The 54,365-nt window shown below is 58.6% G+C and carries 48 protein-coding genes, 1 tRNA gene and 2 pseudogenes; 24 read left to right on the top strand and 27 right to left on the bottom strand.

Annotated elements, in window-relative coordinates; all coding sequences use genetic code 11:
• Positions 1-103: 103 nt before the first annotated feature.
• Positions 104-793, bottom strand: a complete 690-nt coding sequence (gene clpP / locus WH7805_RS08380; protein ID WP_006042622.1) for an ATP-dependent Clp endopeptidase proteolytic subunit ClpP — start codon at positions 791-793, stop codon at positions 104-106.
• Between the two features lie 46 nt (positions 794-839).
• The gene (gene tig / locus WH7805_RS08375; RefSeq protein WP_006042621.1) at positions 840-2,276 is read right to left on the bottom strand and encodes a trigger factor; all 1,437 of its coding nucleotides are present in this window, start codon (positions 2,274-2,276) and stop codon (positions 840-842) included.
• Between the two features lie 163 nt (positions 2,277-2,439).
• On the opposite strand from tig, the gene WH7805_RS08370 reads away from it, so the two are divergent.
• From WH7805_RS08370 to WH7805_RS08360, 3 genes are all read left to right on the top strand, one after another.
• On the top strand, positions 2,440-3,468 hold the full coding sequence (locus WH7805_RS08370) for an aspartate-semialdehyde dehydrogenase (protein ID WP_006042620.1): 1,029 nt from the start codon (positions 2,440-2,442) through the stop codon (positions 3,466-3,468).
• Between the two features lie 6 nt (positions 3,469-3,474).
• The gene (gene dapA, locus WH7805_RS08365) at positions 3,475-4,383 is read left to right on the top strand and encodes a 4-hydroxy-tetrahydrodipicolinate synthase (protein WP_006042619.1); all 909 of its coding nucleotides are present in this window, start codon (positions 3,475-3,477) and stop codon (positions 4,381-4,383) included.
• Positions 4,384-4,451: 68 nt separating this feature from the next.
• Positions 4,452-6,491, top strand: coding sequence for a ribonuclease J (locus WH7805_RS08360; RefSeq protein ID WP_006042618.1), 2,040 nt, complete (start codon positions 4,452-4,454; stop codon positions 6,489-6,491).
• Positions 6,492-6,493: 2 nt separating this feature from the next.
• Here the strand turns inward: WH7805_RS08360 and WH7805_RS08355 are convergent, their stop codons facing one another.
• Together WH7805_RS08355 and tilS are read right to left on the bottom strand one after the other, a co-directional pair.
• Complete coding sequence (locus WH7805_RS08355; protein ID WP_006042617.1) at positions 6,494-7,186, bottom strand: hypothetical protein; 693 nt, start codon at positions 7,184-7,186, stop codon at positions 6,494-6,496.
• A 5-nt stretch (positions 7,187-7,191) separates the two neighbouring features.
• Entirely contained in the window at positions 7,192-8,211 is a 1,020-nt protein-coding gene (gene tilS, locus WH7805_RS08350; protein ID WP_006042616.1) for a tRNA lysidine(34) synthetase TilS, read from the bottom strand.
• Positions 8,212-8,286: 75 nt separating this feature from the next.
• Between tilS and WH7805_RS08345 the strand changes: the two genes are divergently transcribed.
• From WH7805_RS08345 to WH7805_RS14975, 4 genes are all read left to right on the top strand, one after another.
• Positions 8,287-9,063: a DUF561 domain-containing protein gene (locus WH7805_RS08345; protein ID WP_006042615.1), complete on the top strand. Its 777-nt coding sequence runs from the start codon at positions 8,287-8,289 to the stop codon at positions 9,061-9,063.
• A gap of 62 nt (positions 9,064-9,125) precedes the next feature.
• Positions 9,126-9,512 carry a phage holin family protein gene (locus tag WH7805_RS08340; RefSeq protein ID WP_006042614.1) on the top strand — a complete coding sequence of 129 codons (387 nt, stop codon included), beginning with the start codon at positions 9,126-9,128 and terminating at the stop codon, positions 9,510-9,512.
• Positions 9,513-9,592: 80 nt separating this feature from the next.
• The gene (gene uvrB, locus WH7805_RS08335; RefSeq protein WP_006042613.1) at positions 9,593-11,629 is read left to right on the top strand and encodes an excinuclease ABC subunit UvrB; all 2,037 of its coding nucleotides are present in this window, start codon (positions 9,593-9,595) and stop codon (positions 11,627-11,629) included.
• Between the two features lie 506 nt (positions 11,630-12,135).
• Positions 12,136-12,513: a hypothetical protein gene (locus tag WH7805_RS14975; RefSeq protein WP_232198987.1), complete on the top strand. Its 378-nt coding sequence runs from the start codon at positions 12,136-12,138 to the stop codon at positions 12,511-12,513.
• An 88-nt stretch (positions 12,514-12,601) separates the two neighbouring features.
• On the opposite strand, the gene WH7805_RS08330 is transcribed toward WH7805_RS14975, so the two are convergent.
• The 3 genes from WH7805_RS08330 to holA form a co-directional block, all read right to left on the bottom strand.
• The gene (locus tag WH7805_RS08330) at positions 12,602-14,404 is read right to left on the bottom strand and encodes an aspartate kinase (RefSeq protein ID WP_006042611.1); all 1,803 of its coding nucleotides are present in this window, start codon (positions 14,402-14,404) and stop codon (positions 12,602-12,604) included.
• Positions 14,405-14,501: 97 nt separating this feature from the next.
• Positions 14,502-15,329: an ATP-grasp fold amidoligase family protein gene (locus WH7805_RS08325; RefSeq protein ID WP_038004567.1), complete on the bottom strand. Its 828-nt coding sequence runs from the start codon at positions 15,327-15,329 to the stop codon at positions 14,502-14,504.
• 77 nt (positions 15,330-15,406) lie between these two features.
• Complete coding sequence (gene holA / locus WH7805_RS08320) at positions 15,407-16,387, bottom strand: DNA polymerase III subunit delta (protein ID WP_006042609.1); 981 nt, start codon at positions 16,385-16,387, stop codon at positions 15,407-15,409.
• Positions 16,388-16,406: 19 nt separating this feature from the next.
• On the opposite strand from holA, the gene WH7805_RS08315 reads away from it, so the two are divergent.
• Positions 16,407-17,093 (top strand): precorrin-8X methylmutase, encoded by a 687-nt coding sequence (locus WH7805_RS08315; RefSeq protein ID WP_369776002.1) that lies wholly within the window; start codon positions 16,407-16,409, stop codon positions 17,091-17,093.
• On the opposite strand, the gene mutS is transcribed toward WH7805_RS08315, so the two are convergent.
• Positions 17,078-19,804: a DNA mismatch repair protein MutS gene (gene mutS, locus WH7805_RS08310; RefSeq protein ID WP_006042607.1), complete on the bottom strand. Its 2,727-nt coding sequence runs from the start codon at positions 19,802-19,804 to the stop codon at positions 17,078-17,080. The two genes, WH7805_RS08315 and mutS, sit on opposite strands and share 16 nt — an antisense overlap.
• A gap of 157 nt (positions 19,805-19,961) precedes the next feature.
• Here mutS and psbZ point away from each other — a divergent pair, with 157 nt between their 5' ends.
• The 3 genes from psbZ (at position 19,962) to WH7805_RS08295 (ending at position 20,834) form a co-directional block, all read left to right on the top strand.
• Positions 19,962-20,150, top strand: coding sequence for a photosystem II reaction center protein PsbZ (gene psbZ / locus WH7805_RS08305; protein WP_038004565.1), 189 nt, complete (start codon positions 19,962-19,964; stop codon positions 20,148-20,150).
• A 53-nt stretch (positions 20,151-20,203) separates the two neighbouring features.
• Positions 20,204-20,698, top strand: a complete 495-nt coding sequence (gene ribH / locus WH7805_RS08300; protein ID WP_006042605.1) for a 6,7-dimethyl-8-ribityllumazine synthase — start codon at positions 20,204-20,206, stop codon at positions 20,696-20,698.
• Between the two features lie 64 nt (positions 20,699-20,762).
• Positions 20,763-20,834, top strand: a tRNA-Gly gene (locus tag WH7805_RS08295).
• An 8-nt stretch (positions 20,835-20,842) separates the two neighbouring features.
• Here the strand turns inward: WH7805_RS08295 and WH7805_RS08290 are convergent.
• Together WH7805_RS08290 and WH7805_RS08285 are read right to left on the bottom strand one after the other, a co-directional pair.
• Entirely contained in the window at positions 20,843-21,298 is a 456-nt protein-coding gene (locus tag WH7805_RS08290; protein WP_006042604.1) for a GNAT family N-acetyltransferase, read from the bottom strand.
• 28 nt (positions 21,299-21,326) lie between these two features.
• The gene (locus WH7805_RS08285) at positions 21,327-22,229 is read right to left on the bottom strand and encodes an N-acetylmuramoyl-L-alanine amidase (protein ID WP_006042603.1); all 903 of its coding nucleotides are present in this window, start codon (positions 22,227-22,229) and stop codon (positions 21,327-21,329) included.
• A gap of 295 nt (positions 22,230-22,524) precedes the next feature.
• Here WH7805_RS08285 and WH7805_RS08275 point away from each other — a divergent pair, with 295 nt between their 5' ends.
• Positions 22,525-23,883, top strand: a complete 1,359-nt coding sequence (locus WH7805_RS08275; RefSeq protein ID WP_006042601.1) for a sugar transferase — start codon at positions 22,525-22,527, stop codon at positions 23,881-23,883.
• A gap of 2 nt (positions 23,884-23,885) precedes the next feature.
• Here WH7805_RS08275 and WH7805_RS08270 read toward each other — a convergent pair whose 3' ends face one another.
• The gene (locus WH7805_RS08270) at positions 23,886-25,037 is read right to left on the bottom strand and encodes a glycosyltransferase (RefSeq protein ID WP_232198986.1); all 1,152 of its coding nucleotides are present in this window, start codon (positions 25,035-25,037) and stop codon (positions 23,886-23,888) included.
• Between the two features lie 306 nt (positions 25,038-25,343).
• Between WH7805_RS08270 and WH7805_RS08265 the strand changes: the two genes are divergently transcribed.
• Genes WH7805_RS08265 through WH7805_RS08255 form a run of 3 tightly spaced genes read left to right on the top strand, consistent with a single transcriptional unit; the run spans position 25,344 to position 28,062 of the window.
• Positions 25,344-26,141, top strand: a complete 798-nt coding sequence (locus WH7805_RS08265) for an ABC transporter ATP-binding protein (RefSeq protein WP_006042599.1) — start codon at positions 25,344-25,346, stop codon at positions 26,139-26,141.
• Positions 26,141-26,965, top strand: coding sequence for an ABC transporter permease (locus WH7805_RS08260; protein ID WP_071933696.1), 825 nt, complete (start codon positions 26,141-26,143; stop codon positions 26,963-26,965). The genes WH7805_RS08265 and WH7805_RS08260 overlap by 1 nt, the downstream gene beginning before the upstream one ends.
• Entirely contained in the window at positions 26,965-28,062 is a 1,098-nt protein-coding gene (locus tag WH7805_RS08255) for a glycosyltransferase (protein ID WP_006042597.1), read from the top strand. Before WH7805_RS08260 ends, WH7805_RS08255 begins: the two co-directional genes overlap by 1 nt.
• Before the next feature lie 14 nt (positions 28,063-28,076).
• Here the strand turns inward: WH7805_RS08255 and WH7805_RS08250 are convergent, their stop codons facing one another.
• From WH7805_RS08250 to WH7805_RS15095, 4 genes are all read right to left on the bottom strand, one after another.
• On the bottom strand, positions 28,077-29,597 hold the full coding sequence (locus WH7805_RS08250) for a glycosyltransferase (RefSeq protein WP_006042596.1): 1,521 nt from the start codon (positions 29,595-29,597) through the stop codon (positions 28,077-28,079).
• Positions 29,594-30,085: a hypothetical protein gene (locus WH7805_RS08245; protein WP_006042595.1), complete on the bottom strand. Its 492-nt coding sequence runs from the start codon at positions 30,083-30,085 to the stop codon at positions 29,594-29,596. The genes WH7805_RS08250 and WH7805_RS08245 overlap by 4 nt, the downstream gene beginning before the upstream one ends.
• The gene (locus tag WH7805_RS14970) at positions 30,061-30,372 is read right to left on the bottom strand and encodes a hypothetical protein (protein WP_006042593.1); all 312 of its coding nucleotides are present in this window, start codon (positions 30,370-30,372) and stop codon (positions 30,061-30,063) included. The genes WH7805_RS08245 and WH7805_RS14970 overlap by 25 nt, the downstream gene beginning before the upstream one ends.
• A gap of 246 nt (positions 30,373-30,618) precedes the next feature.
• The gene (locus tag WH7805_RS15095; RefSeq protein ID WP_006042592.1) at positions 30,619-30,753 is read right to left on the bottom strand and encodes a hypothetical protein; all 135 of its coding nucleotides are present in this window, start codon (positions 30,751-30,753) and stop codon (positions 30,619-30,621) included.
• Between the two features lie 14 nt (positions 30,754-30,767).
• Here WH7805_RS15095 and WH7805_RS15135 point away from each other — a divergent pair.
• Positions 30,768-31,019: pseudogene (locus WH7805_RS15135) on the top strand (hypothetical protein); the annotation flags it as partial.
• A gap of 154 nt (positions 31,020-31,173) precedes the next feature.
• Here WH7805_RS15135 and WH7805_RS08230 read toward each other — a convergent pair.
• The 3 genes from WH7805_RS08230 to WH7805_RS08220 all read right to left on the bottom strand — a co-directional run bounded on the left by WH7805_RS08230 (position 31,174) and on the right by WH7805_RS08220 (position 34,146).
• Positions 31,174-31,938, bottom strand: a complete 765-nt coding sequence (locus tag WH7805_RS08230) for a DUF4114 domain-containing protein (RefSeq protein WP_006042590.1) — start codon at positions 31,936-31,938, stop codon at positions 31,174-31,176.
• 103 nt (positions 31,939-32,041) lie between these two features.
• Positions 32,042-32,320 (bottom strand): hypothetical protein, encoded by a 279-nt coding sequence (locus WH7805_RS14960; RefSeq protein ID WP_006042589.1) that lies wholly within the window; start codon positions 32,318-32,320, stop codon positions 32,042-32,044.
• A 104-nt stretch (positions 32,321-32,424) separates the two neighbouring features.
• Entirely contained in the window at positions 32,425-34,146 is a 1,722-nt protein-coding gene (locus tag WH7805_RS08220; RefSeq protein WP_006042588.1) for a bifunctional metallophosphatase/5'-nucleotidase, read from the bottom strand.
• A gap of 534 nt (positions 34,147-34,680) precedes the next feature.
• Between WH7805_RS08220 and secA the strand changes: the two genes are divergently transcribed.
• Complete coding sequence (secA, locus tag WH7805_RS08215; protein ID WP_006042587.1) at positions 34,681-37,539, top strand: preprotein translocase subunit SecA; 2,859 nt, start codon at positions 34,681-34,683, stop codon at positions 37,537-37,539.
• Here the strand turns inward: secA and WH7805_RS08210 are convergent.
• The 3 genes and pseudogenes from WH7805_RS08210 to WH7805_RS08200 all read right to left on the bottom strand — a co-directional run bounded on the left by WH7805_RS08210 (position 37,536) and on the right by WH7805_RS08200 (position 40,357).
• Positions 37,536-38,543 carry a sulfotransferase gene (locus tag WH7805_RS08210; RefSeq protein WP_006042586.1) on the bottom strand — a complete coding sequence of 336 codons (1,008 nt, stop codon included), beginning with the start codon at positions 38,541-38,543 and terminating at the stop codon, positions 37,536-37,538. The genes secA and WH7805_RS08210 overlap by 4 nt on opposite strands.
• A gap of 6 nt (positions 38,544-38,549) precedes the next feature.
• Positions 38,550-39,311, bottom strand: coding sequence for a serine O-acetyltransferase (cysE, locus tag WH7805_RS08205; protein WP_006042585.1), 762 nt, complete (start codon positions 39,309-39,311; stop codon positions 38,550-38,552).
• Positions 39,312-39,366: 55 nt separating this feature from the next.
• Positions 39,367-40,357, bottom strand: a pseudogene (locus WH7805_RS08200) (GntR family transcriptional regulator).
• Positions 40,358-40,436: 79 nt separating this feature from the next.
• Between WH7805_RS08200 and WH7805_RS08195 the strand changes: the two are divergent.
• Positions 40,437-41,243 carry a dienelactone hydrolase family protein gene (locus WH7805_RS08195; RefSeq protein WP_038004559.1) on the top strand — a complete coding sequence of 269 codons (807 nt, stop codon included), beginning with the start codon at positions 40,437-40,439 and terminating at the stop codon, positions 41,241-41,243.
• On the opposite strand, the gene infC is transcribed toward WH7805_RS08195, so the two are convergent.
• Complete coding sequence (gene infC / locus WH7805_RS08190) at positions 41,240-41,902, bottom strand: translation initiation factor IF-3 (RefSeq protein ID WP_006042582.1); 663 nt, start codon at positions 41,900-41,902, stop codon at positions 41,240-41,242. The two genes, WH7805_RS08195 and infC, sit on opposite strands and share 4 nt — an antisense overlap.
• Positions 41,903-41,959: 57 nt before the next feature.
• Positions 41,960-42,892, bottom strand: a complete 933-nt coding sequence (gene miaA / locus WH7805_RS08185) for a tRNA (adenosine(37)-N6)-dimethylallyltransferase MiaA (protein ID WP_006042581.1) — start codon at positions 42,890-42,892, stop codon at positions 41,960-41,962.
• Positions 42,893-43,009: 117 nt separating this feature from the next.
• On the opposite strand from miaA, the gene gyrB reads away from it, so the two are divergent.
• The 4 genes from gyrB to WH7805_RS08165 are packed head-to-tail and all read left to right on the top strand — an operon-like array spanning position 43,010 to position 46,118.
• Complete coding sequence (gene gyrB, locus WH7805_RS08180; protein WP_006042580.1) at positions 43,010-44,977, top strand: DNA topoisomerase (ATP-hydrolyzing) subunit B; 1,968 nt, start codon at positions 43,010-43,012, stop codon at positions 44,975-44,977.
• On the top strand, positions 44,977-45,315 hold the full coding sequence (locus tag WH7805_RS08175) for a hypothetical protein (RefSeq protein ID WP_006042579.1): 339 nt from the start codon (positions 44,977-44,979) through the stop codon (positions 45,313-45,315). The genes gyrB and WH7805_RS08175 overlap by 1 nt, the downstream gene beginning before the upstream one ends.
• Entirely contained in the window at positions 45,308-45,709 is a 402-nt protein-coding gene (locus tag WH7805_RS08170) for a CrcB family protein (RefSeq protein WP_006042578.1), read from the top strand. Before WH7805_RS08175 ends, WH7805_RS08170 begins: the two co-directional genes overlap by 8 nt.
• On the top strand, positions 45,702-46,118 hold the full coding sequence (locus WH7805_RS08165; protein ID WP_006042577.1) for a CrcB family protein: 417 nt from the start codon (positions 45,702-45,704) through the stop codon (positions 46,116-46,118). The genes WH7805_RS08170 and WH7805_RS08165 overlap by 8 nt, the downstream gene beginning before the upstream one ends.
• Here the strand turns inward: WH7805_RS08165 and WH7805_RS08160 are convergent.
• Complete coding sequence (locus WH7805_RS08160; RefSeq protein WP_038005277.1) at positions 46,084-46,563, bottom strand: glutathione peroxidase; 480 nt, start codon at positions 46,561-46,563, stop codon at positions 46,084-46,086. The two genes, WH7805_RS08165 and WH7805_RS08160, sit on opposite strands and share 35 nt — an antisense overlap.
• 137 nt (positions 46,564-46,700) lie before the next feature.
• On the opposite strand from WH7805_RS08160, the gene mgtE reads away from it, so the two are divergent.
• Both mgtE and WH7805_RS08150 read left to right on the top strand, forming a co-directional pair.
• A complete protein-coding gene (gene mgtE / locus WH7805_RS08155) occupies positions 46,701-48,110 on the top strand; it encodes a magnesium transporter (RefSeq protein ID WP_156783769.1) in 1,410 nt (469 codons plus the stop codon).
• Between the two features lie 52 nt (positions 48,111-48,162).
• Positions 48,163-49,230, top strand: a complete 1,068-nt coding sequence (locus WH7805_RS08150; RefSeq protein ID WP_006042574.1) for an RpoD/SigA family RNA polymerase sigma factor — start codon at positions 48,163-48,165, stop codon at positions 49,228-49,230.
• A gap of 21 nt (positions 49,231-49,251) precedes the next feature.
• On the opposite strand, the gene WH7805_RS08145 is transcribed toward WH7805_RS08150, so the two are convergent.
• From WH7805_RS08145 to WH7805_RS08135, 3 genes are all read right to left on the bottom strand, one after another.
• Complete coding sequence (locus tag WH7805_RS08145; RefSeq protein ID WP_006042573.1) at positions 49,252-50,235, bottom strand: hypothetical protein; 984 nt, start codon at positions 50,233-50,235, stop codon at positions 49,252-49,254.
• Positions 50,232-51,191: an alpha/beta fold hydrolase gene (locus WH7805_RS08140; RefSeq protein ID WP_006042572.1), complete on the bottom strand. Its 960-nt coding sequence runs from the start codon at positions 51,189-51,191 to the stop codon at positions 50,232-50,234. Before WH7805_RS08140 ends, WH7805_RS08145 begins: the two co-directional genes overlap by 4 nt.
• Positions 51,166-54,365, bottom strand: a 3,200-nt coding sequence (locus tag WH7805_RS08135; protein ID WP_006042571.1) for an efflux RND transporter permease subunit, incomplete at its 5' end; no start/stop codon positions are given. The genes WH7805_RS08135 and WH7805_RS08140, both read right to left, overlap by 26 nt.

Genomic DNA, 54,365 nt, shown 5'->3' with positions numbered 1-54,365 from the left:
GTCGAATTTGGCCATCGGGCGCTTCGCAGATCAGTCAGTACAGGGAACCCGTTCGATGGGTCATCGCTCGGAACACTAAGGATCGCGGCGGAACAGAGCAATGTCAGCCCCCCGTAATGATTCCTCCGTCCTTCAAACTGTCCACCACCCTGTCGATCAGGCCGTAATCAACTGCTTCGGAGGGGGACAAAAAGTAGTCACGATCAGTGTCTTCGGCGATTTTGTCGAGCGGTTGGCCCGTGTGCTCTGCCATTAGGCCATTGAGCGTTTCTTTCAGAAACAAAATTTCCTTGGCTTGGATTTCGATGTCCACGGCCTGCCCTTGGGCTCCTCCCATGGGCTGGTGGATCATGATTCTTGCGTTAGGCAAGGCCAGGCGTTTGCCCTTGGTACCCCCTGAGAGGAGAAAGGCGCCCATGGAGGCGGCCAAGCCATAACAAATGGTCACCACATCAGGAGCCACCTGCTGCATCGTGTCGTAGATCGCCAAGCCGGCCGTCACCGATCCGCCTGGGGAGTTGATGTACACCTGGATGTCTTTCTCAGGATCCTCTGCTTCGAGGAAGAGCAACTGAGCCACTAGGGCATCAGCCACGGCATCGTCGACGCCGGTGCCGAGGAAGATGATCCGCTCACGCAACAAGCGTGAGTAGATGTCGAAGGCCCGGTCACCGCGGCCGGACTGTTCAACCACTGTTGGAAGCACACCCGGTGCAGCCTGTGGATGGACCGACATGGGCTGAGTGCCCCGCCAGCGGTTCTGAATGGGATGGGAAGTAAGGGCGTCGATCACGCGGCGACTGGCGGGCTGTTCTTGATTTGCAATCTATGGGCGCCGATCAGGATTCGGCGTTTTCACTGTCGGCTTTTGCCGTTTTTGCCTTGCTGGTCTTGGTTTTGCTGGCGCTTTTTTTGGCGGCTGATGGCTTGCTGTCTTTGGGTTCCGCTGTTTCGGGTTCTGCCGCTTTTTCGGTGATTGTGCTGTTCTCTTCCAGCCATCCCAGGAGCTTCTCCTGAAGCAGATCGTCGAGAACGGCCTGACGCAGACGTTCAGGGTCGATGTTTCGCTCACCGGAGAGCTGGCCTTTCACCTCCTTGAGCTTGGTGTTGAGCTCCGTGTCATCCACGCTGAGCTTCTCGCTTTCAGCCAAAGCAGTGAGGGCGAGGCTGCGGCGCAGGCGTTCTTCGGCTTCAGGCCGGGAGGACTCCATCAGATTGCGCACCAATTCGGGGGTGAACAGGGACTGCACATCCATCCCCTGTTGGGCGAACTGGCCGGCCGTCTGTTCCACAAGGTTGCGCACTTCCTGTTGAATCAGGCTTTCAGGCAGTTCCACTTCGAGCTGCTCCACCAGAGCCGCGAGGAGGGCGTCGTGACGGTTGCTGCGGGAGCGACGCTCGGCGTCATCTTTCAACCGCTGCTCCAGGTCGCTGCGCAGATCAGCCAGGGTCTCCTGTTCGCTGGCCTGCTTGGCGAAGGCGTCATCCAGCTCGGGCAGTTCGCGGGTCTTGAGATCCTTGAGCTCGATGGCGAAGCTGGCCTTGCGGCCGCGGGCATCCTCCTTGGGGTAATCCTCGGGAAAGGTGCAGTCCACGGTTTTGCTGTCGCCCACGGCCATCCCCACGACGCCTTCAACGAAGCCGGGAATCATGCGGCCGTGCTCGAGATCCACATCCATCGAGTCGGCACTGCCGCCTTCGATCTCGCTGCCATCGTCGCTGTAGGTGCCCTTGAAGCCCACCACGGCGATATCACCCTTTTCAGCCTTGCGACCTTCCACAGGCACCACCGTGGCCAGTTGCCGGCGGGACTGTTCCAGCATCTCGTCCACCTTGGCGGCATCGAAGGCAACGCTTTCCGCTTCCGCCTTCAGCCCCTTTGTGCTCTTGAGCTTTGGTGACGGCGCCACATCGGTTTCCATCGTCACGGTGAGGGCTTCACCGGGCTTGAAGGTGTCCAGCAGCTCCTCGAAACCGCCGCTCAGTTCCGGTTGGCCTAGGGCTTCGATCGTTTCCTGGGCAAGGGCATCACGCCAGATGCTTTCCACCAACGTTTCCAGGGCTGTGGCTCGGATGCGCAGGGCGCCGAGCTGCTGAACCAGAACCGTGCGGGGTACTTTCCCCTTGCGGAAGCCGGGCAGGTTCACGCTGCGGCTCAGGCGATTGATCGCTTCCTCGTAGCTTGCCTGACTCCGTTCCGCTGGAACGGCCATCTCCACGGCCAGGCGGCTGCCGGGTCGGGAAGCGGTGGTGACCTTCAGGCTGGCGGCACTCATTGGCGGGTCGCAGTACAAGCAGCCCAATACCTTAAATAAGTGCCTGACCATGCCCTGCCGCGTAAGCTGACAGAACGATCAGCAAAAGCTGCAAGTCCGCTCAGGCGGTGCTGAATCACCCGGCGATGAATCGCTGGATTCAATTGTTTCGATACGCGTCCACTTGTCCACTGCCGCCTCACTGCCGAATCGACCTCTCACGGTGGCCATTCTTGGTGCGAGCGGAGCAGTGGGTCAGGAACTTCTCCAATTGCTGAATGAGCGTCGTTTCCCTGTCGAGGAACTCCGCCTGCTTGCCTCAGCCCGCTCTGCAGGAACCCGCTGCTCGTGGAACGGTCAGGATCTGACGGTTCAGGAGGTCCGCGAGTCCGCTTTCGAGGGTGTGGATCTCGTGCTGGCTTCGGCCGGTGGTTCCGTGTCGCGGCATTGGCGTGATGCGATCGTGGCAGCAGGGGCCGTGATGGTGGACAACTCCAGTGCTTTCCGCATGGATGACGACGTCCCCCTGGTGGTGCCTGAAGTGAACCCGGAGGAGGCGTTCAAGCATCGGGGTGTGATCGCCAATCCCAACTGCACCACGATCCTGCTCACCCTGGCTTTGGCACCTCTGGCGGCCCGACGGGCGCTGCGTCGCGTGGTGGTGAGCACGTACCAGTCCGCCAGTGGTGCGGGGGCCCAGGCCATGGAAGAGCTGAAGACGCACTCCCATCAAGTGCTCGCTGGGACGACACCCATCCCCGCAGTGCTTCCCCATTCCCTTGCTTTCAACCTGTTTCTTCACAATTCACCGCTTCAGGCGAACAGCTACTGCGAGGAAGAAATGAAGATGGTGAACGAGACACGCAAGATCATGGGATTGCCGGATCTGCGCTTTACGGCCACCTGTGTGCGAGTGCCCGTGCTTCGGGCTCATTCGGAAGCTGTGAATGTGGAGTTCGATGCCCCTTTCCCTGTCCAGGAAGCCCGAGATCTGCTCGCTGCAGCTCCGGGGGTGCAGCTGATGGAGGATTCCGCTGCAAATCGCTTCCCGATGCCCACGGATGTAGCCGGCCGAGATCCCGTGATGGTGGGCCGTGTGCGTGAAGACATCAGCGAGCCCAAGGCTCTCGAGTTCTGGCTTTGTGGGGATCAAATCCGCAAGGGGGCTGCTCTCAACGCCATCCAGATCGCCGAACTGCTGCTACCCGCCTGAATCGTTATGAGCCCTGCCGCAGAACTCTCTCCCACCCCCTTTGGCCGTTTGCTGACGGCCATGGTGACCCCGTTCGATGCAGAGGGAGCGGTGGATCTTGCCCTTGCCGGACGTCTGGCACGTCATCTTGTGGATGAGGGGTCGGATGGTCTCGTGGTGTGCGGTACCACCGGTGAATCCCCCACACTCAGCTGGGGTGAACAGGTCCAGTTGCTGGAGGCTGTGCGTCAAGCCGTTGGCCCCGGGGTTTCTGTGCTCGCAGGCACAGGCAGTAACTGCACCCAGGAAGCCGTAAAGGCCACCTGTGAGGCGGCTGCGGCTGGTGCCGATGGGGCTCTGGTTGTGGTGCCTTACTACAACAAGCCTCCCCAGGAAGGCCTGGAGGCTCATTTCCGTGCCATCGCCGAGGCCACTCCCGAGCTTCCGCTGATGCTTTACAACATCCCCGGTCGAACGGGTTGCTCCATCGAGCCTGCCACCGTTGCGCGCCTGATGGATTGCAGCAACGTTGTCAGTTTCAAGGCTGCCAGCGGCTCCACTGAAGAAGTCACGGCGCTACGTCTGGCCTGCGGTGCGCGACTGGCGATCTACAGCGGTGACGACGGTCTGCTGTTGCCCATGTTGTCGGTGGGTGCCGTGGGTGTGGTGAGTGTGGCCAGCCATCTGGTGGGCCGCCGGATGCGCGCCATGGTGGAGGCCTATCTGAGTGGTCAGCCCGCTGTCGCGCTCGGCCATCACGAACAATTGATCCCCCTGTTCAAGGCTTTGTTCGCCACCACCAATCCCATTCCGGTGAAAGCAGCGCTCGAGCTGAGCGGCTGGCCGGTGGGTTCTCCCCGTTGTCCCCTTCTTCCCCTCGATCCCGCGATGCGCGCTGCCCTCTCCGACACCCTCGCTGCCCTGCGTCCGACCTGACGCCACGGCTGCTGACAGCGCTGCGCGCGCCATCTCCATTGATTTCTTCCCTTTTCTGAACTGAATCCATGACCGCCTCCACCGCCACTGCCAAGCAACCCTGCCTTCGCGTGATTCCGCTCGGGGGTCTGCATGAGATCGGCAAGAACACCTGCGTCTTCGAGTACGGCGATGACCTGATGTTGGTGGATGCCGGCCTCGCCTTCCCCAGCGACGGCATGCATGGTGTGAACGTGGTGCTGCCGGACACCAGCTTTCTGCGCGAGAACCAGAGGCGCATCCGCGGCATGATCGTGACCCACGGTCACGAAGACCATATCGGTGGCATCGCGCACCACCTCAAGCACTTCAACATCCCGGTGATCTATGGCCCGCGCCTGGCGCTGTCGATGCTCACCGGAAAAATGGACGAGGCAGGCGTCACCGACCGCACCACCCTGCAGACCGTGGGTCCGCGGGATGTGGTGAAAGTCGGCCAGCACTTCTCCGTGGAGTTCATCCGCAACACCCACTCCATGGCCGACAGCTTCTCGCTGGCCATTAGCACCCCGGTGGGCACGATCATCTTCACGGGTGACTTCAAGTTCGATCACACCCCCGTGGATGGTGAGCACTTCGATTTGGCGCGCCTGGCTCACCACGGTGATCAGGGGGTGCTCTGTCTGTTCAGTGACTCCACCAACGCTGAGGTGCCTGGCTTCTGCCCACCTGAACGCTCCGTGTTTCCGAATCTCGATCGCCACATTGCTGATGCCGAGGGTCGGGTGATCGTGACCACCTTCGCCAGCTCGATTCACCGGGTGTCGATGATTCTTGAGCTTGCGCTCAAGAACGGCCGCAAAGTGGGCCTGCTGGGCCGCTCAATGCTGAATGTGATCGCTAAGGCCCGCGAGCTGGGCTACATGCGGGCCCCCGATGAGCTGTTTGTGCCGATCAAGCAGATCAACGATGTGCCCGACCGGGAAACCCTGCTGCTGATGACCGGCAGCCAGGGTGAGCCCCTGGCTGCACTCAGCCGGATTTCTCGCGGCGATCACCCTCAGGTGAAGGTGAAGAGCTCCGACACAATCATTTTCTCGGCCAGCCCCATTCCTGGAAACACCATCTCGGTGGTGAACACCATCGACCGACTGATGATGCTGGGCGCCAAGGTGGTGTACGGCAAAGGCGAGGGCATCCACGTGTCCGGCCACGGCTTCCAGGAAGACCAGAAGCTGATGCTGGCGCTCACCCGTCCGAAGTTCTTCGTGCCCGTGCACGGGGAGCACCGCATGCTGGTGCGTCATGCCCGCACCGGGCATTCCATGGGTGTGCCTGAAGACAACACCCTGATCATCGATAACGGTGATGTGGTGGAACTCACCCCAGATTCCCTGCGCAAGGGCGATCCGGTGAAGGCCGGCATCGAGCTCCTGGATCAGTCGCGCAATGGCATCGTCGACGCTCGGGTGCTGAAGGAGCGTCAGCAGCTCGCTGAAGACGGTGTCGTTACGATCCTGGCGGCGATCAGCACCGATGGGGCGATGGTGGCCCCCCCTCGGGTGAATCTGCGCGGTGTTGTGACTACAGCCGATGCCCGCAAGATGTCGCTGTGGACCGAGCGTGAAATCAACTGGGTGCTGGAGAACCGCTGGAAGCAGCTCACCCGCAATACCGGCGGCAAAGCGCCCGAGGTGGATTGGATGGGCGTGCAGCGTGAAGTGGAAGTGGGCCTCAGTCGCCGCATGCGGCGTGAGCTGCAGGTGGAACCCTTGATTCTCTGCTTGGTGCAGCCGGCTCCGGCTGGCACTCCGGTGTACAAGGGCCGGGCTGATGCCGAACCTGACAATCGTCCGGCGCCCCGCGGTCGCGGAGGTCGCCATGGTGGCGGTGGCCATGGAGGTGGTGGACGCAACGCCGCCGCAGCTGGCGGTGGTCGTAATCGCGATACGGCACCCGTGCGGGTAGCCAAGTCTCCGGTTGCCACGCCTGCATCCCCGTCAACCTCTGTGCTTTCAGCACCAGCTCCTGCTGCAGCGACGACAGCTGTGTCCGCCCCGGCCGCTGCATCCGTTGATCAGGAGATGCCCGCTGGACGCACCCGCCGCCGCCGCTCGGCTGCGGTTTGATCTCAGAGGTCGACCCGCAAGCGTCCAGCTTTCAGCTTCTGCAGCAGGCCTTCTGGAGTGGGCGTGCTGCAGATCAATTCTGGTTTGTTAGTCGCTGATTCAAGGATCGCTTCTTCGTCGGGGTTTTCTCCCTTTCCAAGAATTTTCTCTTCCAGATGTTTTTCTTCCTCAGGGAGAGAGAGTGGTGGGCCTCCAGGCTCAGAAATCAGGTCGGGAGCTCTTCCCTTGACGTCAGGTGAGCTGGTGTCGAGCCAGGGTGTGGCAGTTGTCTGCGCTTGGAAATCCGGTGCATTTGTCAGATCCGATGGTGCTGACAGAAAGGGGTCTCTGATCAGTGAGGTTTGAGCCGTCTCCGATTCCGCAGTTTGAATTGTCTGCGTTGTGGTCTGTTCCGCTAGGCGCTCGAGCCCCTGCTCCGCTAATTCCTGAAGTGTGTCGGGGGGATGGCTGTTAAGCACCAGGTTGTAAAAAGCGCGGGCCTGATCCGTTTGCTGCAGGCCATAGAGCTGGATATGGCCCGCGAGCAGGGCCACGAAGGCTTGCCAGGCCAGCGCCGCATCTCGTTCCTCAGCTGCCTCAATCAGCGGCTCCAGCTCTGCCATCAATTCGCTGGTGATGGCCTGGGCCGTCTGAAAATCTCCAGCTCCGTAAGCCTGCTCGGCCGCCACATAGCGCGTCTGAAAGTCGGCGTCCACGCTGTTTAATCTCTGTTGTTTAGTTGTACCCAGTTCCGGCACCAGTGCAGGCGATGGCCGCTGGAAAGATGGCGTTCTCCAGGCGGCTGCTGGGGCCCGATGGCGCGGCTGAGTTCCTCCAGCTGCCGTGCTTGAAGAGATCGCACTCCCCTCTGCTGAAGCCAGCGTTGCAGCAGAGTGCGCCTGGGATCAGGAGCCAGAGCCTGCAATGGAGGACGTTGCAGCCCGTTGCCGGGGCTGTTGATGCTCTGCAGGCTCAGATCCACCAGGGCGTTTTGGGTGTCGTGCACCTGGGAGATCCGTTCGCTCAGCAGGGCCATGCGCCGGCTGCAGCCGGCATGAAGGGACTCGAGCACGGGCAGCAGCTCCAGGCGGATGCGGTTGCGTTCGATGCGCAGATCGCTGTTGCTGGGGTCGTGCCAGACCGGCAGTTGCAGGTCTTGGCAGATCGCTGCTGTTTCTTCCCGGGTGAAATCGAGTAGGGGTCTCACCAGCCGAGGGCCGTTGCTGGCGTTGGCCTGCAATGGTCTGCTCTGACGCAGGCTGCCCAGGCCTGCCAAATCTGTGCCGCGGCTGAGCTGCATCAGCAGGGTCTCGGCACGGTCGCTGGCGGTGTGGGCAGTCACTACCGTGCAGGAGTTGCTGGATGCGCACGTCTGGTTCAGCTGCTGGGCGTACTGGCTGAGCTCGCTGTAACGCCAGGCGCGTGCTGCCGCCTCGCCGCTGGTCATTTCGGCTGTGCTGCGGCTCACCCGCAAGGGCAGGGCCTCTTGTGCGCACCACTTGGCGAGATCCTTGGAGACGCACGCTGAGCCGGGATGCCAGCCATGGTCGCCATGCCAGAGCTGCAGGGTCCAGTGGTGGTGTTTTCTGAGATCGCGCAGTAGCCCCAGCAAGGCCATCGAGTCCTGTCCGCCGGACAGCGCCAGCAGCAGGGTGGTGCCCCGGGGCAGAAGTGTGGGTTTCAGAAGCAGCTGGCGATGCAGCCGGTCGTGCCAGTGCAGCCAGGGCTCGCTGGCGGTCATCGGGCTGGAGCAGTGGCTTTCTGATCTTGCCTGCGCATGCGGTGGGAGAATGCTTGAATCTGATCATTCAGCTGGATGACCCGCCTTTCACTGCTGTCTGCCGCTCTTCGCCGCAGCCTGGACCAGCGGTCCACGCTCAAAGTGATCGCTGGCTTGATGAACTTTGATGCGGCCTCGGTGGCCCGCGTGTCCCGCGCCGCGGGGCTGGGCGGGGCTGATCTGATCGATGTGGCCTGTGATCCAGAGCTGGTGGCGCTGGCATTGGAGGTGTCTGGTGGCGTGCCGGTGTGTGTGTCATCGGTGGAACCTGAGCAGTTCCCGGCTGCAGTGGCCGCCGGTGCGGCGATGGTGGAAATCGGCAATTACGACGCCTTCTATCCCAAGGGTCGGGTCTTCGGTGCCGAGGAGGTTCTGGAGCTCACCCGCCGCACCCGCGCCCTGCTTCCAGATGTCGTGATGAGCGTGACGGTGCCCCACATCCTGCCGATGGATCAGCAGGAACAGCTGGCAGTGGAGCTGGTAGCCGCCGGCGCAGATCTGATCCAAACCGAAGGCGGTACCAGCGCCAAGCCCTTCAGTGCCGGCAGCCTTGGCTTGATTGAAAAGGCCGCACCCACCCTGGCTGCTGCCCACAGCATTAGCGCCGCCTTGCAACAGGCCGGTCTGCGTGCACCTGTGCTCTGCGCGTCTGGACTGTCGGCCGTCACCGTGTCGATGGCTATTGCTGCCGGTGCTTCCGGTGTGGGTGTGGGGTCGGCGGTGAATCGCCTCAGCGATGAGTTGGCGATGGTGGCTGTGGTGCGCAGTCTGCGTGAGGCTCTCACTGCGAGCCCGGCCACAAGTCGCGTGTGATTCATGCCCTTGGCAGCTCGGGCGAGGGTTTCTAGGTTGAAACTCTGATCAATCCATTCGGTATGGGAACCCTCGCCTGGCTGCTCCAATGGCCCGTGAGAGCTGTGGTGCTGCTGGTGGTGGCAGCTCTGCCTCTCGGTGTTGAAGTGGCCAATTTCGGCACAGCGTTGTGGGCCGCAGTGCTGATCGGCTTGCTGGGGACGTTGCTGATCCTGCCCTTGAAACTGCTGCTGGGGCCGCTGTGGGTGGTGACGTCCCTGGGCGGTTTGATTTTTCCTGTGTCGTTCCTGTTCAACTGGTTGATCGCCACCATCCTGTTCGCCCTGGCGAGTTGGCTGATCGATGGATTCACCCTCAAGCGCGGATTCTTCAGTGCCCTTCTCGGCGCTGGGGTGTACAGCCTGATCGGCACCGTGGCGGTGCGGGCTTTGTTGGGGCCTGGTGCGTAGGTTTCTGCTGCCCGCTTTCTCGAAGCCAAGGCAGTTCTCCGTAAGGTGGTTGGCCATTCCGGGCGACTGACGCAAGGACCATGCCCGCCTTCGACCTCACAGCTCCCTACAGCCCCAAGGGTGATCAGCCGACGGCGATCAAGCAGCTGGTGGCGAGGGTGAATGACGGGCAGCGTTATCAGACTCTGCTGGGCGCGACGGGCACGGGCAAAACGTTCACGATGGCCAATGTGATTGCCCAAACCGGCCGGCCGGCACTGGTGTTGGCCCACAACAAAACCCTGGCGGCCCAGCTCTGCAACGAGTTGAGGGAGTTTTTCCCTCACAACGCCGTGGAATATTTCATCTCCTACTACGACTACTACCAGCCGGAGGCTTACGTTCCGGTGAGCGACACCTATATCGCCAAAACGGCATCGATCAATGAAGAGATCGATATGCTGCGCCACTCGGCAACGCGGTCGTTGTTTGAACGGCGCGATGTGATTGTGGTGGCCTCGATCAGCTGCATCTACGGGCTGGGAATACCGAGTGAATACCTCAAGGCTGCTGTGAAGTTTGAGGTGGGCGAGACGCTGAACATCCGCGGTCAGTTGCGGGAGCTGGTTAATAACCAGTACAGCCGCAACGACACTGAAATTGCCCGTGGTCGCTTCCGCATGAAGGGCGATGTGCTGGAAATCGGCCCCGCCTATGAAGACCGGCTGGTGCGGGTGGAGCTGTTTGGCGATGAGGTGGAGGCGATCCGCTATGTAGATCCCACCACCGGGGAGATTCTTCAGAGCCTGGAGACGATCAACATCTATCCGGCCAAACACTTTGTGACCCCCAAAGACCGCCTGGACACTGCGGTTCAGGCGATCCGCTCGGAGCTCAACGAACGTCTGGATTTTTTGAATGCCGAGGGCAAGCTGCTGGAGGCTCAACGGCTTGAGCAACGCACGAAGTACGACCTGGAGATGCTGGGGCAAGTGGGGTACTGCAATGGCGTGGAGAACTACGCCCGCCATCTGGCCGGTCGTGAGCCGGGCTCAGCACCGGAATGCCTGATTGATTATTTCCCCGACGATTGGCTGTTGATCGTGGATGAAAGCCATGTGACTTGCTCCCAGTTGCAGGCGATGTACAACGGCGACCAGGCCCGCAAGAAAGTTCTGATTGACCATGGCTTCCGCCTGCCCAGTGCAGCGGATAATCGCCCGTTGAAGGGGGAAGAGTTTTGGACGAAGGCACGCCAGACCGTGTTTGTGAGTGCTACGCCGGGGAACTGGGAGTTGGAGGTAAGCGGCGATGAGGTGGCTCAGCAGGTGATCCGGCCCACCGGCGTGCTCGATCCGATCGTGGAGGTGCGGCCCACTAACGGCCAGGTGGATGATCTGCTCGGGGAGATCCGTGACCGGGCCAGCAAACAGCAACGGGTGCTGGTGACGACCCTCACCAAGCGGATGGCGGAGGATCTCACCGACTATTTGGCGGAGAACGACGTGCGGGTGCGCTATCTGCACTCGGAGATTCACTCCATCGAGCGCATCGAGATCATCCAGGACCTGCGTTTGGGTGAATACGACGTGCTGGTGGGGGTGAACCTGTTGCGGGAGGGCCTGGACCTACCGGAAGTGAGTCTGGTGGCGATTCTCGATGCGGATAAGGAGGGCTTTTTGCGGGCTGAGCGGTCGTTAATTCAGACCATCGGCCGGGCGGCGCGCCACGTGGAGGGTAAGGCGCTGCTTTACGGAGACAATCTCACTGATTCGATGGCCAAGGCGATCAGCGAAACCGAGCGCCGACGCAGCATCCAGCAGGCCTACAACGAGAAGCACGGCATTGTGCCGACGGCTGCGGGCAAGAAGGCCAGTAATTCGATCCTCAGTTTCTTGGAGCTGAGCCGCAAGCTCAAGACTGACGGCCCGGATGCCGATCTAGTGAAGGTGGCCAGCAAGGCGGTGGAAGCTCTTGAGGACGATGCCGATGGCATGACTTTGGATGCCTTACCGGAGCTGATCGATCAGTTGGAGCTGAAGATGAAGGACGCAGCCAAGAAGCTCGACTTCGAAGAGGCGGCGAACTTGCGGGATCGCATCAAGCGGCTGCGTCAGAAGCTGGTGGGTCAAAATTAAACAACATTTTGTTGCGGAGGTGTTTAATCGAATCTTGATTTTGGGGGTTTGCGTCGAGGTGTGTTGGACGTTTAAAGTCTGACTGGTAATTACGTATTTCTATGCTTAGAACAGCTGATTGGACTTACTTAGATTTAGAAAAAACCGGATGCTCTTTTCTGACTCGTAAGCTACGAAGAATATGCGAGGGTGCAAAATTTGTGAAAGAAAAAAAGCACTCACGCCCAAAAGTTGTTGATAGTACCCCAAAAATTCTGACAATTCGACAACCCTTTTTGTGGTATTTTTCGCTTTGGTCTTATGGATTGGATGGATGCGGCAAGTTTTTCCGATCGTTCACGAAACTACATCCCAAGTCTGCTAGTCTCGCTTACGGTTCAAAGTCAAAAGATAGTTTCTCGTATTTTCTTGATTTCACCCTCTCTCATAATTTAATCAGTCCCGCGTCAAACCAAAATACGCGTTTACCATTTTCGTGCGATGTTTATACTTCTAGAATACTAACAATGCTAGTTCCTGCGGAGAAGCTGCCCGAATTTAATGGAACAATTTCAGGCAATTTGTCTTACGATTCTATAGCTAAAGCTTTGAATCCTTTTTTGCCGGAGGTTGTTATTAGGACGTCAACATTGAATAATGATTTTTATGCATATGCAAGCTCTGGTCGGTTAAGCTTCTTAAATTTGAAGTCTGATTGGCAAGAGGATTTTCCATTGGAATCAGAGCAGCGGAATGTATCAAGCCTGTCGTCTTCAAATACTTCGCTTGATAAAGTGCAGGATTACTGTTCTGACTATCATCGCTCATTGCTTGCTGAGAAGTCTCATACGGCGTCTTACCTTTTGGATCAGGCTCAAGTAAAGATTGCAAGCCTCAGTAATTAGTCATTAGTCATCAGCCAAATCGGGTCGTCTTAATGATCGACTGCAGGCTTTAATCGTGAACTTGGTCGATTTTTTGAGCCTCTAAAAGTTATTTCTCCAGAGGTGATTCCGTTCCCTGGGCTTCGTGGTGGGTTGATCCACCCAGCTGGAATCCGGTATGGACAGCCCGAAGGGCGGCAATGCCGTCGGACTCAGCCACAACGCAACTGGTGCGAATTTCGCTGGTGGCGATCATCTCAATGTTCAGCCCCGCGTCCGCCAGATAGCGGAACATGCGTCCAGCGGTGCCGGCCGTTGCCGGCATCCCCGCACCCACGGCGCTGACGCGGGCAATGGCGGGACCATCCTCCAGCAGTGCTCCGGGCCATTGGGCCAGCAGGCCTCTCAGGGCGCGATCGGCGGCTGCGCGGTCGTCACGCTTGAGCGTGAAGCTGATGTCGCGGCTGCCATCGGCGTGCTGTCGCTCCGACTGCACGATGCCATCGAGGCTGATGCCTGCGTCCGCCAAGGCATGGCAGAGAGCACCGGCGGTGCCGGGTTTGTTAGGCACGTGTCGCACGCTCACCTGGGCCTGATCCCTGTCCAAGGCCACACCACGCACTTCCGGTTCGCCCTCGCCGCTGGGCAGGGGATTAAGGCTGATCAGAGCGCTGTCGAGTTCGAACGCTTCCTGGGTGGCTTGCAGGGCCTTAGCACCGGCGGATGCCTCGATCACGCAGCTCACCTTCACTTCGCTGGTGGCGATTAAACGCAGATTGATGCCGACCCGTGACAAGGTCTGGAACAGGCCGGCGGCGATGCCGGGCCGACCCATGATCCCCGCGCCGCTGATGCTGAGTTTGCTCATGCCGGCTTCTGCAACGAGATCACCGCCCAGGGTTTGGAGCTGGGCGTTGCAGATGCAGCGGGCCTTATCCAGTTCGGATTCGGCCACGGTGAAAGTGATGTCGTTGCTGTTGTTCTCGTGGGTGGACTGGATGATCAGGTCCACATTCACCCCGCCTTTGGAGAGGCTTTCGAAGAGTTGGGCGGCCACGCCGGGTTGATCCGGCACATGAGAAAGAGCCAGCACCGCTTGCTCTTCTACCAATTCGGCTCCATCCACCGGCCGCCCCAGTTCCAGTCCCTCGCGTCCAATGGGCTGGGCGCTGCGGCTGGTCAGGGTGGTTCCGGCGTCATCGCTCCAGCTGGAGCGCACCACCATGGTGACGCCATAGTTTCGGGCGATCTCCACGGCGCGGGGATGGAGGACGGCAGCCCCGAGGCTGGCCAGCTCGAGCATTTCATCGCAGCTCACCTCCGGCATGAGCTGAGCATCCACCACCTTGCGCGGGTCGGTGGTGAGGACTCCGGGTACATCGGTGTAGATCTCACAGGCGTCGGCGCCGAGGGCTGCCGCCAGGGCTACCGCCGAGGTGTCTGAGCCACCGCGGCCCAGGGTGGTGATCTCGGCGGTGCCGCCACTGCTCAGGCTGGTGCCCTGAAAGCCGGCCACCACCACCACCTGCCCTTCGGCCAGGCGGCTGCGCAGACGGTCGGTGCGTACATCGAGGATGCGGGCCCGGCCATGGGCTGACTCGGTGACGATGCCGACCTGGGAGCCGGTCATCGAGACCGCTGGCACGCCTAGGGCGTGCAGAGCCATCGACAGCAGGGCGATGGACACCTGTTCGCCAGTGGCCAGCAGCATGTCCATCTCCCGCTGGGGCGGGTTGCTGTTGATGGCACGAGCTTTGGCGGTGAGTTCATCGGTGGTGTGGCCCATGGCCGACACCACGATCACGAGGTCATTGCCGTCTTCCTTGCAGGCGGCGATGCGCTGGGCAACGGCCTGAATGCGCTCAACGCTGCCAACGGAGGTGCCGCCAAATTTCTGCACCAGCAGAGCCATCCTTGCCGCTTCATACCGGAGGCGATTGTCTCATTGAGTCGTCGGCTGCCGGGGACATTAGAAAGACGGAGCGATTTAGAATGAGAAATACTGGATCTTATTGCCAGAGTTTGCCAAGTATAAGATCCCAGATTTTTGGATTAAAAAATATATTCCCTGCAAGGGGTGTAAATGTTAACTCGCTGAAGCGGATTATCCCATTTTCATTGTATAAATCAACGCGCACGAATCTGAAAGGCTTGCTTAGTTTTTCTGCGATTCGAATTAGCTCGTTTAAATTTTCTGGTCTTTTGATCTGACTTTCTGGGGGCTTTCCGTTAACTCTTGAGATCTGCATATCTTGCCATTGACGATTGTAGAAGGGACTGACTGGATTGCCATCGTCTGCTTGGATGAGTGCCACTGATCCTGTAAAGCACCAAAGACGAAACATGAGTGGAGGCTTATTGCGGTCACTTTTGACAAGTTTTTCAATAAAAGCTTTGGGTTCGATAAAAAAGTATTGTGGTTCAGCTGCGGCAAAGTAGTAGTTTTTTGTAAGTAAATTCTTGATCGCTTGTCGAATCTCGTTCAGGTTATTCTGCCTGATCACTTGATGGCCACCACAGCCATGATTGGTTTTGAGAATCCAATTGCCACAGGCGTAATCTTGTAACGGAGCATCGTCTATTTTGCTGCTTGTCCAAATTACTTCGTTGAGGTATTCGGGGCCAATTTGGGAGGCAACGTACGTGCGTACATTGATTTTGTCAGTCATTTCGGTCACAATTTTAATGTCTTGCCAATGGGCAGCTATAATGAAGTGATGTATTTTGTCTGTGAATGTTATGGGCTTCTTGATTGTTAATTTTCTATTGAAAAAACGCTGGTAGCGGTTGAGCGTGAATCGTGTGCCTTTTTCTGCTAAGTCGGATGGCATTTTCATTGATTGTTATTGGGTAATTGCGAAAATTGCTAGTTTTTTGATTGTTTTGTCAGGCTTGATTGGACTGAAAAGGTTTCTCAACCAAGCAGCCCATCACGGAAGGCATCGCCTGGTAAAGCGCCGCGTTTGAGCGCTGCTTCCACATCCAGAAGCCGGCCGAGCAGCTTGAGGCAGCGTTCCGGGCTGCGGCCCTGTAGCTGCTTGCGCATCACGTAGATCCGCTTGGGATTGCCGATGCCGGCGGCCTTGGCGATCACGGCCACATCCCGTTCTCCTTGCTGCTCCAGCAGCAGTACCCAGAGCCAGCCGCGAATCTGCCCAGAGAGGGTGGCGACGATGCGCAGGGCTGGTTCGCCGCCTTCGATCAGAGCATCGAGCAGGGCGATTGCTTCCCCGGGATCGCCGGCGAGAAGGGCATCGCCCACCTGCAGGGCATTGGTGCTCAGCCCGTCGATCAGGCTTTGCACGGCTGCAGCGCTGATGCGATCGCTGCCAGTGCTCTCGGCGTGCAGGGCCAGTTTTTGCAATTCCATTGTGAGCCGGGCGCTGTCGCTGCCGATGGCATCGATGAGGGCATCCACTGCGTTGGGCTCCAGGGTCAGAGCGAGCTCGTCAGCAGTGCGCTCCACCAGCTGCCGCTGACCGGCGCCATCCCAGACAGCCGGCAGTTTGAAGCTGAGTTCCTTGGCTTGCCCTGCCTTCACCCGCTTCTGCAGGGCCTTGGTGGTGCGCAGCCGGCCATCGGGTTTGGTGGGGTTGCAGAGCAGCAACTGGGTGCTGTCGGGGATGGCGTCGATGGACGCTTCAAAGCGATCGGCCAGCTCACTGGGGCAAGCATTGCAAAAGGGTGAGCGCTGTAGCAGCACCACCCGCGCCCCGCCGCCAAACGGCGGCGTTCGTGCCTCTTCCAGAGCCTGTCGGGCCTGCCCGCTCTCGCTGCCATCCAGCCTGCTCAAGTTCACGCTGGCCCAGGCCGGATCCAGCGCGCTGTTGATCACTGACTGAATGGCCCGCTCCAATGCCGCGGAATCATCGCCCCACAGCAGCTGGATCGGCATGGTGACGGGGCGTCAGAGGATGCTGAAGTCTGCCCTGTGTGGGCAGTGCCTGTCTGAGGAGAGCGCCGCCATGGCCGATCACCCGATCTTCACGGAAAGCATTCGGCGCATTCGTGCCCTGCTGGGGGAGACGGATTTGGACACCCTGGAGCAGCAGGTGCTGGAGCGGCTTGTGCACAGCAGCGGTGATCCCGGCCTGATGTCCCTGCTTCAGTTCAGTGATGGCGCCTGCGCTTGCGGTGTGGAGGCGCTTACGGGTAAGGCTGTGATTCTCACGGACACGGCCATGGCCGCGGCGGCGGTGTCACCGATGGCGGCCCGAACCCTGGGCAACGCAGTGCATTGCCTGCTCGACTGGGCTCCGCCGCTCGCGCCGCAGGGATCCACTCGATCAGCAGCGGCGATGCAAAGAGCCTGGCCTGAACTCAGCGCAGCGGCTCGCGCATCCGGCTCTGCCCTGCCGTTGGTGCTGGTGGGCAGTGCCCCCACCGCGTTGGAGCAGCTGCTCGATCAGGTGCAGGCAGGGGCCGATACCCCTTCGCTGGTGATCGGCATGCCGGTGGGGTTTGTGGGAGTGCCGGAAAGCAAACGACGCCTGGCCGTTAGTGGTCTGGCCCAGATCCGCTTAGAGGGCACCCGTGGCGGCGCCGGTTTGGTGGCTGCAGCCGTGAATGCATTGCTGCGGGCCGCTCAGGCCGCCAGCTGATCGAGCACCTGCCGAGCGCGTTGCACCACGGGTGCGGGCACGCCGGCGAGGCGCGCGGCTTCGATGCCGTAGCTGCGGCTGGCTCCGCCAGCCTGCACTTGATGCAAGAACACCAGATCGGCGCCGGTTTCCTGCACCATGACCTGGAAGTTGGCCACGTTGGAGCGCTCTGCGGCCAGGTTGTTGAGCTCGTGGTAATGGGTGGCAAACACGGTGCGGGCTTTGAGATCGCCGGCCAGGTGTTCGCTCACGGCCCAGGCGATGGAAAGGCCATCGAAGGTGGCCGTACCCCGGCCGATCTCATCGAGCAGCACCAGGGAGCGTTCGCTGGCGTGGTGCAGGATGTTGGCGGTTTCCGCCATTTCCACCATGAAGGTGGACTGGCCCGCAGCGAGATCATCCACGGCGCCCACCCGGGTGAAGATGCGATCGGTCAGGCCGATGGCGGCTGAGGCGGCAGGCACCCAGCTGCCGATCTGGGCCAGCAGCTGAATGACACCGATCTGGCGTAGATAGCAGCTCTTGCCGCTTGCATTGGGGCCGGTGAGCACGATCAGATCAGTGCCATTGCCCAGGGCGAGGTCGTTGGGGGTGAAGGCGGACTCAACCAGCAGCTGTTCCACTACCGGATGACGACCTGCGCGGATCTCCAATTGGCGATTGTCACTGAGCACTGGGGCGCACCAGCCGCCTGTGGCGGCGGACTCTGCCAGCGAGGTGAGGGCGTCGAGACTGGCTATTGCTCGGGCCGCTTGGCGGATCGGTGCGGCCATCGCCCCCACCTGCTCACGCAGGCCACAGAAGAATTCGTATTCCCGCTGGCAGGCCCGAGCTCGCAGTTGAAAGATGCGTCCTTCCCGCTCTTTCAGTTCTGGGGTGATGAAGCGCTCCTCATTGGCCAGGGTCTGGCGGCGGATCCAATGGTTCGGCACCGATGAAGCCTTGGCTTTGCTGACCGCCAGGAAGTAACCGAAGGTGCGGTGGTACTGCAGGCGCAGGTTGTTGTTGCCGCTGCGCTCACGCTCCAGACGCTCCTGCTCGGCCAGCCAGGCGTTCTGATCGTCGAGTTGGTTGCGCAGGCCATCGAGCAGGGGGTCGACGCCGTCGTGGATCAGGCCGCCTTCGCTGAGTGAGAGGGGAGGGGCGGCGATGAGGGTCTGGCGGATGTCAGCGGCCAGCTCGACTAGAGCTGGTTCAGGCTGATGCAGAGCTGTGAGCTCCTCGGGCCAGTGCGTCAGCTTGCTTTGCAGGCGGGCCGTTAGTTGGGGGAGCCGCTCGAGGCCATCGGCGATGGCCACCAGATCGCGGGCACCGGCATGGCCTGCACCGGCCCGGCCTGCCAGGCGCTCCAGATCGCCCATGGGGCGCAGCAGGCGGCGCAGCACCTGGCGCAGAGAACGCTGATCCACCAGCAGGCTCACCACCGCCTGGCGCTGTTGGATGGCGGTGAGGTCCATCAGTGGCGCCTCCAGCCAGCGGCGCAGGCAGCGGCCGCCCATGGCCGTGAGGGTCTGGTCGATGGCCCAAAGCAACGATCCCTGCAGCTGTCCGTCCCGCTGGGTGGCTGTGAGCTCCAGGTTGCGGCGGGTCTGGGCGTCGAGCACCAGGGTCTCGCCGCTGTGCACGATCCTGGGTACATCCAGAGGTACACGGGCGTTGTCTTCCAGGGGCTGGGTGTCGTTGACGTACTGCAGCAACCCTCCGAAAGCCCGTAGGGCCAGGGGTAGCTCCGGCAGGCCCAGGCCATCAAGGCTCGTCAGTTTGTAGTGCGCCTTGAGGGTCTGTTCCGCCTCGGGAGCGCTAAAGGGGGTGCGGGCCATGGGGCTGAGCCGCAGGCGATCGGGGCACCAGGCCGGTCGCGCTGGCTCGGTGTCGTCCTCAGCGGCCCAAAGCAGTTCAGATGCTTCGAGCTGGGCCAGCTGCTGGTGAAGGGCATCGCTGCCGCTGCGCTCCAGCACCAGCACATCGCCGGTGCTCACGTCGGCACTGGCCAGTCCCCAACGGAAGGGCTTTTTACTGGTGGAGGGCTCCACCACCACGGCGGCCAGCCAATTGTTACGGCGGGCGCTGAGCATGCCTTCTTCCAGCACCGTGCCGGGAGTGAGCACGCGGGTGATGCCGCGTTTGAGCAGGGCACCCTTGCTGGGGGTTGTTTCGAGCTGATCGCAGAGGGCCACCGAATAGCCGCGTCGGATCAGGTCGGCGCAGTAGCGCTCAGCGGCGTGATGGGGAATGCCGGCCATGGGCACGCGGCCGATCGCTTTGCCCCCTTCTTTGCCGGTGAGGGTGAGCTCCAGAACCCGTGAGAGCTCAACAGCATCCTCAAAGAAGCACTCGAAGAAGTCACCGAGGCGGTAGAGCAGAACGCGCTCGGGATGCTCAATTTTGAGCTCTACGTAGTGGCGCAGCATCGGCGTGAGCTGGGCCAGATCCACTTGGTTGTGGTGGGCCCAGGCCGGTTCATCGCCGTTGTCGTCTGGATCCGAGCCATCTGCGTCTTGTTCGTTTCCAGCGTTGGTGAACGCATCGCGCTCCTGGCGTTGCCGGGGCCGGGCGGCGGCATCGGCGCTGAGGCTGGCATCCGTCAGGTCATCCAGCTCGGTTGCAGCGGACGGCACCGAACGCCTTTTTGATGTCTCGGCGGATTCAGGAGCTCCGAACAGACTTCCCTGAAGGGTTTGCGCTTCGGATTGGGCAGCGGAGCGCGGCATCGGACGATTCACCCTGCTCGGGATCGTACCGATGGTCGGTTGGTCCTGTCGCCGCGTGGATCACCACAGGCTGTGAAGGTTGGTGCAGTGATCGTGAACAGGGGTGTCATCGTCGTGGGAGAATCTGGCCAACCGACCAGGCGTCGACCGAAACCCCATGCAGATCCTCAACACACTCACCGTTCTGGCGCTGGTGGTGATGTCGTTTGCCCTGATTGTGGCCGTTCCTGTGCTTTATGCCTCCAATGAGGACAGCGGCCGCTCCAATCGTCTGATCCTTTTGGGTGGCATTGTCTGGGTGGCTTTGGTTTTAGTGAACTGGGGCATGAGCTTCTTCGTGGTCTGAACCTGCTGGCGGTCACGCTCAGTGGGAGCATTGAATGAGCCGACTGCCACTCCATGGCCACTTTTGAAGGGCGTTTCACTGATGTGCAAGGACTGCGCATCGCAGTCGTGATCGCTCGATTCAATGACCTTGTCACTGGCAAATTGTTAAGTGGTTGCTTGGACTGTCTCGGTCGGCATGGCGTGAATACGGCTGCTGACAGTGAGCAATTGGATGTGGCCTGGGTGCCGGGGTCGTTCGAGTTGCCCTTGGTGGCGCAGCAACTGGCGCGGAGTGGGCGCTATCAAGTGGTGGTCACCCTGGGTGCTGTGATCCGCGGAGATACTCCACATTTCGATGTCGTGGTTTCGGAGGCCAGCAAAGGGATTGCGGCTGTGGCGCGGGACACTGGTGTGCCGGTGATTTTCGGAGTGCTGACCACCGACACCATGCAACAGGCGCTTGAGCGGGCGGGCATCAAGAGCAATCTGGGCTGGAGTTATGGCTTGCAGGCCCTGGAAATGGGGTCCTTGATGAAGACTCTGCCCACCTCGTTGTCAGTGGATTGACCCAGGGCCCCCTTGTAGTGCATGCTTGCCAGGTCGCAAGGGACACATCCCACGCGACTGACATGCGGATGTAGCTCAGTGGTAGAGCATCTCCTTGCCAAGGAGAGGGTCGAGAGTTCGAATCTCTTCATCCGCTTGCCTTGATCATTGTTTTCTGATCAACAGCTTCTGCGGCTGAGCAGCTTCGAAGCCCAGTTGTTCATAGAAGCCCGCGCTATTGGTGGTCATCAGATAAACGCGCTCTGCGCCACGAATGGATCGTGTGCTGAGCAGAGCTTCCACCACCCGGCGTCCTAGCCCACGGCCCTGAAGGTCGCCGGCCACCACTACATCCCAGAGCACCGCACGGTGAATGCCGTCACTCGTTGCCCGTCCGAATCCCACGAGACGTTTGCCTCTCCAGAGGCTGACCACCACCGTGCTGCCCGCCAGCATGCGTTTGAGTTGCCGTTGGTTGCGTTGTTGAGCCCAGAAAGCGTGTTTGTCAAACAGACGCTGCAGCTTCAGTAAGCCGCGGGTCGGCCTCAGATCCGGGCCCATTCCGAACCATCGCAGCCCAGGTGCTCCGGACGCATGTTCCACCAGGCGGTAGCGGGTCATTCGGTCATCCTCTGATGCAGTTCGGCCTTCAGCCGCCCCGCCGCTCCAGCAGCGTGAACGGGTTGTAGTGAATGGAGATGCCGAACTCTTCGGCGAACTCCAGCACCCGGCACCAGGCCCGATCCCCTGATTCCGATGGCCGCACGATGCCTGTGAGGATCACCGGTGCATTGCCCGATTGCAGGGTCATGGTGAATAGGGGCCAGCCCACCGAGGCTTGCACGCTGTCGTCCCGGTAGGTGGGCGCAACATCCAAGGCGCCGATCATGATCTGTCGCTCACTGGCGTTCCAGGCATAGGGGATGCCATAGCGTTCCAGGAGATCGGTTGCCGGGGCCCAGGATCGGCCTTCGCCGTCAATCGTCACGGTTAGCGCTTCGCTCCGGGCCTGGATCGTGGTTTCCCCTTTGAAACCCAAACGATCGCTGACGGCGTCGCTCACTGAATGTCCATCCATGAGTGCCCGGATCCGGGCTCGAAGCTGTTCACCGCCATCAATGGGGCCGTTTTTGGCTAACTGCAGCAGATCCCAGCGCTCGCCCGTGCCGCCCCAGACCACCGGCCCGTAGTTGTCGTGCATCATGCGTCCGTCTTTGTTGGAGGCCGCCTCGGCGTGGGTCATGACCCGCTGGACCGTGATGTCCGCTGCTGTCCAGCCCCAGCTGGCCGCGATCGAGGCGGTTTCAGCGCAGAGGCTCATGAGCTGCGCAGGCGTGGGCGGCAGAGTCCAGGGGTCGGGCTGGCCGCCCATGCAGGCGCAAGAAAGGGCCACGGCATTGCTGTTGCGCGCCCAGGTGTGGGCCGGAAGATCCACGCTGGTGGCATGCAGCCTGTGCACCCGCCCATCACCGCTGATGATCGCGTGATAGTGACCAGGGCGGATCCAGTCGTAGCCGGTGGCAGTCCAGTGCAGGTAAATCGTGGCGGCCATGGGCCTGGGCAAAGGTCTTGGCGTTCAACGCACTCTTAACAACAACTTCAAACGCTTGCCTCAAGCGTTGCCGTGTGGGATCTGATGAGAAAGTCGATCTGAACGTTCACACTGAGACAATGGCAATCCGGAACTGGGTTGCCATGGCCCGCAAGTGCCTCATTCAGCGGGTGGAGGCAGATGTTTCTGAACCAAAAGTCTTGATTGACGATCCTTTCAACCCATGGAGGCTGTGGTCATGTCTGCTGGATGATCTGTGGCCTTTGTGGCGCCGCTGTGCAGGAGGTGATCGCTGATGTGGGGATGTGATCCTCGCTCGTTGCTGCTGCGGGCAGTTCTGCTCGATTGGCTTGGACAGCTGCTGATTCTGCTGGTGATCGTGGTAGCCCCTGATGCACTGTCGGCGGTCCCCACGGGCAGCTCGGATCTGGAGGGTCAGAGGGCCTGGCTGGTGTTTAGTTTTTTGCTCTATCCCCTCCTGGGTTGGTTATTTGGTGGGTACACCGTGCTGCGCTGGCGACAGCTGGCGTTGCCAGTGTTGCTGCAGCGGCTGCTGCTGACCAGCGTGGTGACCCTGATGGTGGTGGCGATCGCTCGCTGGCTGATCAACCCTGGAGAGGAGGTGTGGCTAGTGGAGCGGCGGGTGCAGTTCCTTTGGATGGGTCTGCTGTTCGTTTGGTCGCTCCTGGTGCGCGTGGGCCTGCGACGTGGTGTGCTGATGCCTGACCGGCCTCGTGTGTTGTTGCTGGCTGGCCCGGACGATCAAGAAGCGATGTTGGTGAGCTGGCGACGGGTGCCGCAGCGAGAGCGCCTGGAGCTGGTCAGTGTCGAGCACTTGCAGTTGGTGTTGACTGACGTGGATCGTCCCTTCCTGCTGGCCCTGGCGCCCGGGTTGGAGGGCGATCCCCGCTGGGTTTCCCTTCAGGAAACACTGGAGACCCTCGACCCGCGCCAGGTCAGGGTGGTTTCACCTCTGAGTCTGTTTGAACAGCAGCAGGAACGGTTGCCACCGGCCTTTCTGCCCGAGGGCGGCCTTAGCTACGACGATCTTCCCTGGGCTGCAGCCTTCAGCGTGCAGGCCCAGCTCAAGCGGATGGCCGATTTGGTGGTGGCTGGTGGTCTGCTGTTGCTGAGCATTCCCTTTGTGGGCTTGGCTGCCTTGCTGATCTGGCTGGAAGATCGCGGGCCCGTGCTGTATGTGCAGTGGCGCAGTGGTTGGCTGGGTCGACCCTTCCGCGTGTTCAAGTTGCGCACCATGTCTGTCCAACCGGCTCATGCACCAGCGCTCTGGACTCAGCCCGGTGATCAGCGCATCACCCGGGTGGGGCTGTGGTTGCGCCGTTTGCGCTTCGATGAGTTACCACAGCTGCTGAATGTGCTGAACGGTGAGATGAGCCTGATCGGTCCGCGTCCGGAGCGTCCGGAGCTGGAGCACGAGCTGGAGCGGCACATCCCCCATTATCGCAAACGCCATTGGATGCGACCGGGATTGAGTGGTTGGGCTCAGGTTTGTGCACCCTATGCCAGCAGCATCGAAGACTCCGATCTGAAATTGTCGTACGACCTTTACTACTTAAGGCACTTCAGCACATGGTTGGATCTGGTGATCCTTTTCCGCACAATTAAAACTGTTCTCAAAGCTGGTGGCCGCTGAATTCAGGCTCCGATTACCTTTCTGGCCACCAGATTGATCAGCTCAAGCTGGCGCGGTAGGCATCGCTCAAGGCTGTACTGCTCAACAGCACGCTGATGGGCGTTTTTTCCCAGTCTGGCTGCGCGGTCGCCATCGTGAAGAAGATCAGTGATGCCTGCAGCGATGGCCTTGGGGTCAAAGAAGTTGACGAGAAGACCGTGCACGTTGTCCTCAATCACTTCTGTTACCGGAGCAGTGGAGGATCCGACAATCGCGCATCCTGTGCTCATGGCTTCGAGCAGGCTCCAGCTGAGCACAAATGGATAGGTGAGATATACATGAACGCGACTCAGCTTCAGCAGATTTAAAAAGTCTTGGTAGGGAAGCTGACCCACAAAAAGAACCTTTTCAGGATCGTAATGACCTTCGATTTCCTTGAGGAAAACGTCTTTCCACTCGCCCTGGGGGCAGGGGCTCCCGTAGCTCACGCCCTTGGCAATGCCAACAATCACGATGATGGCGTTGGGGTTTCTTTCCTGAATGAGAGGAATAGAACGGATGAAGGAGTGACAGCCGCGGTAAGGCTCGACGCGGCGGTTCACAAACGTGATGAGTTGATCCTGATCACTGAGAATGGTCTGCTTGCCTACCTGGACTTTGATGTTACTTTTGTCCGGTGCGGGTTGTGCATGGTTTGAAATTCCATCATGAATGGTGGAGAATCGTTGGTGAAACTGGATTGGGAAAGAACTCCGTTGGAAGTTTGTTGGTGTGACATTCCAAGTTGCGTGTTGAAGGTTAAGTAGTGAATTGGCATTTTTCAGATACGTTTCCGTTTTTTTTGACCAATCGCTTTGCTGCTTTGCAAATTCTGGGTCGAAATCACTATCGAATCCGTGTTCATTGTAATAAAATTCTTGATACATCAGGATTGGTGATTGGGGCCAAACGTAGGGGATGCCAAGGAGCTCTCCCCAGCCAGGATGGCCGCAGATAATGTCAGGAACAAAGCCCTGTGACTTCAATTTTTGGCATACTTTTCCGCAGGCTTCAGCGCGGATGCTTTTCGTTTCGATGTCAGTGACCCAAGGATGAATCCCCCTGGTGCTTGAACGTTCAGCCGAGTATTGTATGTGCGCGTAGTTTTGGCTATTTTTGAAGGGGCTTTTCCCCATCCCAATTGAAACTATCGTATGACATTCCTGTCGAAGCAGTTGTTGGCAAATGTGTCGGTATTGTGCTGGGAAATTCTGGTGAATGAAGAGTACGTTCATCGCCTTCTTGTTTTGGGATGAAATGACAGGGTCTTATTAGTATCCCTGTTTGGAGGGCTTTAGAAGGGGATGTTCGCTCGAGGAAGGACAGCTTCGCTGATGCCTGTGATGTGTTGACCCTAATTTCTGATGAACGTTTTGCCGTTTGCGTCTTGCTGGCACTGGCCAAAGAATCTCTTTGTTTGGAGTCAACGGTAGTATCACTCTATGATTGACACAGTCCACACCACTCAGGCTTGCGACACCGGTGAGAACTCTAATCTGGTTTTGCGCTTGGAGAATGTGCGTCTTGATATCCCTGTGGCCACCACGGAAACCCGTAGTTTGAAGGCTTCTCTGATTCGTTCGGTGACAGGTGGGCGCTTGAATCGCAGGCGTGGTGGCGCGGTGATTACGGCCCTTGCAAATGTGAGCTGCACCGTGCGGGAAGGTGAGCGCGTGGCCTTGATCGGTCACAACGGCGCCGGCAAATCAACGTTTCTTCGCCTCGTTTCCGGGATCTATCAGCATTCAGCGGGGGTCTTTCAGGCCCATGTGACTGTGCATCCGATGATCCATAAAAGCTTCATCACCAGTCCTGAACTCAGTGGTCAGCAAGCGATCAAAGCCCACTACCTGCTCACCCACGGCAATCTTCGTGGCTTTGAGGCCTTCTGCAATGACGTGGTGACCTTCTCCGGCCTCGGTGATTTCGTGCATCTCCCTGTGAAGACCTACAGCCAAGGGATGGCGGCACGATTGATGTTTGCGGTGCTCACAGGATCCCGCCACGACTGTCTGGCCATGGATGAGGGCTTTGGTGCTGGAGACAGCAGCTTCTACGAGAAGGCCAAAGTTCGTTTGGAGTCATTCCTGGCCTCCGCTGGCACGTTGTTATTGGCATCTCATTCAGACGCACTGCTGAAGCGGTTTTGCCGACGTGGGCTGGTGTTCAGTGAGGGCAGCATCGTCTTTGACGGGCCCCTCGACCAGGCTCTCAATCACTATCACGCGACCCGTCGTTGATGAGCGTGTCCGACATGTCTGCCTCTATTCGTCCCCGGCGTGAGTCGGTGCGCCGCATCCTGCGTCATGCCTGGGAGAGCCGCAGGGTGTGGTGGTTCACTGCAACGGCACGGACCCGAGCCCGTTTCGCACGAACCACCTTGGGGAGCTTCTGGCTTGGACTGTCCAATTTGTTTTCAATCGCAGTTCTGGCTGCTGTGTATGGCACGGTGTTCAAAGTGCAGAACTTCACTGTTTATGTGGTTTATCTCGGCTTGGGATTAGTGGTGTGGAACACCATCAGTGGGGCGGTGAGTGGTGCTCCTAATCTGTTTGAGCATAATCGTGATCACCTGCACAACATTAACCTGCATCCGATCTTTTACACCTTGGAGGAATGGGCTTTTCAGTTGCAAACGTTTCTTCAATCGTTCTTGATGGTGTTGTTGGCGCTGAGTTTCTTTCAACACAACCTGCTTTTCAATCTGATTCTTTGTGGTTGGTTGCCTTTGCTGAATTTGTTTTTATTTCTCTATTGGTTTCCGATGCTTACCTGTCTTCTGGGGGCTCGTTTTCGGGATCTCTATCAGCTGGTGCCGATTGTGCTGCAGTTGGTGTTTCTGCTCTCCCCGATTCTCTATGAGAAAAAGAATCTTGGGGCGATGGCCTGGACGGCCAACATCAATCCCCTTTACCGGGTTCTGTCTCCAATTCGCCATAGCTTGATGGTTGGAGAGGTGCAGTGGGGTGTTGGTTTTGTGCTTTTGGCTGCGAATGCACTGGGCATCTGGATCGCGATCCGGCTGCTCAGCAGTGAACGCCGCACTCTTCCCTTCCTGATCTGATGCATCTGATCAACCTGCTCTCCTGGCTGCCCGGGCATTCAGGTTTCGGCAGCTATGTGCAGCGGGTGGTGCCTGGTCTGGACGGAATGCGCCTGCAGCTTGGAGCGGATGGCCAAGGCGCCTTGCTGAGGCCTGAGCAGTGGTTGGCCGATCCTCCGGCTTGGGCGCCAGGACGGCGCATGCGTTTTTTGCAGAGGTACAGCCTGGTGCAGCATGGGCTCGACTTGCCGGCTCTGCTCCAAAGAAATGGGATCAAGCTGGATCAGCTGGAGGCGATCTATTCCCCCTTCTTTGATGCCCTGCTCTGCTGGCCTCAAGTGCCGCAACTGATTACTTGCCACGACCTCACACCACTGGTGGCTTCCAACAGCCGCAAGGCTTGGTTGCGCTACCGCCTCTGGCAGCCGCGCCATTGCAGGGTCGCCACCCGGCTGATCGCGATCAGTCGCTATGTGGCCGATCAGCTGGTGCAGTTCGGTGTGGAGGCGGAGCGTATTGAGGTGATTCCAAACGGCATCACCATTGAACGCCCTCGTGTGCTTTCGCCAGGAAGTGAGGATCTTCTAGCGCTGGCTCGCCACGATGTGAACAAGAATGTCCCGGCGCTGTTGCGAGGTGTGGGGCAGTTGCAGACGTTGTGCCCCCAGTGGAAAGGCGTACTGCGGATTGTTGGTAGGAGCGGTCGGCAGTCATCACTCATACAGCGTCTGCATAGGCAGTTGCCTGCTCCAGCGCAAGTGAAGTTGATCGATGCAATGCCCCTGCAAGAGCTCATGGCCTGCATGCGGTCGTCTTTGGCCCTGATTTCTGCCAGCAGTGAGGAAGGATTCGATTATCCCGTTCTTGAGGCGAAGGCTGAGGGCATTCCCACCATCGTCAGCGACATCCCTGTTCATCGAGAGTTTCACGAGACCTCATCCCTCTTGTTTTCCGGTGTTGATGATGGAGTTGGTTTCGCTGAGCAAGTGCGCACCCTGTTGGTTGACTCCAGTCTTTGGAGCCAGTTGTCGCGCGATGGATGGACTTTGGCGGAGCGATTGTCTGTGGATGCTCAGCAGTCGGCCATTGTTAGTCAGCTCGCCAGTTTGGTGAGATGAAGTGGAGGATTGCTCTACGCGACCGTTATTTCTTCTGAAGTGAGTAGATCGCAGATTGTTGATTGAAAAGCTTCGTCGATCAGCGTCTGGTAGTGGCGGTAGCGCTGAATGCGTTCGGCACGCATTTGATTCAGCCTCTTGCGTTGACGCTTTGGCGACAATTCAGATAACGAGAGTTCGTTTTTGAGAGCGATCAGACGCATGGCACTGGCCCAGTCGCTGGTGACCAGTGTTGAGCACAGCATCACATGGTCTTTGAAGTCATGCATGGCCTGAATCTCCCGGTGTGAGCCGAGTGGACTGGCGATGGCGCTAAGTCCAAGGCAAGCAGCATCCAGCACTGGGATTCCGAATCCTTCGATCAGGGACGGGCTGAGAAGAGCAAGAGCATTCAGATAGAGCTGTCGTTTCGTGGCTTCGTCCACATATCCCGTAAAAATCACACTCTTGTGTTTTGCAGCCACACTTCGAACCGCTTCGCTGTATTCATCATTCTGAGGTTTGCCGGTGATGCAGAACCGAATATTTTTTTGCTCAAGGTCCGACTCCATGAATGCTTTGAGTGCGAACAAGAGATTCTTGTGCGGTACAACCGACGAGTTGAACAAGAAGTAGCTGCATGGTTTGAGAGCATGCAATTGGCTTTGATTGCTCGACAGCACGCGCACCTGTCGGGTGCGGGCTTCCCAGTCAAGGCAATCTCCCGGGAACTGCAGCGAGGGAGACTGTGTCACGACGCGTTGCAACCGATTCGGATTCGACAGCGTCCCAAGGATGCTTAGTTCATAGTGTTGCCTTGCGTCCTCAGACACGAAGAATCGCCTAGCTGGCCCTGCCGCCTGCAGCCTGCGTGTGAAGCAGGGCAGGTGATCGCGGGTACGCTGATAATCAAGGGGGATCAGGTCGTGAACTGTTTGAACAAACAGACGGGTGTTCACAGGCTTGATGTTCAACGGACTTGTGGTGATGAGCCCATCGAATCCCCGCAGATCGATGTGTAAGCTGTGGGGGTGCTTTCGTTTGGCTAATTCGATCGAATTTAGAAAGCAGTTGTTGGCACAGATCAAGCCGTCGATTTCACTCAGATAGGACAGTCGTTCACAACGCTGGTAGGGACTGTTGATTAGTTCAGAGCGTGGTAACAATTGCAATTCTTGACGTGTGATCCATCGTTTTGGAAAGAGTTTTTGCTTTAGGCGGTGGATCTGTTTGAGTATATTAAGGATTTGCTTGGTCAATGGGAGCAGTTGAAGCAGCTTAATCAGGAGGCCTGATTCATCATCCATTGATTCTGCACTGTTCAGAGTGTCCAGGATTCGTGCGGCTCTGATGCGTTTTTGAACGTTTTTTGGAAGCTGTGCTTTCGCAATATCTTGCATGGGAGCCTGGAATCCCGTCAGTAGCCATATTTCGGCTCCGGATTCTTTCAGGGCTCGCAGCAGTCCTTTGCTAAAAACAGCAATGCCGCGATGCTCTTGCTGCTCAAATTCATATCCACTGACGACCAGGCGAAGCCCTTTCAGAGGGCGTGTCATTGATGATCTCCAGGTAGGAGTTCCAGGTCTTGCTTCAGTCGCAATCGCTTTTCGGGTAAATCAAACAATACTTGTTTCCCTTCTTGCTCAAGGTCTCGGGTGTTCACCATGTTGTCATAGAACTGGCGTTGCTTAAAAAACTCGGCCTTCTGGGCTTTAAGTCTCGGGAGCTCATTGCGAACCGTGTCTCTGAGGGTTTGTAATTCTCGTTGTTGCTGTTCTAGAAGCACTCTCAATTGATCGGCGCACGCCTGATTGAGAAGTTTTTCTGTCCATGCTCTAAGCCTGAGCAAGTCTTCGCTGTTTTGTTCTTGGTCAGGTTGTTGACTGCGGGTTGTACCCCACTCATGGATTGCTGTTGCCTGATTGCACTTCAACACCACTTGGTTTAGGAGCTGCTGAATATCAAGGCAGAGCTTGACATCTTCATCGCAGATGTGGTGGCGAGTGTGGAGGGGCTGTTTCAGAATGCTCCGCGCCGGATCCACTGCAAGGCTCCTGTGACAGCTGCCAGCGGGCTCCTCGGGCTCGACCTGGGTTTAGATGATTCGACCAGTCGATCGAGAGGGTGATAACTGGAATCTTGGCTGTCGAACTGAATCTCTGCCTGGGTGAGTAGTCCGTTTTTATCGCGCAGCCTTGCACCGACCAAAGCCACATTTGGTTGGTTTGCAAGCACGGCGATGGTCCCATCGACGCAGCCTGGGTATAGGAATAGGTCGTCATTCGCAAGCTCTAACACATCTCCTGTCGCTTTGTTGGCCAATCCATTCATGTTGCCGGAGAAATGAAATGACTTGCTCTATGTTGGGCAACGTGGCAGTCGTAGCGGTTGGTGTGATTAAGACGCTGCTCATTGTCCTTGGACCCATTCCAGAAGCATAGGATTTCAGCCTCATGGGCAGGCGTAAAGTTTGACGCTTGATTTAGCCCTCAACAAAGCCTGTTCCCCAGGTCGGTCGTGAGTGATAACGCCAGAATCGAGAGCTGCACGCACCTGAACGGAGGATTGCTGACGATATCAAGTACTCATGAGTTTCGATCGCGGCAGCTCTTCAACGTTGTAGAGCAGGTCTGGCTCTGCTGTGGTGAGGTGCTCTTCGCGTTCGGTCAGTGGGTTGGTGTTTAAGCCATCGAGTGAGGGCGGATTTAACATCACTTTTTTTCTGATCAGCGGGAACGGGCGACAATCAACGTCCCTGGCTGGATGAGCGACTGGCGGAAGCGTTTGCGGTGGTGCGCGAAGCGGGCAAATGGGTGCTCGGTATGCGCCACTTTGACGTGAAGCTAAGCGGCGGCATGGTGCCGAACGAGGGCAAGACCCTGGTGGCTACGGTTCCCAGTTTTCACAATGCCTTGATGGGCCTTGCTGTGGCACGGTCGTTGAACGTTGAGGCTCAGATCGCGCACATTGATGCTCAACAATCGCCGCAGAGTGTGTGCAGCGGTTGAGATGGTGACATTGTTCAATCAATGCGTTGTGCCATGGGGTGACTTGAAGACACAAAAACTGCCTGCGATGGACATCGACATCACAGGCAGTGGGTTTCCCAGATTTTGTTGTCGACGAACCGGCTTAGACGATGTTGAGGTTGTTGATCACTACCACCACATCATCAAAGTCAGAGTCGCCAGCATTGCGTTGATCTTCAAACCCGAAGGTGTTGCCACCCAGCAGGCGGATATGGTCTGTTCCGTTGTCAGCGTTGAGGCTGGCTGGTGCAACGTAGAGGTTGTTGAAGTTCGAAGCGACATCGCTCAAAGTGCCGTTTCTGACCAGGAAGGGCAGGAGAACTGCATCGTTGAAATCGATGTTGCCACTGATCGTCGCTTCAGAAGTATCGAGGCCGCCACTGTTGTTGTTGGCAATTTGCCCGGAGAACAAGTTGTTGTTGACAACTGCATCGAGATACGTGGAACGATCGCCCTCGAGTGTTGCCACTTCTTCTCCAGTCAAGGGATCAAGAACGCTCCCAGCGCGATTGGCGAGATAGAAGCCCACTTGATTGTCGAAGGCTGCTTCACGGAATAGGGTCGCATCCAGCTGCAGTGTGAAGTCTCCACTGGGATTAGCCAAGTCAAACAAGTCGATGGCTTCAGCGGTTTCACCCAAGAGCGTCAACTCTTCGGTCGTGCTGGAAAGAAGATCGGTTGTTGTGGTAACCGCAATACCATCGCCATTTAATTCAAATTCTCCATCATCTACTGCTGTTGCTGTGAGGAAGTTCAGATCCCCTGTGATGCTATCGCGTAGGGCAAAGTTGTAGCTGTCTGCCTCCAGATTTTCTGTTGATGAGTAGTCAAAGTCGAAGCCAGCCGGTGTGCCTGAGGCTGTTCCCAATGTCGAGAGGATGATTGATCGGCTTTCTCCCTCAGTGGTGGAGACTGCGACCAAATCTTGCGTTGCCGCGGCATTGGCATTGGCACGAATTGTGAAATTGAAGTCACCCCCCCCGGGTCACTGCCACAACACTTCCATTGTCGTTGCTTGAAATCTCACCCACGACTGGTTCGGCATTATCCAGAACGGTGTCGTCCCGGAATGCCAGGTTTTGAATGCGCTCATCGAAGGCTGGACCAACGTCTTCCTGGTTGAAAGCGGTTTCTGCTGTGGCGAAGTTATCGAGAAGAAACTCGGCCAGAGCATCCTGCTCAGTGCCGTCATCGGCAAAGGTGGCATCACCGGTGCGAACTCCCTCTTGCTCCAGGAAGACAGGATTCACCCGTGCTGCAATGGCAGGATCGTCAATGTTGGGGAATGGATAGCCATCATCACCACCGATGAATGCACCGGTTTCTTCATCGAATCGTGGTTCGGCCAGGAAGTTCAGAGTGACGGTCCGGAATTCCTGGTTGGGATCACCGACAAGTGCACCATCGCGTACGAGTTCAGCAATGAGATTGTTGTCGCTGTCAACAATTGCGGCGCTCTGAATTTTCTTCCTGCTGGATCGTCTTGATCAAAGGAGAACTTGACACCTGAAATCTGTGGGAACTGTCCACCAATCTCAGGAAGGATGGAAACGCCGTAATCGAGAAGATCCACCAGTTCCTGCTTCGTCAGTGTCAGGAGGGTGAGCCCGTTATTGAAGGCGAGGGTTGCAGCAATGTCGTTTTCGCTGATACCACCCTCAGGCTTCACTACGTTTCCATTGCTATCGACGATTTCCGGATTGGGAGTTCGTACGAAAGCGCCCCCACCTGCTGGCACAACTGATTCGCCGATGGAGGCGCGAATGCCGCCGCCATTTTTGAGGGAGACAACAACGGTTTCATCCAACTCTTGTGCAGCGGCCAGATTGGCATCGGCGGTGAGATTGCCGAGGTTGGTTTCCTGGGTGCGGACTCCGTCGGTGTTGTCGGCGGTGAAATCACCAGAGCGGTTGCCGTTTAGGAAAACATCAGCATTGCCGAGAACATTGGATTCTGAAAGAATGATCTGTTCTTCGATGGTATCGACAATCTCCTGAATGCCAGGATCGACCAGATCTTCGGCGCCCAAATCGGCAACGCCTTGTGCATCAGTGGCATAGGCACCGGACACCTCGGGGTTGTAGCTCTCAGGAATGATGTTGCCATCGGCATCGAATTCAAGAACTAAACGTCCGAGGTACTTGTAACTGCCGTCAGTATTGACTAATGCGGTTTGCGTTCCACCAGCATTGGTGATGAAGGTGGGGTACTCGCCTTGGCTGGTGTAACCGTCGCGAATGCGATCGTTGTTATCAAAGAGGCGAGTATTGGATCCACCGGCAACAATGATGTCAACATCTGTCAGCCGTTCTGCAATGGCCTGTTCGATGCTGATTTGCTGGAAGTGTGACAGCAGCACAACCTTGTTCAAGCCGGGATTGGCTTCCAGCAAATCATCAACGCCGGCTTGAATTACAGGGGCCAGAGCATCCAACTGTTCGGGCGTTGGATTGGTGTCAAAACCACCAGGGCTGATGGCTAGATCTCCTGGGCTCGAAATAGATGCAAGGGTGGGTGTGATGGCGCCAATGACACCGACTTGCTCACCGTTGACATCAAACACCACCGAGGATGTGACGGTGCGTGGGATTGGTGCCTGTCCAGCGGCGACTTCAAGGGGTGCCAGATTGATATCGGTGCTGAAGTCCAGATTGGTGGCCAGGTATGTGAAGTCTGCTCCGGCGTAATCAGCACCCAGAATCTCTCCGGGTGCTGAACCATCGATCAGGCCTGCCAGATTGGCCGTGCCATCATTAAATTCGTGATTGCCGAGTGCACTGGCTTGAATGCCGAGCAGATTTTGAATGGTGATGCTGGCGATGCCACTGGAACCGAAAGCGGCTTCCGAGGCGCTGTAGAAGTTCCTGGGGATGAAGATATCTCCAGAGGAAAGAACCAGAGTGTTGTCTTCAATGCCGTCATTGCCGAGATCTTGATTTCTCAAGGCATTCAGGACCGCCGAAGCACCTGTGATATCAGTCAGGCCTCCAACATTGAGAGGCTCTTGATCGCCCAGGTGAAACAACTCAAAGGTGAAATTTTCTTCAACGGCGTGGGATCCTTTCTCGGAAGCCATGAAAGAATTAATTCGATAACATATTTAACCTAAAATTGAGAGTCTGATTTGCGGCTAAGGCTGGTTTAAAGTTTTTTTGTCCTTTTTTATCATTGAAATAATCAATTGCTAACGTGTGTTGCGCGCTGCATCATCACTTTTCTTTTGTCTTGATTCTCTCCTTTTATTTTTTTCAAAAGTGATCGAATTAATGCAGATTTAGTTTTCAAGTTCAAGTGCGTATTTTGCTTGGCTCGTGCTGAAGACAACGTTTTAATTCCGAGGAGCTTTTTGGCAGAGCTGTGAGGAATGTCTGATTGATCATTTGCCTGCGATCCCGAAGGGTGCTCACCCTTCGTTAAGAGGTCCGATTGATCCGTCGCCTCGATCGATGCAGCTTCTGGCTGTCATGAGTGCCGGTGCAGCGCTTGCCTGAAGCCTCTGCAGAGGTTCGGGCACTTGTCTTTGTAGGGATGCAGCCAGTGGTACGGATCGCCGGCGCATCGCCCCTTGGCGGCCTCAGTAGGCTGTCCCCCAGTTGATTTAGCGCTTTCCATGCTCAAGCTGCTGCTGGGTGACCCCAATGCCCGCAAGCTGAAGCGCTATCAGCCGATCGTGTCCGATATCAACCTCCTCGAAGAGGAGGTGGCTCCTCTAAGCGACGAGGACCTGCGCCGGCGTACCGCCGAGTTCCGTCAGCGCCTTGATAACGCCGGAAGCCTCGAAAATCAGCGACCCGTGCTTGATGAGTTGCTGCCGGAGGCCTTCGCTGTGGTGCGAGAAGCTGGCAAGCGAGTGCTGGGCATGCGCCACTTTGATGTGCAGTTGATCGGCGGCATGGTGCTGCATGAGGGGCAAATCGCTGAGATGAAAACCGGCGAAGGCAAGACGCTGGTTGCCACGCTGCCCAGCTTCCTCAATGCCCTGACCGGTCGCGGAGTCCACGTGGTGACCGTGAACGATTACTTGGCACGCCGTGATGCGGAGTGGATGGGGCAGGTGCATCGTTTCCTCGGCCTCTCCGTGGGTCTGATCCAGCAGGACATGACCCCCGCCGAACGTCGCCGTAATTACGGATGCGACATCACCTATGCCACCAACTCAGAGCTCGGGTTCGACTACCTGCGCGACAACATGGCTGCTGACATCAATGAGGTGGTGCAGCGGCAGTTCCAGTACTGCGTGATCGATGAAGTCGATTCGATCCTGATTGATGAAGCCCGAACGCCACTGATTATTTCTGGCCAGGTGGAGCGGCCTCAAGAGAAGTATCAGAAGGCGGCGGAAGTGGCTGCAGCCCTCACCCGGGCGGCCGAGATGGGCAAGGACGGGATCGATCCCGAGGGTGATTACGAAGTGGATGAAAAGCAGCGCAGCTGCACCCTTACCGATGAGGGCTTTGCCAAGGCTGAGCAGATGATCGGTGTGGCCGATCTTTATGACCCTCAGGATCCCTGGGCCCACTACATCACCAACGCCCTCAAGGCCAAGGATCTGTTCACCCGCGATGTGAACTACATCGTGCGCGACGGCGAAGCGGTCATCGTCGATGAGTTCACCGGCCGCGTCATGCCAGGACGTCGCTGGAGCGATGGCCAGCACCAGGCGATCGAGGCCAAGGAGGCCCTGCCGATTCAGCCCGAAACCCAGACCCTGGCGTCCATCACCTACCAGAACTTCTTCCTGCTCTACCCCCGCCTTGCCGGGATGACCGGCACGGCCAAAACAGAGGAAACCGAGTTTGAGAAGACGTACAAACTCGAAACAACCATCGTGCCCACCAACCGGGTCCGGGCCCGGCAGGACTGGGTGGACCAGGTGTACAAAACGGAAGAGGCCAAGTGGCGGGCCGTGGCCAAGGAAACCGCCGAGGTGCACCAGCAGGGCCGGCCAGTGCTGGTGGGTACCACCAGTGTGGAGAAGAGTGAGCTTCTCAGTGCGCTTCTGGCAGAAGAGAACATTCCTCACAACCTTCTTAATGCCAAACCCGAGAATGTGGAGCGGGAAGCCGAAATCGTGGCTCAGGCCGGACGCTCCGGGGCGGTGACCATCGCCACCAACATGGCGGGTCGTGGCACCGACATCATCCTTGGTGGCAACAGCGATTACATGGCTCGCTTGAAACTGCGCGAGGTGTTGCTGTCTCGGTTGGTGCGTCCGGAGGAGGGCCATCGTCCGCCCGTGCCTCTGCAACGCAGCGGCGCTGAGGGTGGTGGAGGTTTTGCTGCCAAGGCAGCCCCCGCCAGTGGCCCCCATGGCCATGCCCCCAGCGAAGCCCGTGCCATCGGCAGCCTCTATCCCTGCCAGCTCACTGAGGGCACTGATCAGGCTCTGGCCGATTTGGCCAGGGATCTGGTGAAGGCCTGGGGTGACCGGGCACTCACGGTGATTGAACTGGAAGATCACATCGCTACGGCGGCGGAGAAGGCCCCCACCGACGATCCTGCGATTGCGGCTCTGCGCGCGGCCATCGCCCGGGTGAAGGGGGAATACGACGAGGTGGTGAAGCAGGAAGAACAACGGGTGCGGGAGGCCGGTGGTCTGCACGTGATCGGCACCGAGCGCCATGAATCCCGTCGGGTGGATAACCAATTGCGTGGTCGGGCCGGGCGTCAGGGAGACCCCGGCTCCACCCGCTTCTTCCTCTCCCTGGGCGACAACCTCCTGCGCATTTTTGGTGGGGACCGGGTGGCCGGACTGATGAATGCCTTCCGGGTGGAGGAAGACATGCCAATCGAATCGGGCATGCTCACCCGCTCCCTGGAGGGGGCTCAGAAGAAGGTCGAGACGTATTACTACGACATTCGTAAACAGGTGTTCGAGTACGACGAGGTGATGAACAATCAGCGAAAGGCTGTTTACACCGAACGGCGCCGGGTGCTGGAGGGTCGCGAACTGAAGAAGCAGGTGATTGGCTACGGCGAGCGCACCATGAACGAGATCGTTGAGGCCTATGTGAATCCGGACCTGCCTCCAGAGGAATGGGATGTGACCCAGCTGGTGAGCAAGGTGCAGGAGTTCGTGTATCTGCTCGACGACCTCCAGCCTGATCAGCTCCAGGGATTGTCGATGGAGGAGCTCAAAGCTTTTCTGCAGGAGCAATTGCGTAATGCTTATGACCTCAAGGAAGGCCAGATTGAACAGCAGCGTCCGGGCCTGATGCGTGAAGCGGAGCGCTTCTTCATCCTTCAGCAGATTGATACCCTCTGGCGCGAGCATCTCCAATCGATGGATGCCCTGCGCGAGTCAGTGGGCCTGCGTGGTTATGGCCAGAAAGACCCCCTGATCGAATACAAGAACGAGGGCTATGACATGTTCCTCGACATGATGACCAACATGCGCCGCAACGTGATCTATTCGATGTTCATGTTCCAGCCTGCGAAGCCACAGTCAGTGTCCGAAGCAATCGCTTAGTGCGATTGCTTGTGAGGTCTGTTCAGCCAATGTGATGCTGAGCGTATGAGCTCAACGGCTTTTCGCCTGTACCTCGTTCTGGAATGTTGCAACTCCTGGTGCAATCTTTGGTTTTCGAGGTTTAAGTGTTCTAAATGAATAGTTTTTATCTCTGAAATCTTATTAGCAGGAAAAATCATATTTAATTCATCTAGGTTTGCCGCAAAATGCGTTTTGAATTCATTGGCAATGACTTGGATTTCTTGTTTGGATTTCGATGCATCCTGGCAAAAATCGTAAAGAGTTATGCAGCTTTCGCGTAGTGAATTCGAAGCACGATCTGACAGAAGCTGGTCCGGTCTGGATCGGATGAGGTCTCCGACGAACTTTTGCTCGAGCTCTTGTTCGATCGCCCAGTCTGGAATTGTGGCCGTGCTGGCCACGGCATTGCTCAATCTCTGAGAGCTTTCTTTTGGATAATGCCTTAAAAATGCGAAGCTGAGAACCTCGTTTGGCAGGCTTCTGCAGCTATTGAATAGATGATGGTTGTAGCACATCCAGAGTGCTAAAGCGCGGTCGGAATGCATCCCGTCTCTGGCCAGGAGTGAGTTGGCCACTGCGAAGGGATGTCTGATAATGGCTATCGACGGAACTTCCTTGAGCAGGAGATGGAAATAGGCTTCTCTTGTTAGACATAAGCGCGGATCTTTGTCAATCCAATTGCTTTTGAGTGCCCATGGCCTCAGCGTTTGTCGCGTTTCGTTCAGTGATAGATAGTGTTCGAGATCGGTCCAGTCAGGAGTGAGTAGGAATGGGTGATTCCAGCTTGCATTCGTGATGGTCAGTAATCGTTCGTTGAGGTCAACGATGGCAACGCTTTCATGGTGGCCTTCTGGATTGTCGATATTTGATTCAATGGTTTGTTGTGCGGTTCCAGTTTCTTCAGTGTTATGACGCTCAAGTGCTGATTTGAGTATGTTTGTGAGCAGAGAAGTGCCCGATCGATGGCAGCCTAAAATAAACATTCTCGGTCAATAAGTTGAATTTGATTGGTCGCCAATGAATTCGAGAATTTCTCGATCTTTGAGGCTCTGAGCCTCGCCGCATCGCTTGTCAATGATCGGCTCTCCCTTGATCGTGGCGATGGCTCGGAGATGGTCTTGCAAGTTGCGTACCTGTCCTTCCAGTTGGTCAATGCGCTCCATCAGGTTGCGAATCACATTGGCTTCGGCATCCGGAAGGGCGGAGTGGGCCAATGGATTGATCCTTACGCCACTCTGATGGACGACCCTTCCTGGAACTCCCACAACGGTGCAGTCGGCCTCCACGTCGCGGACAACGACGGACCCAGCGCCGATTCTGGTGTTGGGGCCGACTGAGATTGCCCCCAAAACTTTGGCGCCTGCCCCCACAACCACGTTGGTGGCAAGAGTGGGATGACGTTTGCCGTGCTCCTTGCCAGTTCCACCCAGGGTCACCCCCTGGTAGAGCAGGCAGCGATCACCCACTTCGGCAGTCTCGCCAATCACCACGCCCATGCCGTGGTCGATGAACACGCCATGGCCAATTCTGGCGCCCGGATGGATCTCCACACCGGTGAGATTGCGTCCCATTTGGCTGAGCAGCCGGGCCGCCAGTTTCAGGGGCAGCTTGGAGCGCCAGAGCCTGTGGCTTAACCGGTGCAAGCTCAGGGCTTGAAAGCCTGGATAGCAGAGGAGGATCTCCAGGGGGCCACGGGCTGCTGGATCCCGTTCACGAATGATCGCCAGGTCGGCGCGGATGTGGTTCAACATGCCTGCTCGCCGCGCCCTCAGCGCTCGTGGGCGTCATTTTGGCAGTTGGTCTTCATCAAGCGGTTTGCAGACCGATTTCCTTGCGCAGCAATTCGATCGTGTCGCCGCTCAGGTAACTCTCGGCGCAGTGCACCTGGGGCATGCGCATCAGTTGGGAGCGATTCTGGCGCAGGCTTTGCTCAACGAGTGGCAGGCTGGGCTTATCGCAGAGCACATGGCTGGAGGCCCGCAGCAGAGCCAGCAAGCGGCTGCCCACATCTGGAGTGGCGGTCATCAGCAGCAGTTCGTTGCCGCGCATGCTGTGCAGGATGACTTCGGCGGCCCGCAGGATGCCTGGGCTGATGCTGACCAGGCCCACGCAGCTTCCCTGCCGTAACTCTTTCAACATCGCTAGTTCGGCCCGGAAGTCGTTGAGGTCCACCGCCACGGCGCGCACTCCGTGGCGCTTGGCGAGTTCTTCCACGGGCTGGAGGAAATAGCGGCTGGTCACGACCGTGCCATTGCTGGCGCTATCCAGGACGCTCTCCAGTTCCTCCATTGGCACCACCTCCACCGGCACATCCAGGCTTGGCTCGAGTTCCTCAGCGATCAGCATTGAGGCGCCGATGTCCTCCCGAGGAGTGCTGACCAAGACCCGGGCACCACAGCGCAACCTCCAGTCGATCTCGCGGGTGAGCAGATCCCGGGTCTGCTGAAGGGTGCATCCGGCGTTCAGCAGTCCGTCAACGCATTTGCGCACCTCCCTGTCGAGGTCTGTCACCCCGCGGTTGCGTGGCGTCATCGGCGTGCGGATCTCCCGGGGTTTCTGCTGGTCGCGCACGTAGATGCCCGAGCCGGCCATGGCTTCCACCACTCCATCGGTTTCCAGCTGGCGATACACCTTGCTGATGGTGTTGCGGTGCAGTCCGGTCTGCATCGCCAGTTGGCGGGTGCTTGGTAGGCGATGTCCCGGGCGGATAGTGCCGGGCGGCAATGGCAAAGCAGATCTGGTTGTAGAGCTGGGTCGATGCCGGTATGTCGCTTTCCTGTTGGATGTGGAATCGCACGCCGGTGGGCCAGGTCTGAATGCGGCCACCTTAAGGACAGGATGGCCTGGTGACAATTGTCCGGGTGGTCCGTGTCCTTATGCCAATTTCTTCGGCTGAGCCTCAAGTGCGGGGTTGGTGTTACGTCAATGACGGGCCTGTGCCCTTGCGCTGCTGGTGGGCACCCACAGGAGTCGAAACAGGTGCAGTTGGTCGGGTTGCACGTAACCGTAACGAAACTGAGTCATATCAGGAGCGAAAACGTGCTGTTCTCGTTCTGCCCGAAGTGTTTGGCGTCAACGCCTGGGTGAGGTCGGTGGCTGATCGCATCGCCGCTACGGGAGTGCCTGCTCTGGCGATGCCTCTGTTCGCCCGCACGGCTCCAGAGCTCGATCTGAGCTATGGCGAGATGCAACTGGCCGAAGGCCGTGGTCACAAGATCGCCACGACCGCGGCTGCGCTTCTGGCCGATGGAACGGCCGCGATCAGTTGGCTGCGCAGACAACTCAACGATCCTCAGGCGGAGATCACTGTGGTGGGATTTTGTTTCGGAGGGCATGTGGCCCTGCTCATGGCTTCCCTGCCTGAGGTAACCAGAACCTTCGATTTCTATGGTGCCGGTGTGGTGCAGGGCCGTCCGGGAGGTGGTGCGCCCACCCTGGACAGTCTGCCCCAGGTGCAAGGGGAGCTCACTTGTCTCTTCGGTTTGGACGATCCTTTGATCCCCAAGGTGGATCGGGATGCCATCGAATCAGCTCTGCGCCAGGCGGATCCCTCCGGTGAGAGGTTGCGTTGCGTCAGCTTTCCCGACGCCGATCACGGTTTCATGTGTGATGCGCGCGCTGCGTATCAGCCGGAGGCTGCTGCGCAGGGTTGGCAGGTGCTGCTGGAGGCGCTCAGGCGTTAGCCGTTGCCCCCGGGCTTGCTCGCGAGCCGAGCTGAGGTGGGCCGGGGCGGCGCCGTGATCGTGCGCACGGCCCTAGTGGCGCTCTGCTCTTTGTCGTCTTTTTTCGCCAGCGGGGTCTTCCGCGGTGTAAGGAACATGATCATGTTGCGGCCTTCCCGCTTCGGGGGTTGCTGGATCTCAGCAGGTTCCTCGAGATCCTTGGCCATGCGCCGCAGCAGCGTTTCTGCGAGAGCGGTGTGCTGAATCTCCCGACCGCGAAAGATCACCGTGCACTTCACTTTGTCGCCAGCTTTCAGGAAACGCTGGGCCTGACCAATACGCACGTCGTAATCATGCTGATCGATTTTGTAACGCATCTTGACCTCTTTGACTTCGGTCTGGTGCGATTTCTTCTTGGCCTCCTTGGCTTTTTTCTCCTGTTCGAACTTGTATTTGCCGTAATCCATGATCCGGCATACCGGCGGATCGGCCTTCTCGCTGACCAGCACTAAATCGAGTTCCCGCTCCTGCGCCACCTCCAGCGCTTTCTCCCGGTCGATGACTCCCAACTGGGTGCCGTCGGCATCCACCACCCGAAGCTGGGGGTAATTGATGCGGTCGTTGATGTTGGGGAGCTCCCGGACGGGAGCACGGCGATCAAAACGGGGACGTGGTGGCATTCAGTGAGGGAAGGGGCCGCGGGCCGTTGGAAAGAGAACCCGCTGCGGTTGCATCCTTCACCCTAGACCCGCCTCGATCAGGTGTCCGGCTTCACTCAGGGGATTGTCATCGGGCAACCAATGGGGCTGATGCTGGCGCCGGAACCAGGTGCGTTGCCGCTTCGCGAATTGCTGGGTGCGCCGTGTGGTTTGGGCGATTGCTGCTTGATGGCTCAGAGTGCCATCAAGCACTTGCAGGGCTTCGCCGTAGCCAATGGTTTGGAGGAGGGGCAGGTCGGGGCCATAGCGTTCCCGCAGGCGTTGCGTTTCCTTTAAAAGACCATCGCTGTAAAGCGACTGGGTGCGCTGGCCGATGCGCTGTCGCAGATCGGCGGGGTTGAGGCCTAGCTCCAGCACGCGCCAGGGCGGTGGGCTGGCACTGGTCTGGCTGCTCATTGGCGCTCCCGTGGCATAGAGCACTTCCAAAGCGCGTTGGGTACGCACCGCATCAGCGCTGGCGATGCGCATGGCCGCTTCTGGATCGGCATACGTCAGTAGCTGGTGGCACACCGGTTGGCCCAGATTCGCCAGTTCTCGGCGCAGTGCCGGTTGGGGAGGCACGGCGGGGGGACGCAGCCCACCGGTGAGCGCTTTGAGATAGAGCCCGCTGCCGCCGACTAGAAAAGCGGCGCCACGCTTGGTCAGGCTGTGATTCACAGCCTTCAGTGCCTCCTGCTGGAACTCCTGCAAAGTGATGGGCTGGTCGGGGTCACGCAGGTCGAGCAGATGGTGGCGGATGCGCGCCTGCTGGTCTGGGCTGGGCTTGGCCGTGCCTACGTCCATCTCCCGATAAAGCTGGCGGGAATCCACGTTGAGAATCTCCAGATTGAACCGCTCCGCCAGTTCCAGAGACAGGGCGGTTTTGCCGCTTGCGGTGGGGCCAAGCAGCACCACCACGAGGGGAGCACTGCTATCGCTGCTGCCCTCCGTTTCAGAGTTGGTGTGGGGCATCGCACATCAAAGGGGGTGCACCCCCAGGAAAAATGACGCCTCAGAGGCCTCTGTGAGCGCCTCTGGCACGCCGGTGGTAGATTCAGCCTGACAGGAAGTCAGGCCGACCTAAATCGCATGAGCGAAGCCGCGAAAGTTCAAGCGGCCTACGGTGCCGAACAGATTCAAGTGCTGGAGGGCCTTGAGCCCGTCCGCAAGCGGCCGGGAATGTATATCGGCACAACAGGGCCGCGTGGACTTCATCACCTGGTTTATGAGGTGGTGGACAACTCGGTGGATGAGGCCCTCGCGGGGCATTGCACGGAGATCCAGGTGGTGCTGGGGGAGGACGGCTCCGCTTGCATCACCGACAACGGACGTGGAATTCCAACGGATGTTCACCCCCGCACTGGCAAGAGTGCTCTGGAAACAGTGCTTACTGTGCTGCATGCCGGCGGCAAATTTGGCGCCGGTGGATACAAGGTATCCGGGGGCCTTCACGGGGTGGGCGTGTCGGTGGTCAACGCCCTGAGTGAATGGGTGGACGTCACCGTGCGCCGTCAGGCCCAGGTGCACCGTCAGCGCTTTGAGCGGGGTGCTCCGATCGGCAGCCTGGTGTCCGAGCCCCAGCCGGCCGAGGAGGAAGGTCGCACTGGCACCAGCGTGCGCTTCAAGCCCGACATTGAGATTTTCACCGTCGGCATCGTTTTTGATTACGCCACCCTTTCGGCTCGTCTGCGCGAGCTGGCTTATCTCAATGGTGGGGTGCGCATCGTTTTCCGTGATGAGCGCGAGAACGCCCGCGATGCCGAGGGCAATCCTCACGAGGAGATCTATTTCTACGAGGGCGGCATCAAGGAATACGTCGCCTACATGAACGCCGAGAAGGATGCCCTTCACCCTGAGATCATTTATGTGAATGCCGAGAAAGACGGGGTGTCTGTTGAAGCGGCGTTGCAGTGGTGTGTGGATGCGTATTCCGACAGCATCCTGGGTTTTGCTAACAACATTCGAACGGTTGATGGGGGAACGCATATTGAGGGGTTGAAAACCGTTCTCACCCGCACGCTCAACACGTTTGCCAAAAAGCGCGGCAAGCGTAAGGAGTCGGATTCCAACCTCGCCGGTGAAAACATCCGCGAGGGCCTCACGGCTGTGCTGTCGGTGAAAGTGCCCGAGCCGGAGTTTGAGGGTCAAACCAAAACCAAGCTCGGCAATACCGAAGTGCGCGGCATTGTGGACAGCCTGGTGGGCGAGTCTCTGAGTCAGTACCTGGAGTTCAATCCGGGTGTGATTGACATGATCCTGGAGAAGGCGATCCAGGCATTCAATGCTGCCGAAGCAGCCCGTCGTGCTCGCGAGTTGGTGAGGCGCAAGAGTGTTCTGGAAAGTTCAACCCTGCCCGGCAAGCTCGCTGATTGCAGCTCCAGAGATCCCAGCGAATCGGAGATTTATATCGTTGAGGGTGATTCTGCTGGTGGTTCGGCCAAACAGGGTCGTGATCGACGCTTCCAGGCGATTCTGCCCCTACGCGGAAAGATTCTCAATATTGAGAAAACTGACGACGCCAAGATCTATAAGAATACAGAGATTCAGTCCCTGATCACGGCGCTCGGCCTCGGGATTAAAGGCGAGGATTTTGATGTTAAAAACCTGCGCTATCACCGGGTCGTGATCATGACTGACGCGGACGTGGATGGTGCACATATCCGCACCCTCTTGCTCACCTTCTTCTATCGCTACCAGAAAGAACTTGTGGAAGGTGGTTACATCTACATCGCCTGCCCGCCCCTTTACAAAGTCGAGCGCGGCAAGAACCATACCTATTGCTACAACGAATCAGAGCTACAGAAAACTCTGGAAGGATTTGGCGAGAAAGCCAACTACAACATCCAGCGTTTTAAGGGACTTGGTGAAATGATGCCCAAGCAGCTCTGGGAAACCACCATGGATCCCACCACTCGCACCATGAAACGGGTGGAGATTGAGGATGCCCTGGAGGCCGATCGAATCTTCACGATCCTGATGGGTGACAAGGTGGCCCCTCGCCGCGAATTCATCGAAACCCACAGCGCCGAGCTCGATATGGCGGCCCTGGATATCTGATGCAGCGTTCCGCTTCCTCCGTGCTCCGCTGGGGCTGGCTGCTGGGTGTGGCCCTGCTCGGTCCTGCAGCGCTGCCGGCTGGTGGAGCCGAACGGCGTCTGCCCCAGATCCGCCGTCAGGATGGCGAAGGGCCCCTGCTCAGCGGCAGTGACTGTCTGTTGCAAGCCGGTCCTGGCCTGGCGGCTCCATCGCTGCGTCGCTTGGAAATCGGTACCCCCCTGCAGCTGTTGCGTCACTGGCGCAGCGCCGATGGCCGCGATTGGATTCAGGTGCAGGTGTCCTCTCATCCAGCGTTTCCTGGGGTGACCGACCGGCAACGGGGCTGGATTCATGGCTGACATCGTTCCCTCCCAGGCGCTTCTGGTGGGTCTGGGTGCCGTTCCCGGTGCCTGGTTGCGTCTGCGGGTGGTGAACCACTTCGAGCCGATGGTGCCTCGCAAGCACTGGGGCACCTTCCTGGTGAACCTGGTGGCGGCCTTCGCTCTGGGCCTTGTGTTGGGATTGCAGACGTCCGGCCGCTGCACTCCTCCTGGCTCGACGTCGTCGTTGATTCTTTTGATCGGCGTTGGTTTCTTCGGAAGCCTCAGTACCTTCTCCACCTTTGCTGTAGAGGTGCTGGTCACCCTGCGGGACCGCCAGTGGGGTGAAGCGCTGTTGCTCACGGCCGGTTCAGTGCTGGCCGGTCTGTTGGTGGCCGGTGCTGGCTACGGCCTGGGCTTGGCTGATGGCTGAACAATTCCAGCCCACAGCACGCCAGGAGATACAGGAATTGCTGCTGGTAGCCCTTGGTGCCATTCCCGGGGCTTTGTTGCGTTGGCAGCTGTCGGTGTTGGCACCAGATCGCAACCTGCTGGCGAATGTGCTCGGATCGCTTGTGCTGGGGTTACTGCTTGGGCTTCCCTTTCGGCCGCGGCTGCAGCTGCTGATCGGGATCGGCTTCTGTGGATCGCTCACCACCTTCAGCAGCTGGATGGTGGATTGTGTGAGTTTGATCGCAGCGGGGCAAGCTGCGGCCGCCATCGGTCTGATCGGCGCCACCCTCGGGCTGGGCCTGGGTGGCGCAGCCCTTGGGCTTGTGCTTGGCCGCGGCGTGAGCGCCCGCTGGCTCAGGCCTGCAGAGCCGCCTCAATCGCAGCGCTGAGTTCGGCGTCCTCAGGGGCCACGCCACTCTTGAAGCGTGCAAGCACCGTACCGTCTTTGCCCACCAGGAACTTTTCGAAATTCCAGGCCACATCACCGGCCGGCTCGGTCTGGTTGAGGGTGGTGTAAGGCTCGGTGGTGCTGCCGGTGGCGTGCACTTTGTCGAACAGCTCGAAGCTGGCACCGTAGGTGGTGGAACAGAAGCTCTTGATCTCGTCGAGGGTGCCGGGCTCCTGGGCGCCGAAGTCGTTGCAGGGGAAGCCCAGCACTTGCAGGCCGCGGGGCCCGAAGGTGTCCTGCAGGCTCTGCAGACCGGCGTACTGCTTGGTGAATCCGCAGCGGCTGGCCACATTCACGATCAACAGCACTTGGCCTGCATAGCTGCCGAGGGATTTTTCACTGCCGTCTGGGGTACGGACGGACACGTTGCTGACGCTGGGAGCCATGGCAGAACGAAGCATTCGGCGCAGACGATAACCCTCTGGAATCGACATACACTTGGATTTGCTGGGTACGGGGCATGGATCAAGCACCGGACAGCCGCACTCTCAATGCCGGCAGTGGAACGACGCTGGCCCATCCGATGCTGGCTGAGGTGGTGACCCGTCAGCTGGAATCCATGCTCAGCGTGGGCAATTACGACGGCGTCAAAATGCTGCTGGCGCCAGTGCAGCCCGTGGACGTCGCCGAAGCGATCGGCAGCCTGCCGCGCACCCTTCAGGCCCTGGCCTTCCGGCTGCTCAGCAAGGATGAAGCGATCGAGGTGTACGAGTATCTCGATCCAGCGGTGCAGCAGAGCCTTCTGGAACGGCTGCGCTCCGGCGAGGTGTTGGAGCTGGTCGAGGAGATGTCTCCGGATGACCGGGTTCGGTTGTTCGATGAACTCCCCGCCAAGGTGGTTCGGCGTCTGCTTGCGGAGCTCAGTCCTGCGGAGCGCAAAGTCACCGCCCAGTTGCTGGGCTATGCCCCGGAAACCGCCGGCCGTCTGATGACGACGGAATACATCGATCTCAAAGATTTTCACAGTGCGGCCCAGGCCCTCACGATCGTTCGACGCCGGGCGCGTCAGACCGAAACGATCTACAGCCTTTATGTGACCGATGGGGAGCGTCATCTCACGGGCATCCTGTCGCTACGTGATCTGGTCACAGCCGACCCTGAAGACCGGATCGGTGATGTGATGACTCGGGAGGTGGTGAGCGTGGGCACTGACACGGATCAGGAAGACGTGGCCCGGGCGATTCAGCGTTACGACTTTCTGGCAGTGCCGGTGGTGGATCGTGAGCGACGCTTGGTGGGGATCGTCACCGTGGATGACGTGATCGATGTGATCGAGCAGGAGGCCACCCGCGACCTTTATGCCGCCGGTGCTGTGGAAGCCGGGGATGAAGACGATTATTTCCAGAGCAATCTGTTCACCGTGGCCCGGCGCCGGGTGGTGTGGCTGTCGGTGCTGGTGGTGGCCAGCTTCTTTACATCGGAAGTGATTGCTCTCAATGAGCAGGTGCTTAAAGAGGTGGTGCTGCTGGCGGCATTTATTCCACTCTTGGCGGGCACCGGAGGCAATGTGGGCGCTCAGAGCTCCACTGTGGTGATCCGCGGCTTGAGCACCCAGAGCATTGCCTCTCTCGGGCGCATCAAGGCTGTCGTGCGTGAGGCCACGGCGGGATTGCTGCTGGGATTGCTGATGATGATCTTGGTGGTGCCCTTTGCCTGGTGGCGAGGCGAGAGTCCGCTAGTGGGCCTTTCGGTGGGAACCAGCCTTCTGGCGATTACCACCCTGGCCGCCACGGCTGGAGCAGGCTTCCCGTTGCTCTTCGATCGGATGGGGTTGGATCCGGCCTTGATGTCCACACCCTTCATCACCACCTGCACGGATGTGGTGGGAACCCTGATCTATTTGAAAACAGCGCAGTGGTTGCTCGTGCATATGCCCCAGCTGCTTCAGTCCACAGGTATTTCTGCTCATTTCTTGGCGGTAACCCTTTTCTGAGAGCTCGTTTACGTTTCTTAGGAGTACGCTTCACACAACTAAACGAAGCACTATGGCTCCCGCCCTTGCCGAAGCTTCCGTCCCTGTTTCGACACTCGTCCTTCAGACGGTTTCCTCAAAAAATCAGTCATCGAAGAGCAGTCCTGCAAAGACGACTGCGTCCCGCCCATCCGGCACAGATGTTGATCTGGTGCGCTCCTACCTGCGTGATATCGGTCGTGTGCCGTTGTTGAGTCATCAGCAGGAGATCACCCTGGGCCGTCAGGTGCAGGAGCTGATGGAGCTGGAGTCCGTGGAAGCCGAGTTGCAGGAGAAACGCGGTGGTGAAGCGGTGCTTGCAGCGGAGTTGGCCAAGGCTGCGGGATTGAGTGCTGTGCAACTGAAGCGCAAGTTGCAGGCCGGTCGCCGCGCCAAAGAGCGGATGGTGGCGGCCAACTTGAGGCTTGTGGTGAGCGTTGCGAAGAAATACACGAAGCGGAATATGGAGCTGCTGGATCTGATCCAGGAAGGGACGATCGGCCTGGTGCGTGGTGTGGAGAAATTCGATCCAACGCGGGGCTACAAGTTCAGTACCTATGCGTACTGGTGGATCCGTCAGGGAATCACCCGGGCAATTGCGGAGAAGAGCCGGACGATCCGGCTGCCGATCCACATCACCGAGATGCTGAACAAACTGAAGAAAGGTCAGCGTGAGTTGAGCCAGGAACTGGGGCGAACGCCATCAGTGACGGAGTTGGCGTCGTTTGTGGAGCTGCCGGAGGATGAGGTGAAAGAGCTGATGTGCCGTGCCCGTCAGCCAGTGAGCCTGGAGATGAAGGTTGGGGATGGAGATGATACGGAGCTGCTGGATCTGCTGGCTGGCGATGGAGAACTGCCGAGTGAGCAGGTGGAGGGCGAGTGCCTGAAGGGAGATCTGAGGGATCTGCTGGGCCAACTGCCTGAATTGCAGGAGCGTGTGCTGCGGATGCGGTATGGGATGGATGGTGAGGAGCCGATGAGTCTCACCGGCATCGGCCGTGTCATCGGAATCAGCCGGGATCGCGTTCGCAATCTTGAGCGAGATGGTCTCGCTGGACTGCGCCGTCTCAGTGATCAAGTTGAGGCGTACGTCGCTTGCTGAGGATTCCTCCTCGCTTCGATTTCAACTGAGATAAGAGATTGCCTGAACATTGTCGATGTCGTAATCGATGATCGCTGCGGGCAATCCCACCAGAGTGCTGCTGTCGTAAGCGGTGAAATCCTCCACCCGTTTGAACAGGGGGAGGAGCACTCGGGCTAGAGCGTTCGGAGCTCCATAAAAAAATGAGTGGTGGCCCAACAGAAATTCGGTGGTGCCGGTTCCTTCCTTTTGTTGTTGCTTCCTGAGGAAGTGCTGCAAGGATCGCCGTTCGTTTTGTGTGAGGCAGGGATGGGCGGTGACGGGAAAGTCTTTTTGGGCTGCCACTAATCCGCAATTGGTCCAGTCGAGCTGAGCCAAGGCCTCGATGAGTTGCTCCCGTTCGCCAGAGAAATCGATGCAGGCCAGCTCTCGCTCTTCAATGGCCATCACATCGTGGAAGCAGCGGTGCTGTAGCAACTTCCATTTGTGCCGAGCATCGTCGTGTACCACGATCGCCCCGACCCGCACCTTGGCGTAGCGCTGCAGCAGGTTGAGATGGGCCGGTTTCCGCGCCAGGAAATGAAACAGGAACTGCGATCCGGTGCCGATATAGTCATCCAGCACCACCAGGGCGCGACGTTCGTGGTCTGCTGGCGGATGGGCCAGTAAGGACTCCATGCTGCGGAAACAGGTCACTGGCAAGCGGTTGGCCTTGCGATAGGCGTAGGCAATCAGATCACCGCTTTTGCACACGAAGGCTCGCGTGAAGTCGATGTCACGGAAGCTGGCCACGTCAAAGCCATCGCTGGCCAGATCCCTGCAAAGCCGTTGGTGGAGCAGCCGGCATTCACGCAGCAGCCTGGCCCAGCTGTGCATCTCGATGCACTCCAGCAGCCGCAGGGCGATGCCGTAGTCGTCCGCTTCAAATTGCGCGAGCCAACGGTCGAGGGATGGTCGGGGAATTTCCGCTTCGTTCCACTGGACAGCCAGTTGATCCAGGCGGGCCTGCGTGGTGGTGTCGGTCATGCTCCCTGCGCCTGGAGAATCTCCAGCAACCGGTCGTTGACAGCCTGCGGTGCTTCGTCGTGCGGACAGTGTCCCACCAGAGGAAGCACCGTGAGTGATTCGACGCAGGCAAAGCGCTCAGCCCAATCGCGGGCTTCTGCCACGGGTTCCCAGGGATCCCGTTCCCCCCAGATCAGATGCACCGGCTGTTCAAGGTTCGCCAGCAGCTCTGGAGCCAGGTGGTCATCGAAGAGGTTGATAAAGCCTCGGAAAGCCTCGGCGGCCCCGGGGCGCTGCGTTGGTTGGTACAGCAGGTCAACCAGTTGGTCGTCAACATTGGCTCCGCTCGGGTAGGCCTGGCCGAGCACGCTGCGGATCACCCGGGGCCTGGCCGCGTTGCGGAACAGGGCTGTGCTCAGCCAGCGTTGGCTCACCAGGGCTTTCAGCAACGGCCGGATCCAAGCCATCCAGGCCGGTTGGCTGGCCAGCTGTTTGTCATCCATCAGCCGCTGGGCGCAGTCGATCAGTACCACGCCCTTGCAGTGCACCCCCAGCCGTTGGGCTGCGCGGAGCACCACTACACCGCCGATCGAATTGCCCACCAGCAGCACCGGGCGCTGCACGATCTGCCGGCAGAAGGCCTCCACCTGCTCAGCCCAGAGATCGAAGCCATACACAAGCGCTTCATCGCTCGGTGCTTGGAGGTCGGCATCGGGATCGCTGGGCAGCACGGCCCTTGGCTGACTGCTGCCGCCGAAGCCGATCAGATCGAGGGCGAAGGTGGGGGTTCGCTCTGCCAGCGACGGCATGGTGTGACGCCAGTGGCCGCTGCTGGCACCGAAACCATGCACCAGCACCACCGCCGGCGATGCACTGTTGTCTTGGCCCTGCCGGCACCAGGCCACATCGAGATCGCAGCCATCGGGCTGCTGCCAGGTCCAGTGGGCCGAGTCAGGTGGCACTGGCAAAGGATTCATCCTCATCACCGTCTCCTTGTTTTCTGCCGAAGAAGCGTTCTTCCAGACCCTTGATCACTACATAGAAAGGCGGCACCACGCCGAGGGAGAGCACGGTGGCGACCACCAATCCGCCGAAAATCACGGTGCCCAGGGATTGCTGGCTTTGAGCGCCGGCGCCGTTGGCCACCACCAGGGGTAGAAAGCCCGCGAGAGCAGCGATGGCCGTCATCAGGATCGGCCGCAGTCTTGATTCAGCTGATGCAATCACTGCTTCGCTGGCACTCATGCCCTCCTCGAGGTGTTGCTCGGCCACCTCAACAATCAGGATGCCATTTTTGGCTGCCAGACCAATCAGGGTTACGAGTCCAACCTGGGCGTAGATGTTGAGGTCGATGGAGCGGATGGCAAGGAACACCAGGGCGCCAAGCATGGCCAGGGGCACGGTCATCAGGATGATCACCGGGGTGACGTAGCTCTCGTATTGCGCTGAGAGCACCAGATACACGATCAGGATGCCGAAGCCGAACACGAGCACACTGGCGCTGCCGGCTGAGAGTTGCAGGGCGGCAAGGCCCGTGAAGGCATAGCCGATGTTGTTGAAGTTCTCTTGTTTAAACAAGGCCTGAATTGAACTCAGAGCTTGCCCGGAGCTCTTGCCGACTGCCTGGGCACCCTGAATCAAAACGGTGCGGTAGAGGTTGTAGTGACTGATGATCGGCGGTGCACTTGACAGTTCCGACTTGGCGAACTGTGACACCTGGATGAGATCGCCATCGCGATTTTTCACGTAATAGCTGAGAATTTTTTCAACGGTGTCGCGCTGCTCTTCGCCGGCCTGTACGTACACATTCCGAACCTGTCCATTCTCGTAAGTGAGGCCCGTGTAGGAGCCACCGGCCAGTACGGCGATCGTGCTCATTGCCTCCTTGTAATCCACATTCAGCGCTCCCATCACGGCCCGATCCACCTTCAGTCCGAAGGCCGGGGCACTGGGAATGAACTGGGTGTACAGACTCGAAAAATTACCGCTGGCTTTTCCGGCCTTGATCAGCGTCTGCGCCTGATCATCGAGCTGGTTGAAGCTGTAATTGCCGGTGAGATCGTTGAACTGGAAGTAAAAACCACCTTGGGCTGAGAACCCTGGAACGGCAGGAGGCTGGCCTACAACTGCCAAGCCGCTGCTCAATGACGAGAGCTTGGCGTTCAGTCGATCAGCGATGGCGAAGGAATTGTTCGCTGCACCAGGTCGTTCGCTGAGCGGCTTCAGACCGATCAGGATCGTGCCCTGGTCGGGGCTGGACCCGTTGAAGCCGTAACCGCTGATCACGTTGGCGTTGAGCACATCCTTTTCTTCTTTGAGGATTGCCGCAATCTGCTTGGCCATTGTTTCGGTCTGGCTGAGCGATGCACCGTTCTGCAGCTGGTAGAAGCCGGCCAGATAGCCCTGGTCTTCATCGGGAATGAACGCTGAGGGAAGGGCCGTGAAGGCCAAAACCGTGAGCACAATGCCGCCGGCCAGGGTCACCATCACCCAGCGCCGGGCCTTGATCAAGGTGCGGATGAGCCGGGCGTAGCCGTTCTGGAGCCGGGAGAAATTGGTGTTGAACACCCTGAAGATCAAGGAAAGGTTCGCCCCTGCGATGCCTCCCACCACCACGCCCAGAACGTAAGTCCAGTTGCCGAAGGCGGCGGAGCTGAAGCGTCCGAAGGCCAGACCCACGATCACTCCGGCCACGGGCCAGATCCAGCCCTTCGGGGGAGCGGTCTCACCCGGTTTGAGGATCAGGCCCGACAGCATGGGCGAGAAGGTGAGGGCGTTGAAGGCGGAGATGGCGATTGAAAAGGCGATCGTGAGCGCAAACTGCTGGTAGATGATGCCGATGCTTCCCGGATAGAACGCCACAGGAACAAACACCGCCATCAGCACAAGAGCCGTGGCCACGAGGGCGCCGAACAGCTCTCCCATGCACGCCAGCGCGGCCTGCCTGGGCTTCATGCCTGATTCGATGTTCTTCGACACCGCTTCAATCACCACGATGGCGTCGTCCACCACTAGGCCTGTGGCCAGTACCAGACCAAGCAGGGTGAGTTGATTGATGGAGAACCCGAACACCTTGATGAAGGCGAAGGTGCCCACCAGGGAAATTGGAATGGCCAGGCTGGGCACCACCGTGGCCCTCCAGTTCTGCAGAAAGATGAACAGGATCAGCAGCACCAGCACGATCGCCAAGCCGAGAGCATCCACAACGCCCTCCACGGAGGACTCAATGAACTGGCCGATGTTGTAGACCTGCGACACGGTCACGCCTGGAGGCGCGGTGGCGGCAAAGGCATCGATCTGTTTCACGACGGCATTCGCCACATCCAGAGCATTGCTGTCCGGGGTCTGGAACACCGCCACGGAGACCGTGTCGTGGTTCGAGACATCAACTGCTGCTGTTGTGTAGTTGTTGAAGCCGTATTGCACCTCGCCCACATCTTTGAGCAGCAGAAGATTGCCTGTTTCGGTGCGGCTGATGATCAGATTCTCGAAGTCTTCCAGGCTGAGCAGATTGCCGTTGTTCTGCACCAGTAGCGGGTAGGTGTAGGCCTGGTCACCGGACGCGGGCGGTCCTCCCACCAGACCACCGATGGCGGTCGTGTTCTGCGCCTGCACAGCATCCACCACCTGGTTGGCGGTGAGATTGTTCGCCGCGAGCTTGTCGGGGTCGATGAACAGCCAGTAGGCGGGGTTGGTTCCCCCCAGGATGTTCACTGTGGCAACGCCGGGAACCCGTTCCAGGGGGTAATACAGCTGTTGATACACCAGCCCATTGAGATAGGCCGCATCGAACTGGCCATCCGTCGATGACACCTGATAAGCCAGCAGGATCGAAGGGGTTGACTGCTTCACGGAGACGCCCGTATCCGACACCTGGCTGGGAAGCTGGGGCATCGCCAGGGATACGCGGTTTTGCACGTTCACCTGGTCGATGTCGATGTCGGTGGTCTCGTCGAAGTAGACCGAGATAATGCTTTGCCCCTCCATGTTGCTGGTAGAGGAGATGTAGGAGGCTCCAGGAACTCCATTGATCTGTTGTTCAAGCGGATTGGTCACCGCTTGTTCGGTGACCAGGGAATTGGCACCGCCGTAACTGGCTGTGACCTGGATCAGGGCGGGGCGATGTTGGGGAGATTGGCGATCGGCAGGGT

The organism is Synechococcus sp. WH 7805, from assembly GCF_000153285.1.
In the GTDB taxonomy this organism is placed as follows: domain Bacteria; phylum Cyanobacteriota; class Cyanobacteriia; order PCC-6307; family Cyanobiaceae; genus Synechococcus_C.
Note: the sequence above shows the minus strand (reverse complement) of the source record. Positions and strands in the feature narration are given on the sequence as shown.

Bases quoted from the DNA above. Each gene is read 5' to 3' on its own strand.
- tig (WP_006042621.1), bottom strand. From the start codon at position 2,276: ATGAGTGCCGCCAGCCTGAAGGTCACCACCGCTTCCCGACCCGGCAGC.
- dapA (WP_006042619.1), top strand. From the start codon at position 3,475: ATGAGCCCTGCCGCAGAACTCTCTCCCACCCCCTTTGGCCGTTTGCTG.
- WH7805_RS08360 (WP_006042618.1), top strand. From the start codon at position 4,452: ATGACCGCCTCCACCGCCACTGCCAAGCAACCCTGCCTTCGCGTGATT.
- tilS (WP_006042616.1), bottom strand. From the start codon at position 8,211: ATGACCGCCAGCGAGCCCTGGCTGCACTGGCACGACCGGCTGCATCGC.
- WH7805_RS08345 (WP_006042615.1), top strand. From the start codon at position 8,287: ATGACCCGCCTTTCACTGCTGTCTGCCGCTCTTCGCCGCAGCCTGGAC.
- WH7805_RS08340 (WP_006042614.1), top strand. From the start codon at position 9,126: ATGGGAACCCTCGCCTGGCTGCTCCAATGGCCCGTGAGAGCTGTGGTG.
- uvrB (WP_006042613.1), top strand. From the start codon at position 9,593: ATGCCCGCCTTCGACCTCACAGCTCCCTACAGCCCCAAGGGTGATCAG.
- WH7805_RS14975 (WP_232198987.1), top strand. From the start codon at position 12,136: ATGCTAGTTCCTGCGGAGAAGCTGCCCGAATTTAATGGAACAATTTCA.
- WH7805_RS08330 (WP_006042611.1), bottom strand. From the start codon at position 14,404: ATGGCTCTGCTGGTGCAGAAATTTGGCGGCACCTCCGTTGGCAGCGTT.
- WH7805_RS08325 (WP_038004567.1), bottom strand. From the start codon at position 15,329: ATGAAAATGCCATCCGACTTAGCAGAAAAAGGCACACGATTCACGCTC.
- holA (WP_006042609.1), bottom strand. From the start codon at position 16,387: ATGCCGATCCAGCTGCTGTGGGGCGATGATTCCGCGGCATTGGAGCGG.
- WH7805_RS08315 (WP_369776002.1), top strand. From the start codon at position 16,407: ATGCTGAAGTCTGCCCTGTGTGGGCAGTGCCTGTCTGAGGAGAGCGCC.
- mutS (WP_006042607.1), bottom strand. From the start codon at position 19,804: ATGCCGCGCTCCGCTGCCCAATCCGAAGCGCAAACCCTTCAGGGAAGT.
- psbZ (WP_038004565.1), top strand. From the start codon at position 19,962: ATGCAGATCCTCAACACACTCACCGTTCTGGCGCTGGTGGTGATGTCG.
- ribH (WP_006042605.1), top strand. From the start codon at position 20,204: ATGGCCACTTTTGAAGGGCGTTTCACTGATGTGCAAGGACTGCGCATC.
- WH7805_RS08290 (WP_006042604.1), bottom strand. From the start codon at position 21,298: ATGACCCGCTACCGCCTGGTGGAACATGCGTCCGGAGCACCTGGGCTG.
- WH7805_RS08285 (WP_006042603.1), bottom strand. From the start codon at position 22,229: ATGGCCGCCACGATTTACCTGCACTGGACTGCCACCGGCTACGACTGG.
- WH7805_RS08275 (WP_006042601.1), top strand. From the start codon at position 22,525: ATGTGGGGATGTGATCCTCGCTCGTTGCTGCTGCGGGCAGTTCTGCTC.
- WH7805_RS08270 (WP_232198986.1), bottom strand. From the start codon at position 25,037: ATGGGGAAAAGCCCCTTCAAAAATAGCCAAAACTACGCGCACATACAA.
- WH7805_RS08265 (WP_006042599.1), top strand. From the start codon at position 25,344: ATGATTGACACAGTCCACACCACTCAGGCTTGCGACACCGGTGAGAAC.
- WH7805_RS08260 (WP_071933696.1), top strand. From the start codon at position 26,141: ATGAGCGTGTCCGACATGTCTGCCTCTATTCGTCCCCGGCGTGAGTCG.
- WH7805_RS08255 (WP_006042597.1), top strand. From the start codon at position 26,965: ATGCATCTGATCAACCTGCTCTCCTGGCTGCCCGGGCATTCAGGTTTC.
- WH7805_RS08250 (WP_006042596.1), bottom strand. From the start codon at position 29,597: ATGACACGCCCTCTGAAAGGGCTTCGCCTGGTCGTCAGTGGATATGAA.
- WH7805_RS14970 (WP_006042593.1), bottom strand. From the start codon at position 30,372: ATGAATGGATTGGCCAACAAAGCGACAGGAGATGTGTTAGAGCTTGCG.
- WH7805_RS15095 (WP_006042592.1), bottom strand. From the start codon at position 30,753: ATGTTAAATCCGCCCTCACTCGATGGCTTAAACACCAACCCACTGACC.
- WH7805_RS08220 (WP_006042588.1), bottom strand. From the start codon at position 34,146: ATGGCTTCCGAGAAAGGATCCCACGCCGTTGAAGAAAATTTCACCTTT.
- secA (WP_006042587.1), top strand. From the start codon at position 34,681: ATGCTCAAGCTGCTGCTGGGTGACCCCAATGCCCGCAAGCTGAAGCGC.
- WH7805_RS08210 (WP_006042586.1), bottom strand. From the start codon at position 38,543: ATGTTTATTTTAGGCTGCCATCGATCGGGCACTTCTCTGCTCACAAAC.
- cysE (WP_006042585.1), bottom strand. From the start codon at position 39,311: ATGTTGAACCACATCCGCGCCGACCTGGCGATCATTCGTGAACGGGAT.
- WH7805_RS08195 (WP_038004559.1), top strand. From the start codon at position 40,437: ATGCCAATTTCTTCGGCTGAGCCTCAAGTGCGGGGTTGGTGTTACGTC.
- infC (WP_006042582.1), bottom strand. From the start codon at position 41,902: ATGCCACCACGTCCCCGTTTTGATCGCCGTGCTCCCGTCCGGGAGCTC.
- miaA (WP_006042581.1), bottom strand. From the start codon at position 42,892: ATGCCCCACACCAACTCTGAAACGGAGGGCAGCAGCGATAGCAGTGCT.
- gyrB (WP_006042580.1), top strand. From the start codon at position 43,010: ATGAGCGAAGCCGCGAAAGTTCAAGCGGCCTACGGTGCCGAACAGATT.
- WH7805_RS08175 (WP_006042579.1), top strand. From the start codon at position 44,977: ATGCAGCGTTCCGCTTCCTCCGTGCTCCGCTGGGGCTGGCTGCTGGGT.
- WH7805_RS08170 (WP_006042578.1), top strand. From the start codon at position 45,308: ATGGCTGACATCGTTCCCTCCCAGGCGCTTCTGGTGGGTCTGGGTGCC.
- WH7805_RS08165 (WP_006042577.1), top strand. From the start codon at position 45,702: ATGGCTGAACAATTCCAGCCCACAGCACGCCAGGAGATACAGGAATTG.
- WH7805_RS08160 (WP_038005277.1), bottom strand. From the start codon at position 46,563: ATGGCTCCCAGCGTCAGCAACGTGTCCGTCCGTACCCCAGACGGCAGT.
- mgtE (WP_156783769.1), top strand. From the start codon at position 46,701: ATGCTGGCTGAGGTGGTGACCCGTCAGCTGGAATCCATGCTCAGCGTG.
- WH7805_RS08150 (WP_006042574.1), top strand. From the start codon at position 48,163: ATGGCTCCCGCCCTTGCCGAAGCTTCCGTCCCTGTTTCGACACTCGTC.
- WH7805_RS08145 (WP_006042573.1), bottom strand. From the start codon at position 50,235: ATGACCGACACCACCACGCAGGCCCGCCTGGATCAACTGGCTGTCCAG.
- WH7805_RS08140 (WP_006042572.1), bottom strand. From the start codon at position 51,191: ATGAATCCTTTGCCAGTGCCACCTGACTCGGCCCACTGGACCTGGCAG.